Annotated in this window: 58 protein-coding genes, 4 tRNA genes and 4 pseudogenes; 58 read left to right on the top strand and 8 right to left on the bottom strand. The window is 48.4% G+C overall.

Features of this window, described 5'->3' with window-relative positions:
* The first annotated feature begins 179 nt into the window (after window positions 1-179).
* From E1963_RS07080 to E1963_RS07150, 16 genes and pseudogenes are all read left to right on the top strand, one after another.
* Window positions 180-251, top strand: a tRNA-Asn gene (locus E1963_RS07080).
* A gap of 306 nt (window positions 252-557) precedes the next feature.
* Window positions 558-1,070 carry a GNAT family N-acetyltransferase gene (locus E1963_RS07090; protein WP_132276674.1) on the top strand — a complete coding sequence of 171 codons (513 nt, stop codon included), beginning with the start codon at window positions 558-560 and terminating at the stop codon, window positions 1,068-1,070.
* A 21-nt stretch (window positions 1,071-1,091) separates the two neighbouring features.
* Entirely contained in the window at window positions 1,092-1,409 is a 318-nt protein-coding gene (locus E1963_RS07095) for a hypothetical protein (protein WP_132276676.1), read from the top strand.
* Entirely contained in the window at window positions 1,399-1,848 is a 450-nt protein-coding gene (locus E1963_RS07100) for a GNAT family N-acetyltransferase (protein ID WP_132276678.1), read from the top strand. Before E1963_RS07095 ends, E1963_RS07100 begins: the two co-directional genes overlap by 11 nt.
* A gap of 503 nt (window positions 1,849-2,351) precedes the next feature.
* Window positions 2,352-2,957 (top strand): hypothetical protein, encoded by a 606-nt coding sequence (locus tag E1963_RS07105; RefSeq protein ID WP_132276680.1) that lies wholly within the window; start codon window positions 2,352-2,354, stop codon window positions 2,955-2,957.
* Between the two features lie 58 nt (window positions 2,958-3,015).
* Window positions 3,016-3,356: pseudogene (locus E1963_RS22575) on the top strand (VOC family protein).
* 186 nt (window positions 3,357-3,542) lie between these two features.
* Window positions 3,543-4,605 (top strand): annotated as a pseudogene (locus tag E1963_RS22580) (FAD-dependent oxidoreductase).
* Window positions 4,606-4,761: 156 nt separating this feature from the next.
* Entirely contained in the window at window positions 4,762-6,171 is a 1,410-nt protein-coding gene (locus E1963_RS07120) for a GntR family transcriptional regulator (protein ID WP_132276682.1), read from the top strand.
* 55 nt (window positions 6,172-6,226) lie between these two features.
* Window positions 6,227-7,597 carry an FAD-dependent oxidoreductase gene (locus E1963_RS07125; RefSeq protein WP_132276684.1) on the top strand — a complete coding sequence of 457 codons (1,371 nt, stop codon included), beginning with the start codon at window positions 6,227-6,229 and terminating at the stop codon, window positions 7,595-7,597.
* On the top strand, window positions 7,597-8,472 hold the full coding sequence (locus E1963_RS07130) for a tocopherol cyclase family protein (RefSeq protein WP_132276686.1): 876 nt from the start codon (window positions 7,597-7,599) through the stop codon (window positions 8,470-8,472). The genes E1963_RS07125 and E1963_RS07130 overlap by 1 nt, the downstream gene beginning before the upstream one ends.
* Window positions 8,473-8,572: 100 nt before the next feature.
* Window positions 8,573-8,794, top strand: coding sequence for a hypothetical protein (locus tag E1963_RS20535; RefSeq protein WP_243117622.1), 222 nt, complete (start codon window positions 8,573-8,575; stop codon window positions 8,792-8,794).
* Window positions 8,782-9,090, top strand: coding sequence for a hypothetical protein (locus tag E1963_RS20540; protein ID WP_243117623.1), 309 nt, complete (start codon window positions 8,782-8,784; stop codon window positions 9,088-9,090). Before E1963_RS20535 ends, E1963_RS20540 begins: the two co-directional genes overlap by 13 nt.
* Window positions 9,091-9,199: 109 nt before the next feature.
* On the top strand, window positions 9,200-9,358 hold the full coding sequence (locus E1963_RS20545; protein ID WP_243117624.1) for a hypothetical protein: 159 nt from the start codon (window positions 9,200-9,202) through the stop codon (window positions 9,356-9,358).
* A gap of 155 nt (window positions 9,359-9,513) precedes the next feature.
* Complete coding sequence (locus E1963_RS07140; protein WP_132276688.1) at window positions 9,514-10,629, top strand: DUF3810 domain-containing protein; 1,116 nt, start codon at window positions 9,514-9,516, stop codon at window positions 10,627-10,629.
* 26 nt (window positions 10,630-10,655) lie between these two features.
* Window positions 10,656-11,201 (top strand): glycine/sarcosine/betaine reductase component B subunit, encoded by a 546-nt coding sequence (locus E1963_RS07145; RefSeq protein WP_243117625.1) that lies wholly within the window; start codon window positions 10,656-10,658, stop codon window positions 11,199-11,201.
* Between the two features lie 29 nt (window positions 11,202-11,230).
* Window positions 11,231-11,863 (top strand): DUF1847 domain-containing protein, encoded by a 633-nt coding sequence (locus E1963_RS07150; protein WP_201272007.1) that lies wholly within the window; start codon window positions 11,231-11,233, stop codon window positions 11,861-11,863.
* 114 nt (window positions 11,864-11,977) lie between these two features.
* Here the strand turns inward: E1963_RS07150 and E1963_RS07155 are convergent, their stop codons facing one another.
* Window positions 11,978-14,173 (bottom strand): DNA topoisomerase III, encoded by a 2,196-nt coding sequence (locus E1963_RS07155; protein WP_132276692.1) that lies wholly within the window; start codon window positions 14,171-14,173, stop codon window positions 11,978-11,980.
* Window positions 14,174-14,356: 183 nt separating this feature from the next.
* On the opposite strand from E1963_RS07155, the gene E1963_RS07160 reads away from it, so the two are divergent.
* The 9 genes from E1963_RS07160 to E1963_RS07200 all read left to right on the top strand — a co-directional run bounded on the left by E1963_RS07160 (window position 14,357) and on the right by E1963_RS07200 (window position 21,158).
* A tRNA-Glu gene (locus E1963_RS07160) sits at window positions 14,357-14,428 on the top strand.
* A gap of 85 nt (window positions 14,429-14,513) precedes the next feature.
* Window positions 14,514-15,485: a LytS/YhcK type 5TM receptor domain-containing protein gene (locus tag E1963_RS07165; RefSeq protein WP_132276694.1), complete on the top strand. Its 972-nt coding sequence runs from the start codon at window positions 14,514-14,516 to the stop codon at window positions 15,483-15,485.
* On the top strand, window positions 15,445-16,074 hold the full coding sequence (locus E1963_RS07170; RefSeq protein ID WP_167482139.1) for a sensor histidine kinase: 630 nt from the start codon (window positions 15,445-15,447) through the stop codon (window positions 16,072-16,074). The genes E1963_RS07165 and E1963_RS07170 overlap by 41 nt, the downstream gene beginning before the upstream one ends.
* Window positions 16,071-16,535, top strand: coding sequence for a LytR/AlgR family response regulator transcription factor (locus E1963_RS07175; protein WP_132276698.1), 465 nt, complete (start codon window positions 16,071-16,073; stop codon window positions 16,533-16,535). Before E1963_RS07170 ends, E1963_RS07175 begins: the two co-directional genes overlap by 4 nt.
* The gene (locus E1963_RS07180) at window positions 16,528-16,668 is read left to right on the top strand and encodes a LytTR family DNA-binding domain-containing protein (RefSeq protein ID WP_132276700.1); all 141 of its coding nucleotides are present in this window, start codon (window positions 16,528-16,530) and stop codon (window positions 16,666-16,668) included. Before E1963_RS07175 ends, E1963_RS07180 begins: the two co-directional genes overlap by 8 nt.
* Before the next feature lie 157 nt (window positions 16,669-16,825).
* Window positions 16,826-18,259, top strand: coding sequence for a carbon starvation CstA family protein (locus E1963_RS07185; RefSeq protein WP_132276702.1), 1,434 nt, complete (start codon window positions 16,826-16,828; stop codon window positions 18,257-18,259).
* A 153-nt stretch (window positions 18,260-18,412) separates the two neighbouring features.
* Window positions 18,413-18,483 (top strand) — tRNA-Cys (locus E1963_RS07190).
* A 90-nt stretch (window positions 18,484-18,573) separates the two neighbouring features.
* Complete coding sequence (msrB, locus tag E1963_RS07195) at window positions 18,574-19,644, top strand: peptide-methionine (R)-S-oxide reductase MsrB (protein WP_132276704.1); 1,071 nt, start codon at window positions 18,574-18,576, stop codon at window positions 19,642-19,644.
* 131 nt (window positions 19,645-19,775) lie between these two features.
* A complete protein-coding gene (locus E1963_RS07200) occupies window positions 19,776-21,158 on the top strand; it encodes an aminopeptidase (protein ID WP_132276706.1) in 1,383 nt (460 codons plus the stop codon).
* A gap of 70 nt (window positions 21,159-21,228) precedes the next feature.
* Here E1963_RS07200 and E1963_RS07205 read toward each other — a convergent pair whose 3' ends face one another.
* Window positions 21,229-22,173, bottom strand: coding sequence for an AraC family transcriptional regulator (locus E1963_RS07205; protein WP_132276708.1), 945 nt, complete (start codon window positions 22,171-22,173; stop codon window positions 21,229-21,231).
* A gap of 151 nt (window positions 22,174-22,324) precedes the next feature.
* On the opposite strand from E1963_RS07205, the gene E1963_RS07210 reads away from it, so the two are divergent.
* From E1963_RS07210 to E1963_RS07250, 9 genes are all read left to right on the top strand, one after another.
* On the top strand, window positions 22,325-24,214 hold the full coding sequence (locus tag E1963_RS07210) for a DUF5696 domain-containing protein (RefSeq protein ID WP_132276710.1): 1,890 nt from the start codon (window positions 22,325-22,327) through the stop codon (window positions 24,212-24,214).
* A 15-nt stretch (window positions 24,215-24,229) separates the two neighbouring features.
* A complete protein-coding gene (locus E1963_RS07215) occupies window positions 24,230-25,552 on the top strand; it encodes a Gfo/Idh/MocA family protein (RefSeq protein WP_132276712.1) in 1,323 nt (440 codons plus the stop codon).
* 91 nt (window positions 25,553-25,643) lie between these two features.
* Window positions 25,644-26,930, top strand: coding sequence for an ABC transporter substrate-binding protein (locus tag E1963_RS07220; protein WP_132276714.1), 1,287 nt, complete (start codon window positions 25,644-25,646; stop codon window positions 26,928-26,930).
* 19 nt (window positions 26,931-26,949) lie between these two features.
* Entirely contained in the window at window positions 26,950-27,876 is a 927-nt protein-coding gene (locus E1963_RS07225; protein WP_132276716.1) for a carbohydrate ABC transporter permease, read from the top strand.
* Window positions 27,877-27,889: 13 nt separating this feature from the next.
* Window positions 27,890-28,717 carry a carbohydrate ABC transporter permease gene (locus tag E1963_RS07230; protein WP_132276718.1) on the top strand — a complete coding sequence of 276 codons (828 nt, stop codon included), beginning with the start codon at window positions 27,890-27,892 and terminating at the stop codon, window positions 28,715-28,717.
* A 107-nt stretch (window positions 28,718-28,824) separates the two neighbouring features.
* Complete coding sequence (locus E1963_RS07235; protein ID WP_132276720.1) at window positions 28,825-29,616, top strand: ABC transporter permease; 792 nt, start codon at window positions 28,825-28,827, stop codon at window positions 29,614-29,616.
* Window positions 29,617-29,619: 3 nt separating this feature from the next.
* Window positions 29,620-30,414 (top strand): ABC transporter permease, encoded by a 795-nt coding sequence (locus E1963_RS07240; protein ID WP_132276722.1) that lies wholly within the window; start codon window positions 29,620-29,622, stop codon window positions 30,412-30,414.
* Between the two features lie 22 nt (window positions 30,415-30,436).
* Window positions 30,437-31,474, top strand: coding sequence for an ABC transporter ATP-binding protein (locus E1963_RS07245; RefSeq protein WP_132276724.1), 1,038 nt, complete (start codon window positions 30,437-30,439; stop codon window positions 31,472-31,474).
* Window positions 31,475-31,487: 13 nt separating this feature from the next.
* A complete protein-coding gene (locus E1963_RS07250; protein ID WP_243117626.1) occupies window positions 31,488-32,057 on the top strand; it encodes a sugar O-acetyltransferase in 570 nt (189 codons plus the stop codon).
* A 56-nt stretch (window positions 32,058-32,113) separates the two neighbouring features.
* On the opposite strand, the gene E1963_RS07255 is transcribed toward E1963_RS07250, so the two are convergent.
* Window positions 32,114-32,746, bottom strand: a complete 633-nt coding sequence (locus tag E1963_RS07255; protein ID WP_132276726.1) for a YesL family protein — start codon at window positions 32,744-32,746, stop codon at window positions 32,114-32,116.
* 135 nt (window positions 32,747-32,881) lie between these two features.
* On the opposite strand from E1963_RS07255, the gene E1963_RS07260 reads away from it, so the two are divergent.
* The 11 genes from E1963_RS07260 to E1963_RS07310 all read left to right on the top strand — a co-directional run bounded on the left by E1963_RS07260 (window position 32,882) and on the right by E1963_RS07310 (window position 39,971).
* Window positions 32,882-33,484 carry a hypothetical protein gene (locus tag E1963_RS07260; protein ID WP_132276728.1) on the top strand — a complete coding sequence of 201 codons (603 nt, stop codon included), beginning with the start codon at window positions 32,882-32,884 and terminating at the stop codon, window positions 33,482-33,484.
* 55 nt (window positions 33,485-33,539) lie between these two features.
* Entirely contained in the window at window positions 33,540-33,722 is a 183-nt protein-coding gene (locus tag E1963_RS07265; RefSeq protein ID WP_201272008.1) for a catalase, read from the top strand.
* Window positions 33,670-34,578, top strand: coding sequence for an IclR family transcriptional regulator (locus E1963_RS07270; protein WP_279230703.1), 909 nt, complete (start codon window positions 33,670-33,672; stop codon window positions 34,576-34,578). The genes E1963_RS07265 and E1963_RS07270 overlap by 53 nt, the downstream gene beginning before the upstream one ends.
* A gap of 103 nt (window positions 34,579-34,681) precedes the next feature.
* Entirely contained in the window at window positions 34,682-34,861 is a 180-nt protein-coding gene (locus E1963_RS07275) for a hypothetical protein (protein ID WP_132276730.1), read from the top strand.
* Window positions 34,858-35,607, top strand: coding sequence for an SLC13 family permease (locus E1963_RS07280; RefSeq protein ID WP_243117642.1), 750 nt, complete (start codon window positions 34,858-34,860; stop codon window positions 35,605-35,607). The genes E1963_RS07275 and E1963_RS07280 overlap by 4 nt, the downstream gene beginning before the upstream one ends.
* On the top strand, window positions 35,558-35,707 hold the full coding sequence (locus E1963_RS20130; protein ID WP_201272010.1) for a hypothetical protein: 150 nt from the start codon (window positions 35,558-35,560) through the stop codon (window positions 35,705-35,707). Before E1963_RS07280 ends, E1963_RS20130 begins: the two co-directional genes overlap by 50 nt.
* On the top strand, window positions 35,691-36,236 hold the full coding sequence (locus E1963_RS07290) for a hypothetical protein (RefSeq protein ID WP_243117627.1): 546 nt from the start codon (window positions 35,691-35,693) through the stop codon (window positions 36,234-36,236). Before E1963_RS20130 ends, E1963_RS07290 begins: the two co-directional genes overlap by 17 nt.
* 206 nt (window positions 36,237-36,442) lie before the next feature.
* Window positions 36,443-37,393 carry a ketopantoate reductase family protein gene (locus E1963_RS07295; RefSeq protein ID WP_132276732.1) on the top strand — a complete coding sequence of 317 codons (951 nt, stop codon included), beginning with the start codon at window positions 36,443-36,445 and terminating at the stop codon, window positions 37,391-37,393.
* A gap of 15 nt (window positions 37,394-37,408) precedes the next feature.
* Window positions 37,409-37,630, top strand: a complete 222-nt coding sequence (locus E1963_RS07300; protein ID WP_132276734.1) for a diguanylate cyclase domain-containing protein — start codon at window positions 37,409-37,411, stop codon at window positions 37,628-37,630.
* A gap of 50 nt (window positions 37,631-37,680) precedes the next feature.
* Window positions 37,681-38,649: a GGDEF domain-containing protein gene (locus E1963_RS07305; RefSeq protein WP_132276736.1), complete on the top strand. Its 969-nt coding sequence runs from the start codon at window positions 37,681-37,683 to the stop codon at window positions 38,647-38,649.
* A gap of 86 nt (window positions 38,650-38,735) precedes the next feature.
* Window positions 38,736-39,971, top strand: a complete 1,236-nt coding sequence (locus E1963_RS07310) for a threonine/serine exporter family protein (protein ID WP_132276738.1) — start codon at window positions 38,736-38,738, stop codon at window positions 39,969-39,971.
* Between the two features lie 125 nt (window positions 39,972-40,096).
* On the opposite strand, the gene E1963_RS07315 is transcribed toward E1963_RS07310, so the two are convergent.
* A complete protein-coding gene (locus E1963_RS07315) occupies window positions 40,097-40,528 on the bottom strand; it encodes a hypothetical protein (RefSeq protein ID WP_145964172.1) in 432 nt (143 codons plus the stop codon).
* 20 nt (window positions 40,529-40,548) lie between these two features.
* Here E1963_RS07315 and E1963_RS22585 point away from each other — a divergent pair.
* Together E1963_RS22585 and E1963_RS07325 are read left to right on the top strand one after the other, a co-directional pair.
* Window positions 40,549-41,990: pseudogene (locus tag E1963_RS22585) on the top strand (PAS domain-containing hybrid sensor histidine kinase/response regulator); the annotation flags it as partial.
* A gap of 153 nt (window positions 41,991-42,143) precedes the next feature.
* A complete protein-coding gene (locus tag E1963_RS07325; RefSeq protein ID WP_132276742.1) occupies window positions 42,144-42,689 on the top strand; it encodes a M48 family metallopeptidase in 546 nt (181 codons plus the stop codon).
* 66 nt (window positions 42,690-42,755) lie between these two features.
* On the opposite strand, the gene E1963_RS07330 is transcribed toward E1963_RS07325, so the two are convergent.
* The gene (locus tag E1963_RS07330; RefSeq protein WP_132276744.1) at window positions 42,756-43,928 is read right to left on the bottom strand and encodes an MFS transporter; all 1,173 of its coding nucleotides are present in this window, start codon (window positions 43,926-43,928) and stop codon (window positions 42,756-42,758) included.
* A 518-nt stretch (window positions 43,929-44,446) separates the two neighbouring features.
* Between E1963_RS07330 and E1963_RS07335 the strand changes: the two genes are divergently transcribed.
* The 3 genes from E1963_RS07335 (at window position 44,447) to E1963_RS07345 (ending at window position 46,496) form a co-directional block, all read left to right on the top strand.
* A complete protein-coding gene (locus E1963_RS07335) occupies window positions 44,447-45,580 on the top strand; it encodes a helix-turn-helix domain-containing protein (RefSeq protein ID WP_132276746.1) in 1,134 nt (377 codons plus the stop codon).
* 156 nt (window positions 45,581-45,736) lie between these two features.
* Window positions 45,737-46,375: a lactate utilization protein gene (locus E1963_RS07340; RefSeq protein ID WP_132276748.1), complete on the top strand. Its 639-nt coding sequence runs from the start codon at window positions 45,737-45,739 to the stop codon at window positions 46,373-46,375.
* A 50-nt stretch (window positions 46,376-46,425) separates the two neighbouring features.
* Window positions 46,426-46,496: transfer RNA gene (locus E1963_RS07345), tRNA-Cys, on the top strand.
* 81 nt (window positions 46,497-46,577) lie between these two features.
* Here E1963_RS07345 and E1963_RS07350 read toward each other — a convergent pair.
* Window positions 46,578-49,142, bottom strand: a complete 2,565-nt coding sequence (locus tag E1963_RS07350; protein WP_132276750.1) for a hybrid sensor histidine kinase/response regulator — start codon at window positions 49,140-49,142, stop codon at window positions 46,578-46,580.
* Between the two features lie 265 nt (window positions 49,143-49,407).
* Here E1963_RS07350 and E1963_RS22590 point away from each other — a divergent pair.
* A pseudogene (locus tag E1963_RS22590) lies at window positions 49,408-50,563 on the top strand (GntR family transcriptional regulator).
* Window positions 50,564-50,840: 277 nt separating this feature from the next.
* Here E1963_RS22590 and bilS read toward each other — a convergent pair.
* Window positions 50,841-51,368: a flavodoxin family protein BilS gene (bilS, locus tag E1963_RS07360; RefSeq protein ID WP_132276752.1), complete on the bottom strand. Its 528-nt coding sequence runs from the start codon at window positions 51,366-51,368 to the stop codon at window positions 50,841-50,843.
* 26 nt (window positions 51,369-51,394) lie between these two features.
* Complete coding sequence (locus tag E1963_RS07365; RefSeq protein WP_132276754.1) at window positions 51,395-51,799, bottom strand: zinc ribbon domain-containing protein; 405 nt, start codon at window positions 51,797-51,799, stop codon at window positions 51,395-51,397.
* A 242-nt stretch (window positions 51,800-52,041) separates the two neighbouring features.
* Between E1963_RS07365 and E1963_RS07370 the strand changes: the two genes are divergently transcribed.
* The 7 genes from E1963_RS07370 to E1963_RS07400 all read left to right on the top strand — a co-directional run bounded on the left by E1963_RS07370 (window position 52,042) and on the right by E1963_RS07400 (window position 57,420).
* Window positions 52,042-52,770 (top strand): GntR family transcriptional regulator, encoded by a 729-nt coding sequence (locus tag E1963_RS07370; RefSeq protein ID WP_132276756.1) that lies wholly within the window; start codon window positions 52,042-52,044, stop codon window positions 52,768-52,770.
* A 210-nt stretch (window positions 52,771-52,980) separates the two neighbouring features.
* A complete protein-coding gene (locus tag E1963_RS07375) occupies window positions 52,981-53,610 on the top strand; it encodes a PfkB family carbohydrate kinase (RefSeq protein ID WP_132276758.1) in 630 nt (209 codons plus the stop codon).
* Window positions 53,611-54,744 carry an ABC transporter substrate-binding protein gene (locus E1963_RS07380; protein WP_132276760.1) on the top strand — a complete coding sequence of 378 codons (1,134 nt, stop codon included), beginning with the start codon at window positions 53,611-53,613 and terminating at the stop codon, window positions 54,742-54,744.
* Window positions 54,745-54,800: 56 nt separating this feature from the next.
* On the top strand, window positions 54,801-55,682 hold the full coding sequence (locus E1963_RS07385) for a carbohydrate ABC transporter permease (protein WP_132276762.1): 882 nt from the start codon (window positions 54,801-54,803) through the stop codon (window positions 55,680-55,682).
* Between the two features lie 11 nt (window positions 55,683-55,693).
* Window positions 55,694-55,837 carry a hypothetical protein gene (locus E1963_RS07390; protein ID WP_201272011.1) on the top strand — a complete coding sequence of 48 codons (144 nt, stop codon included), beginning with the start codon at window positions 55,694-55,696 and terminating at the stop codon, window positions 55,835-55,837.
* Window positions 55,816-56,796 carry a sugar isomerase gene (locus tag E1963_RS07395; RefSeq protein ID WP_132276764.1) on the top strand — a complete coding sequence of 327 codons (981 nt, stop codon included), beginning with the start codon at window positions 55,816-55,818 and terminating at the stop codon, window positions 56,794-56,796. Before E1963_RS07390 ends, E1963_RS07395 begins: the two co-directional genes overlap by 22 nt.
* 12 nt (window positions 56,797-56,808) lie before the next feature.
* On the top strand, window positions 56,809-57,420 hold the full coding sequence (locus E1963_RS07400) for a YesL family protein (protein ID WP_132276766.1): 612 nt from the start codon (window positions 56,809-56,811) through the stop codon (window positions 57,418-57,420).
* Window positions 57,421-57,671: the final 251 nt, after the last annotated feature.

The following is a 57,671-nucleotide window of genomic DNA, read 5'->3' on the forward strand; positions in this document are numbered from 1 at the left end:
AGGGCAGAGGTGGAAGTGCAGCAATGCATGGAGCTGACTGCTACTAATCGGTCGAGGGCATGACCAGATATGATGGTGGATAGGTAATGGATGCAGGTATTTCTTGTGTGCAGTTTTGAAGGTACATGTACAGGACCTCTTGCATAGTATAGGTGCAAGAGGATATAATAATATGGTGGTCCTCGATAGCTCAGCGGTAGAGCATTCGGCTGTTAACCGAAGGGTCGTTGGTTCAAACCCAACTCGGGGAGTTAAGAAAAAACCTGCAAACGATGACGTTTACAGGTTTTTATGTATAAATAATTAGTCCTCAATCAGAGTAACTTTGAAAACAACATACCCATTATCAGGACAAGCCAAATTTCCTTTTGACTTTGGGTTTTCTTCAAAATTAAAGGTAGATCCATTGTGTAGGGCGACTTGAAAAATGAAAAAAATACATGGTTTAAAGTGTTAATTATGATTACCCAATGTTTGAAGATGGCATACAACTTGTCGATATGGTATATTTGAAGAGGGAACGATAATATCCAATATATCAGGGAGGTAGAGAAAAAGTGGCATGTAGAATAAGAAAATGGGAGATGTCGGACGCCAGGGATTTAGCAGAGGCATTATCCAATACAAAAGTGCAGGATAATCTCCGGGACGGATTGCCCTACCCTTACACTGAACAGGATGGAAAAGATTTTATTTCCGATATGCTTGCCGCGGATGAAAATGAAACGTTTGCCTTTGCTGTCACGGCAGACAGCAAAGCAATAGGCAGCATCGGAGTTTTCCGGCAGCAGAACATACACAGACGGACTGCCGAGCTGGGGTATTACATAGCAGAAGGATATTGGGGCAGAGGATTAATGACCGAAGCCGTAACACAAGTCTGCCGGCACGTCTTTGAAAATAGCGACATCATCCGTATCTATGCAGAGCCTTTTGCTTATAATGCCGCATCCTGCCGGGTACTTGAAAAAGCAGGTTTCAAATACGAGGGGACGTTGCGAGATAATGCTGTAAAAAACGGCAAGGTTATCGACATGAAGATGTACTCACTACTGAAAGTAGAAAGATAAAAACTAAAAGGAGGAACGTATATGGCAAAAACAGCATGGATATTTTCATACAAGCTTAAGAAAAATGTTGGCAAGGAGCAGCTTATGGAACAGACACAAAAGCTGCACGATGAAGTCATTTCTAAAGCGAAAGGCTTTATTTCCTGGGAACATTACTTACAAGGAAACGTGTGGACGGACTTTGTTCTCTGGGAGACGGAAGAAGATGCAAATAATGCTACGACAGTTGGACAAGGAAAGAAAGTGACAGAAGATTTCTATGCATGTATCCAAATGAATACTTGCAGGGCATTGATATCACAGCTTGTCAAAAAGCATTATTATGCATATGGTTATTAAGGAATATCAGCCTGGTGACTGTAAGGAAATGACTGAACTGTTTTATAATACCGTCCATTCAGTTAATGCAAAAGATTACACAAAAAAGCAGCTAGATGTATGGGCCACAGGAAAAGCAGATTTAGAAAAGTGGAACATTTCATTTCAGGAGCATTATAGTGTAGTTGCACTTGATGAGAATATTATCACAGGCTTTGGAGATATAGATAAAACGGGCTATCTCAACCGTCTGTTCGTACATAAGGATTATCAGCGCCAGGGAATTGCTACTGCTATATGCAATCATTTAGAGCAGGCTGTCCAGGGGAATATCGTTACCCATGCTTCTATTACAGCAACTCCATTTTTTGAGAAGAGAGGTTACAGAATTATCAAAGAACAGCAGGTAGAACGGCAAGGGATCTTCTTAAAGAATTTTATTATGGAAAAGGTCAGATAAAAATGAACGGCAGGGATAATTGGTTTGACAGAATACCAATGCTAGTTGTTGGGGGAGTCTTGATGATAAGAGCCCCTCAATTTACTCAGGAAACGCTTGAATGATAAGGAACCTGAAATGGAGCAGAAAATAGTTATTGTCCTGTCTAGCTTAGAATTTATAATTTGCTTTATAGTAGCAGGGCTTGATTACCGTTTTGGCTGGACAAGTCTGCCGAACGGGCTAATCAGCGTTTTCTGTATTGTATTTCTTATATCCTATGGGATCTATGCAGAAGTGATCAGAGAAAATGCGTATCTTTCAAGGACGGTTGAAATACAGGAAAACCAACAGTAATGGTGCCTTTTCCCTTATTACTTGCAAAACGTATCCGGAACGAAGAAAAGGTACTTGAAGAAGGCTTACCGGGATATAAAGATTATGAAGATAGAGTAAAGTACAGGCTCATTCCATTTGTATGGTAAGATTGGATGACGCGTATAGATTTGAGGTGGAGGAGCAGGATGAAAGAAATTATTAACTTTATTGAGGCGAATGTAAATGGTAAGACACTGTTTACAAAGGAGTTAGTCTACGAGCTGGAACATGGTACGCTACAAGGCGTATACTCTGATCAGATATCCTTTTCCAATCTGAAATATTCTCAGAGTGGATTTCAGTTAGATATGTTTATAGTTTCTAATGAGAAGATATGGCTCATGGGAGAGAATGGACAACGAGAAAAATTACGAAAAGATTTCAGCGCCGTATCATTATTTCGCTTTGAATTGGCGGAACGAAAAAGTACGAATGATGTAACAGGCTGTTTCCGAATGATTTCAGCTTCAGGTACACATGTGGCAGCGGAGGCTGTCGTAAGCGGTATTTATGATATACGTCTTGATAAGGGTGTGCTGAAACTATCGGAAGATCAAGTATTATATCGGGACCAGCCCATACAAGGAGGGGAATACAAACCTGTTGCATTTCAATCGGAACATCGTTTTTACAGTAAAGACGGTAAACTGCACTATGAATACGATGGCAGGTGTTTTGACGTGGACACCGCGACGATGCGGCGTAAGGATAGCTCCGATACCTTTCCTCCTTTTATTTCCATCGAAAGGTAAGCCATGGGAGAAATGAATTTGAATTAATAGCAGTATCATATCGTAGGAGGTAACTTAGATGAAATATGAAGGCGTATGTATAGCAGTGAAAGACGTAAATCTCTCTAAAAAATTCTATCAGGAAATATTTGGACTTGAGGTCTTACAAGATTATGGTACGGGTTTATTGCTAAATTAGAACAACGTAACGATATCCAATACTTAGGGGATGGTGTGAGGGAAGCTGGATGGGGACAACGCTCTGTACGTTTCTACGATTTGGACGGCCATATTATCGAAGTTGGTGAAAACATGAAAATGGTTGTAAAGCGTTTCCTGGATTCCGGAATGTCAATGGAGGAGACTTCTAAACGGATGGATGTATCTATGTCCGATCTGGAGTCGATTCTTCACAGTTAATGATTTAAGGAGCCACCGCACATGGCCGGGTTATTTTCAGATATTGAAAATAACCCGGCTTTTCCATGTACCTTGTCATACATATAAAATCCTTCGTAATCTTATGGTTGACAGATTAAACTGTATATGATAAAGTTACAGTATAATCTGTAACTTAAAAATATACATATAAAGCGGAGGTATGCCATGTCAGGAAATAATTATTATGATGCTGTTGTCATTGGTTTTGGTAAAGGAGGCAAGACGATAGCGAATGCACTCGGAAATGCGGGAAGAAAAGTTGCAATGATTGAACAATCGGAAAAGATGTATGGGGGCACTTGTATCAATGTCGGATGTATTCCCACCAAATCGCTTGTTCACAGTGCCAGGGAAGCGTCAAGGGGATGCAAGACAGGCAGAGAGGCGTATGCGGAGGCCGTAAAGAAAAAGAGCGTGCTTGTCGAAAAGCTGAGGCAAAAGAACTACCAGAAGCTGGAAAGCAGCCCGAACGTGTCGGTCATCCAGGGCAAAGCAAGATTTCTCTCTCCGCACGAAGCAGAGATTGACAGTTCGGAAGGGAAACAGACCATTTATGGCGAACAGTTTTATATCAATACAGGTTCTTCACCGTTCATCCCTCCTATCAAAGGAATTAAGGCAAACCCTTATGTATATCTCAGCGAGACATTGTTAGACTTAGAGGAGCTGCCTGCACGTCTCGTCATAATCGGAGGTGGCCGGTGTTCAGACGAATGAGAGAGGCGGCATCATAACAGATGATACAAGGACGACAACCGCTCCTCATATCTTTGCGATGGGTGATGTAGTGGGAGGGCTGCAGTTTACTTATATCTCCCTGGATGATTATAGAATGGTACGCTCTAAAGTATTAGGAGATGGGAGCTATACGTTAGATAAACGGGGCGCAGTTCCGTATAGCGTGTTTATGAACCCCCCGTTTTCCAGGGTGGGAATGAGTGAAGAAGAGGCAGCCAAAGCAGGTTACAAAGTTAAGACCGCGCGGCTTGAAGCCACAGCCATACCAAAAGCCCTGGTAGTTGGGCAGCCCGACGGTCTTCTGAAGGCGGTGGTAGATGCCGGCACCGGTAAGATACTCGGGGCCCATCTCTTCTGTGAGGAATCTCATGAGCTGATCAATCTCGTCAAACTGGCTATGGATGCGGGGCTCCACTATACCACATTAAGAGATATGATATTTACACATCCGACGATGGGAGAGGCGCTGAACGACCTTTTTAACATATAGCGCATCTGCCTGAGGTAAGGATTTTCAGAATGTAAGAGACAATAGAATAGGCCTGCAGATTGGTCAGCCAATCCGCAGGCCTATTCTATTGTTTCTTATATTATATACGTACCTATATCGTGATATAATGATAAATAAGCGGGAGGTGCTTAAAAAGTGAAGACAAGAAACCTAGATATGATGATTTATGGATACCTGCTGACCCGTATCCACTATGGGTTTTATCGGGAAGAGGAGCCGCTCCCTTCTGTCCAGAGGCTCGGCAAACTTTTTAACGTATCTGCCATGGCGGCGCGCGGGGCCTACCGGCTGCTGGAAAGGGATGGCTACATATTGAATGTAAGAGGGAGGAGAACGGTTGCGGGCAATCATATTGCTGGACAGGAGAAAGCCGATCTTGATGACTTTTTTGTGAGCGAGGAACTTATGCAGGACATCTGCAGCATCTTTGACCTGTTCTTCCCGGAAGTCTTTCTATACGGACTTGATGCATGCAGTGAAAAGGAGATTCAAAAGCTCTATGGAATCCTGGACCGTCCTGCCCTCTCCTGGGACGAACCGACTCTGGATTTTTTGGCTCATGTAATCAAAGGGCTGAAGAATCCTCTTTTAATTGACTTGTATTATGATGTAGCCTTATTGACATATCCGGCATTTCTGGCGCATCTCGGAAAATCAAAAGAAGGGTGGGAAGAGGAGCACGAGAAACTGGCGCCGCTGCTATATAGACTGCTGCAAGTCAGAGAAGAGGGGGACAGAAGAATTTTATGGAATCAGATTGCCGGGCGATGTCCGGTATCCAATCCTGAAAAGGGAGCGGCCACAGAGGACCCGTACGAGTGGGGCAGGCGGCAGACCTGTCTGGTGGCAGCCGGTAAGATTTTATTCCAGATCGACAGTGGCGAATATCCTGTTGACACCTTCCTCCCCTCTGCCAGGATCCTGGCAGAACAGACATCAACGCCTATCATTACCATGCGGAGGGCTATCGCGCTGCTGAATGACCTGGGGATAGCCGAGTCCGTGAACGGTAAAGGGACCAAGGTGATATCCCCGGAGAAGGGCCGCAGGAAAGTGAAATGGCGTTCACCTGCTGTCAAGAAAAACGTCAGGCTGTACCTGTATGCGGTGCACATATTGGCAATTACGTCCCAATCACTGGCGGTCCGTGTATTTCCGCTTATGGACGTTGAGATGAGGAAGAGAATAAAACACGATATCGAGAGCCTCATAGAGAGGGAGGAACATGCAGGGACCATAAGCTATCTATGCATTAAGATGATGATAGATGAGATGGATCTGCCGTCGTTGCGGGAGATATACAATAAGCTTCTGCAATATCTTATACTGGGCCAGCCTCTATCCCGCCTGCAGCCGTATCTCAACCTGGACGGGCAGGCAAAAGAGCTGATGGCCGGACTGGAGGGCGGCGATGCCATGCTGTTTGGCGAGGCGATGAAGAGCTCCTTCTCCGTAATGTTCAGCTCTTCCAAGGCGAAGGCAGCCGCTATGGGAATCGAGGGGCTAGAAGAATTGATTCTACCTTTTAGTATAGAGGAAGAATGATAACATCTGCATATATTTACCAGAAACGGAGCATGCTATACGGGAGGTGAATAATATGCAGAACAAATCCTACTGGAAAGAGTCCGTGTCGGTTCCGGCACGCAATCCACTTGCCGGGGACATCAGTATAGATACCGTTATTATCGGGGGCGGGATGGCAGGGATCCTGACTGCCTTTCTACTGCAGAAAAAGGGGCGGGAATGTATTGTGCTTGAGGCAGGACGCATCGGATGCGGACAGACAGGCTGCACGACTGCCAAAGTGACATCGCAGCACAACCTGATATACGCAGGGCTCATAAAGACGAAGGGCGAGGCGCTGGCGAGGCAGTACGCGCAGGCCAACCAGGCGGCTGTAAGAGAATATGAGTCAGTGATACGACGGCTGAAGATTGAATGTGACTGGAAGGAATGCCCGGCATATCTGTATGCGGACAGGAAAAAGACAGAACTCCACAATGAATATATGGCGGCGCTTCGTCTCGGGATTCCGGCAAAATGGACGGAGGATACGGAACTACCGTTTCGGATCGAAGGGGCCCTTCGTTTTGATGCACAGGGACAGTTCCACCCGATGAAGTTTTTAAAAGCTCTGTCTGAGGAAATTACGGTATGTGAGAATACGAAAGTATTAAAGGTGACAGATAACGGCGTGGAAACAGATAAAGGCAATGTGCAGGCTGCAAATATCGTATTTGCCAGCCACTATCCGTTCGTAAACATGCCAGGCTATTATTTTATGAGAATGCATCAGGAGAGAAGCTACGTGCTGGCAGTGAAAGGGGCGTCCCCGTTAAATGGAGTCTATCTGGGGGTTGATGATGACAGCCTTTCCCTGCGGACAGCCGGAGAGCTCCTCCTTATCGGAGGGGGAGCGCACCGGACAGGAGATAACGCGTACGGCGGCCAGTACAAGAAGCTGGAGGGGGCGGCCGCCCGCTGGTGGCCGGGCAGCAAAGAGGCGTTCCGGTGGTCGGCGCAGGACTGCATGACGCTGGACGGAGTCCCCTATATCGGCCGGTTCAGCGCCAGGAAGCAGAACTGGTATGTAGCAACGGGGTTTCAAAAATGGGGCATGACTTCTTCGATGGTGTCTGCTATGATACTATCCGACCAGATATGCGGTGAGAAGAATCCTTATGAAGAAGTCTTTTCCCCACAGCGCCATATCGGGCGGAGCGCGGCCGGCAGCCTTATCAAGGAAAGCGGCCACACGGCGGCGACATTGGCAAAGCCGTCCAAGCTTCCGGAGGAAAGGAAGGAGAACGTACGGACTAGCCGCTGTTCCCATCTCGGATGCCATCTGTCATGGAATCCCGATGAGAAGACGTATGAGTGTCCGTGTCACGGCTCCCGGTTTGATTGTAAAGGAAGGGTGACGGATGGTCCGGCACAGAAAGACATAAGCGTGGGAGGTGAGAGCTGATGGAAAAGTTTCCTTATTTTGAAGGCTGGTACCTGAAGCATCAGGCTGACGGTAAAATGATCGCATTTATCCCCGCGGTCCATGCAGGAATAACAGGGGAGTGGGAGGCTTCTGTACAGGTCATTACGGGGGAAGGTTCCTGGTGCGTCTCCTACCCGGTATCCGAGTGCAGGATTGATAAGAAGAACTTCAGAATCAAAATGGGCGATAACCTATTCTCAAAAAAGGGCATCCGGGTTAATATAAAGAGTAAGGAACTGACAATCCAGGGCCATGTCAGCTACGGGCCGTTCACGAGACTGAAAAAAGATATCATGGGTCCGTTCCGGCTGCTCCCGTTTCTGGAGTGCAACCATGGCGTCGTGAGCATGAGGCACCGGGCAGAAGGGACTCTGACGATAAACGGAACTGCGATAGAGATGAAAAACGGCCTGGGGTATATTGAAACTGACTGGGGGCATTCCTTTCCGAAAGAATATGTGTGGACACAGTGTCTGCTTACCGGGAAGCAGGAGGGCAGCATCATGCTCTCGGCCGCTGATGTGCCCCTCTGGGGAAGGAGTTTTTTTGGCACGATCAGCGCGGCATATATTGGCGGGCATATGTACCGCATGGCTACGTACCTCGGAGCCAGGATCACACACTATAGTGAAAGCGAAGTGCTTGTGAGGCAAGGGAAGATGCACCTTAAAGTTACGAAGCTCGGGGAGAGGTCTTTCGGGCTGTATGCCCCGCAGAAAGGCAGCATGTGCAGGATAATACGGGAAAGTCCGGTATGCAGGGTACGTTACCAGATGTGGAACGGACAAGAAAGCATATTGGATATTACAGATAACTGTGCATCCTTTGAATCTGTAAGAGCACAGCGGACATAATCTTTGCCGCTGTGCTTTTCTTCTTGTTAAATTTATGGCATAATAGAGGTGCAATATCTTTGATTATCAAAATATCAGAAAACAAGATGGAGGAGAGGTTATGAAGAAGAAACGGAAAAATGTCTGGCTCCTGGGACTTGTGCTGCTCGCGGCCGCCCTGATGGCCGGAGGGTGCGGCAAAAAGGCGACGCCGGAGAATCTGCTGACAGATATGGACAAGAACAGCAAAGAAGTTAAATCAGTATCAAGCAACATGAAGCTGGCTGCTGAGCTGGGAGATGATACAGATACCCTGGCATCAATCTCGACGTGGATGGAATGAAGGACGCTAAGATTCCGTGTGTCATCGACATCTACCAGGACAGTATCCTGCCGGCCAGGATCTATATAGATATGAAGGATGTCCTTGCCAAATTGATGGGGGATGAGCACGAAGGACTTGAAGTGGACGAATACTATGTGGAGCTCACTTACAACGAATATGACAAAGCAGATGAAATCAAAGTACCGAAAAAGCAAAAGAGGCTGCGGATGCCGGGGGCGGCCTTGACTGGGATGCCGGTGACGATGATACAGACAAGGCAAAGACGGCTCCGGCCAGGCAGAGCAAAGAATTAGGTGACAAATGGGACAGCTACACGGTCCAGATCGGAGAGAAGGTCGTAACGCTGCCCTGCAGCATATCTGACCTTGAGGCGGCATAGCTGTTGGAACCGCTAAAGATGACGTGCTGGCGATGTACGGGGAGACAGAGGATACATATGAAGGCGATTCGCTGCATATGTTTACATGGTCAGACGAAAGCAGCTATTTCAGCCAGTGTGAGATTGACATAGACCCTGAGACGAATAACGTGTGCCAGAAGTCTATGACAAAATACGAATAGGCATAACAGTTCAAAGGCAGCCGGTACTGACTCCGGCTGCCTTCTGCACGTCAGCCCTCCTTGTTTTTACACATATCTTCCACTGGTAATCGTGCCGGAATATTGTTAGACTTAATAGCAGGAGCAGGAAAAGTGGACGGACATGAGAGGTACATATGGAACATAACAGAAAAGACGGTATGAGACAGAAAGACGGGAACATGGGAAGGATGACAGCCGGGTGCATATGCTTTGCAGCGGGCCTGCTTCTGCTATATATGGCGAAAAAGGTTACAGGTATGGCGGACTGGTATTCCCGGCATATTTACAGCAGGCTGGAAGGGGTACTGGGACGGATATCCGGGCTGTTCCCTTTTTCACTCGCTGAGATCGGGCTGTATGTGCTGGCTTTGACACTGGCATTGTGGGCAGCACGCACGGTGCTCAAGATTCTGAGGAGGCAGGACGGCCGGGCCGCGGCGGCAAAGCTGCTGACGGGGTATTTTCTGGCAGCAGGAATACTGTTTCTGGTCTATGCATTGAACTGCGGGGTGAATTATGAGCGGACATCTTTTTCAGACAGCGCAGGACTGCAGACGAGAGAATATACGGTGGCAGAGCTGAAGGAAGTGTGTATCTGGCTCACGGACGAGGTCAACGCAGCCAGCGGTTTGGCCCGGCGCAACGAGGATGGGGTCATGGCGCTTGACAAGAATGAAACTAAGGGAGCGGTTGAGGCAATGGAGGCGCTGGGACGGACATACCCGGAATTGTCGGGATATTATCCGGTTCCGAAAGGCCTTCTCAACTCGTGGATATTATCCGTACAGAGCTTGACCGGCATCTATTCTCCGTTTACAATAGAGGCTAATTACAACAGTGCGATGACAGATTATAATATACCGTTTACGGCCTGCCACGAGCTTTCTCATCTGAAAGGCTTTATGCAGGAGCAGGAGGCCAATTTTATCGCCTGGCTCGCCTGTACCAGCTCAGAAAGAAGAGATTTCCAATACAGCGGGAAGCTCATGGGATGGATCTACTGTATGAATCTGCTGCACAAGGAAGATTACGAGGCTTATCAGGAAGTGCGCGCCAGACTGTCTGCCGAGGTTGAACCTGATCTGCAGGCGAATCATGACTACTGGGAGAAGTACGACGGAAGGATCGCGGAGGTGGCTAACCAGGTAAACGATACATATCTGAAGGCGAACGGACAGGAAGAAGGTGTGGAAAGCTACGACAGAATGGTAGATTTGATAGTTGCATATTATTTTGCCCGTACAGATTGAGGGCAGCCATGGAGGTGAACAGGCATATGGACACAGGATCAAGGCTTACGGTCCGGGCGTATCACGTAGAGGATGTCTCCTATGGTGGGGAGAACCGGATTACGGTGGACGGCAAGATGACAATATGCAGGGATCCTCTTGTAGAGATCTTGTCGGAAGATCAAGATGTGAACCTGAGAGGGATAGTGATTGTCGGCTCCCCGGATAAGGATGAGGACAAGTATCTGTCCGCGGAGCGGGTGGGGGCATCCCTTGAATGCATGCGCGTGGACGGAGCGGTATTCTCCTGCAACGGACTGGGGAATAACCATGTAGACTACGCACATTCTATTGAAGCGGCAGAAAAGAGAGGCATTCCTGTCGTGGCGTTAAGCCTCTGCCCGGCGGAGGACTTCGTCGTTCAGAACCAATACATGGACGGCGTCCTCTGCTATTACAAGACTTTGGATGAAGGCCGGCAGGCCGGAGACGAGACGACCGTACTGGCGCAGAATACGGTGATGGGGACGGACGCCAGGAAAGCGCTGGCAATGTTGAAGCTGAAAATGAGAAAAAAGGAAAAGGAAGGGTAGGGCGGGGCATGCCCTTACAGGTGGCAATTATGGAAGATTCAAAGAAGCTGTCCTGCATCGACTGTGCAGTGACGAATTGTAATGACGGTGATAAGGGGTTCCCTGCTTTCTGCCTGACGACGCATATGGATGAGAAAGTGCTTGCACAGGCCCTTGCCTGTTATGAGGAAGAAGATAACAAGAAAGCCATGGTTGCGGCGGCAGAAGTAGAATATGAGCATTACTGCCAGTATACCAGAGTGGAAGAGATCATGGACTTCGCCCGTAGGATAGGAGCACATAAGATAGGGATAGCTACCTGTGTCGGCCTGATCAGAGAGAGCAGGACGCTCGCTAAGATATTGAGGAAACATGGATTTGAAGTCTATGGTGTAGGCTGCAAGGTTGGAACGGTGCCAAAGGTGGATGTGGGCATACCGAAGGAATGTGAAGGAGTGGGCAAGACGATGTGCAATCCGATACTGCAGGCAAAGCTGCTGAATGAGGAACAGACAGACCTGAACGTAGTGGTAGGCCTCTGCGTCGGGCATGACAGCCTGTTTTATAAATATTCCGATGCACTTGTCACTACTGCCGTGACAAAGGACAGGGTGCTCGGACATAATCCGGCGGCGGCCCTGTACAATGCAGAGAGCTATTATAAAGGCAAATTCGGGCTGTAGGCATATAGTGCATTGGCATATAGAGATAACAAGATGGCGGGAAGGGGCATAGCTCGTTGGACAGAGGCGCACCGAAGCTGCACATCCTTTCCTGCCATCCTGCCTTGCCTCCCCTTAATCCAACTTGATTTTGGCCAGAGCATCGGCAAATGGATTGTTGAGAGGCTCCTTATTTTTGTTCTGTTCTTTCATATAGCGCTGGACGTCTTTTTTGGATACGCCCGCGCCTTCTTTTTCTCTTCGCTTTTTGAAAGCGGAGAGCTTTTCTTTATAGCCGCAGGAGCAGACGAAAGTTTCCTCCTCATTCCTTTTGACAAGTTCCATCTTTTTATGGCATACCGGGCAGCGTGCATTGCTTGTGCGGGCTATCGTTTCCCGGTAGCCGCACTCTCTGTCCTGACATATGAGCAGACGGGAGTTTTTGCCGTTCACGGCAAGCATCCGTTTGCCGCAGCGGGGGCATTTGGTATTAGTCACATTTTCGTGGCGGAAGGTACCGTCCCCGTGCCGGATCTCTTCGATGAGCTCCTTCGTGTAATCCTGGATTCCCTGGATGAATTCGGTATGCTTATGGCCCCCCTTAGCGATGCCTGCCAGTTCCATCTCCCAGCTTGCGGTGAGCTCTGGCCTTTTTAAGTCTCCGGGGACTAGTTCCAGGAGCTGCCTGCCCTTGGAAGTGATGAGTATCTCCTTGCCTTTCTTCTCTATATAGAAAGAATGGAACAGCTTTTCTATGATATCCGCACGGGTGGCCACCGTACCAAGCCCGCCGGTCTCCCCGAGCGTCTTGCGTGCTTCCGCGTCTGTGGACTCCATGTATCGGGCGGGATTCTCCATAGCAGAGAGGAGGGTGGCTTCGGTAAACCGGGCCGGCGGCTTTGTCTTGCCTGTGGTGTTGCGGATACCGGATACGGTGAGGGCCTCTCCCTCCGTGAGCTCCGGCAGGGCCTGGTCCGCGGGTCCGGGCTCGGAAGCGGTATCATCGGCTTCGTCGTCCCATCTGTCTTCGTAGACGGCTTTCCATCCCACAGAGCGTACCACTTTGCCCTTTGCCAGAAATACCTGGCCTCCGGCAGCAGCCTTCATGGTCGTCTGCTCGTACTCTAAGGGAGGGTAGAGCACGCTCAGGAAACGGCGCACGACGAGATCGTATATCTTGCGTTCTTCATTGGACATATGGTCGAGCTGTACATATTCCTCTGTCGGAATGATTGCATGGTGGTCGCTTATCTTCTTATCGTCCACAAAAGACTTGTTTACCTGGAGCGGCCTGTTTATCAGACTCCCCGCGATTCTCTTATATGGCCCCGTGGAACATGCCTTGAGCCGCTCTTTGATTGTGGGGACGATATCGGTGCCGATATAGCGCGAATCCGTCCTTGGATACGTGAGCACCTTATGGTTCTCATACAGGCGCTGCATGATGTTCAGCGTCTCTTTGGCGGAGTAGCCGAAGCGTCTGTTGGCGTCCCTCTGGAGTTCGGTCAGATCATACAGCCCAGGAGAAAGTGTTCTTTTGGATGCTTTTTTGATCTCTTCAACCTTCATGGAGGCATCCTTCAGTCCGGCAGAGATGTCCTTGATATAGCTTTCGTTGAAGCTGCGGCAGCTTCCGCTTTTCTTATCCTGCCAGGTCCATCTCACGTTGCCTGCCGTACATTCCAGCCCATAGTAGTCCTTTGGCCGGAATTGCCGGATTTCCTCTTCACGTCGTGCGATGATGGCGAGGGTAGGGGTCTGGACACGTCCGCATGACAGCTGGGCGTTATATTTACATGTCAGCGCCCGTGTCGCGTTGATGCCCACAAGCCAGTCAGCCTCCGCCCTGCTTTTAGCGGCGAGGTAAAGGGGCGTATAGTTCCTGCCGTCCTTCAGGTCTGCAAATCCCTCCCGGATCGCTTTGTCGGTGACAGAAGATATCCAGAGGCGCTGTATCGGCTTATGGCAGCCGGCTTTTTCTAGGATCCACCGGGCCACAAGCTCACCTTCCCGTCCTGCGTCGGTGGCAATGATGATATCTGCGACATCCTTGCGGAAGAGCTGCGTTTTGACGGACCGATATTGCCTCGATGTCTGCTTGATAACGACGAGTTCCCACCTTCCCGGAATCATGGGGAGGTCCGACATGTTCCATTCTTTGTACTTCTTGTCATAGCCTTCCGGGTCAGCCAGGGTCACTAGATGTCCGAGCGCCCATGTCACGATATATTTATCACCTTCGATAGCGCCTGGAATCTGTTTCCTGCAGTGGAGCACCCGGGCGATATCCCGCGCTACGGAAGGCTTTTCTGCTAATACTAAGGATTTCATAAGCAGTCTCCTTTCAAAATATCTCTTACCAACATAACGAATCGGAGGATGTTTGTCAACCGCGGCGGTTTCGGATATATGGGATGCTGCAGAAGAAAAGAGCGGTTTTTGCAGAAAACTGTTGCAAAACCTGATAATTTATGGTAAAATAGATTTCGGTCACGCTTAAGGAAAGCGTGGTATGGCCCCGTGGTCAAGCGGTTAAGACATCGCCCTTTCACGGCGGTAACACGGGTTCGATTCCCGTCGGGGTCATCCATAAAGTCCGCTGGATTCTTTTCTGAAGGAATCCAGCGGTTTTTTTTACGCAGGAAGCATATTTAGCTGTTCAGGCCGTTTGATGGATGATAGAATATTGTCAGATATATGGACATACACGAAAGATAACGACGTTGGGAAGGGGGGGCATATGGTTCTGGACATCTTTATGAATCTGATGCTGAATATCGGACTGTTGGCATTGATTGCCCAGGGGCTGACGAAATCTGACAGGATGAAGCGGATATTTTTCCGGTATGCGGGGAAGACCGGCGAATGGAAGGACAAGATATTGCTGTCGCTCCTGTTCGGTGGAATCAGCATACTTTCCACTTACACCGGAATCAGTGTACAGGGAGCCATCGTAAATACGCGGGTAATCGGAGTGATGGCCGGGGGAATCCTAGGCGGTCCGGTGGTAGGCATAGGAGCGGCTCTCATCGCGGGGGCCCATAGATATCTCTGTGATATCGGAGGATTGACGGCGGCGGCCTGCGCGGTGTCTACTATCGTAGAAGGGCTTCTCGGCGCGGCTTTTTCCGGATATGTGAGGAAGCATAAATGGCGGCACGGGGATCTGTTTATTATCACTACAGTGGCTGAAATCCTGCAGATGGTCCTGATTCTTCTGATTGCCAGGCCATATGAGTCTGCATGGGCGCTCGTGAAGGTGATAGGGCTTCCTATGATCGTCTTCAATTCCTTTGGCCTTGTCATCTTCATCCACATCTTCAATTCTATCCTTATCCAGCAGGATAAGAAGTCTGCGGACAGCGTGCGCAAGGTGCTCGGCATTACAGACCAGTGCCTGCCCTACCTTAGGAAAGGTCTGTATAATATAGACAGCCTGAACAAGGCTGCGGAGGTAATCGTGGATTATACCGGTGAAGACGGGGTGATATTTACCGACTGGAATGATATTCTGTGCACCCATGCGCTTCACCCTAACCTGGATTTGAAGAAGCTTGATAAGGTTCCCCGTATTATCATGGAGGCGATGGAGACTGTCCGAATTGCAGAAGCAGAAAGAGCTGCGCCAGAAGGCAGAGTTTGAGGCTCTGCAGTCCCAGATAAATCCGCATTTTCTCTTTAATTCCCTCAGCATCATAACGGCGCTTTGCCGGGAACGGCCGGAGGATGCACGGGAGCTGCTCGTAGTTCTGGGTGATTACTTCCGCAATACGCTGCAGACGAAGTCCTATATGATAGACATCCAGGAGGAGCTGAACCATGTCAGGGCATATCTGCGGCTTGAAAAGGCCCGTTTTGAAGAACGGCTTTCTGTTGAGATAGATGTCCCGGAGGAACTTCATATCGAAGTGCCTCAGTTTATCCTTCAGCCTCTGGTGGAAAATGCCGTGAAGCATGGAGCCATGAAGCGGGAGAGGGGAAGCGTGCATATCAGCGTGTCGGCTATCGAGCGGGGCGTGCGGGTAGTTGTCGAGGATAACGGGAAAGGGATGCCCGGTGAGGTCATGGGCGCACTTGCGGAAGACAAGATGCCCCATGAGAAGGTCGGATTAGCCAATGTACATAAAAGGCTGAAAAGCATCTATGGGGCTGCAGGGGGACTTCACATACAAAGTTCCGTGGAAGGTACGGCAGTCAGTTTCCTTATACCAAAAGGAGGGAGACACGGATGAAGATAATGATTATTGAAGATGAGAGGCTTACAAGAGGCGAGCTCATATACCTGATTCGCCAGAGCCTTGAGAAAAGGGGGATGGAGGCAGAGATTCTGGAGGCTGCAAGCGGTAAGGCGGCTGTCGAAGTCCTGGCGGAAGAGGAGCCGGATCTCATTTTTCTGGATATCCATCTCGGGGACATCGAGGGGACGGTGCTGGCATCCATGATACGAAGAAGCCATCCTTGTGCACAGATTGTATTTGCCACTGCGTATAACGATTATGCGGAGAAGGCGTTCGATGTAGAGGCGCTCAACTACATATTGAAGCCATATGACAAGGCGAGGGTGGACCAGACGCTGGAGCGCTTCTTTGCGCTGGATGATAGGGCGACAGGGCAGGGACAGCCGCTTACGAGGATCTCTATCCCTACAGAGAAGAAGCTTGTGGTCGTAAACGTAGAAGAGCTTTTTGATTAATCTGAAATACGTTGTGGAAGTCTATCCGTGGATCAATAACTGCAGCTGTGTCAAGCTTCTCGGCTATGAAAAGGAAGTGCTGACCGTGAGCCGGGGGCTGCTGAAGCAGCTCAAAGAACTGCTCGATGCGTGAATGGCGGCGGAAATGATGGCATCATGCACATGAAAAACAACATTTTACACAGATATATATACATGATAGACAAAAAAGCACCAATCCTGAATCTGTATATGTTAGAATCCTTTCAAACAAAGGAGGGACTCAAAACAGAGGAAGGAGAGGTGTTTTTATGATTACTTTTTTAGTATGCCTGATAATACTTGTGGGCGGATATTTGATTTATGGAAAGTTTGTCGAGCGGACGTTCCAACCGGATAACAGGCCTACCCCTGCAACTACGATGGCAGACGGGTCGGACTATGTAAAGATGCATCCGGCAAAAATCTTTTTGATTCAGCTCCTCAATATCGCGGGGCTTGGCCCTATCTTCGGCGCGATACTGGGGGCTTACTGGGGGCCGGTCGTGTTCTTGTGGATAACATTCGGAACTATCTTTGCAGGAGCGGTTCATGACTATCTGTCCGGGATGATATCGATCCGGCACAAAGGCAGCAGCATTTCCGAGATTGTCGGCCTGTATCTTGGACCGGTCATGAAGAACATCATGCGGGTGTTTTCCGTGGTTCTGCTCGTCCTGGTAGGTGTCGTATTTGCGACAGGACCTGCGAACCTTCTTGCAATGCTGACTCCAAATTCACTGAATGCGGCATTCTGGCTTACAGTGATAATCGGATATTATTTTCTCGCGACGCTTGTCCCAATCGATAAGATCATCGGCAGGGTATACCCGATATTCGGTATCTGCCTTGTAATCATGTGCATAGGCGTGGCAGGCGGAATTATCGTAAAAGGATATCATATACCGGAACTTACGCTGAGCAACCTGCATCCGGACGGACAGAGCATCTGCCCCTTCATGTTCATAACAGTGGCGTGTGGTGCCATCTCCGGATTCCATGCGACACAGTCCCCGCTTATGGCGAGATGTATGGAAAAAGAGACGGACGGCAGGAAAATCTTCTATGGCGCGATGGTGGCGGAAGGCGTCATCGCTCTTGTGTGGGCGGCAGCCGGGGTTGCTTTTTATGAGACTACAGGCGGACTTCAGGAAGCGGTCGTTCGCCTGGGCGGCCAGGGCGGCGTCGTGTATGAAATCTGTAATACTTTGCTTGGACCGGTCGGCGCCGTAATAGCGATGGTTGGCGTCATTGCCTGTCCGATATCTTCAGGGGATACTGCATTCAGAAGCGCCAGACTGACGATAGCAGACTGGTTCAAGATAGGACAGAAGCCTATTACGAAACGTCTTGCACTTACGATACCTCTGTTAGCAGTGGGCGCACTGCTGACACAGGTGGATGTCACGATAGTATGGAGATATTTTTCCTGGAGCAACCAGACGCTGGCGATGATAGCACTCTGGGCGGCAGGCGCGTATCTGGTGAAGAACAAGACTGCCCCATGGATAGCCGTGGTTCCGGCGACATTCATGTCAGCAGTCAGCCTTACATATATCCTGATGGCGCCGGAAGGCTTCAAGCTTGGCGCATCGGTTGCCTATCCGGCGGGAATTATATTTGCGATCGGATGTCTAGCGGCATTCCTGCTGCTGATATATAAGAAGACGGAAAAAGCAGATGGTAAAGAATTAGCTGCTGAATAATAACAGTCCCTCCCAGACTCCCCGCCAGGAGAAAATCCTCTGGCGGGGAATTTGGGTCTTAATTATGAATATTCTTATTGACGAAACGGCAAAGCTTTGATATAATAATATCTGGTCACTTCCAAAAGATATGATGTGGCCTCAATAGCATATGGCGCCATAGCCAAGCGGTAAGGCAAAGGTCTGCAACACCTCTATCACCAGTTCGATTCTGGTTGGCGCCTTCTGAAAAGCCAGGAAATTCAGGTTTCCAAGGCTTTTTTGTTTTTTCAAAAATATGAACGGCTGACGACAAAAAAGGGAATACTGAAAATATGCCTACTGGGCAAGCGGATATGATGGTCAATGGAAAGGAGAAAGACATGACAACAGAGCAGGAGAATAGAAAAGTAAGTGAAAAAGATCTGCATACCATTTATCTGGCGGGCGGATGCTTTTGGGGAATGGAAGCCTATGTAAAGAGACTTCCCGGCGTGAGCAGCACCGATGTGGGATATGCCAACGGGAACACGGAAAATCCGACTTACGAGGAAGTGTGCCATAACAATACCGGGCATGTCGAGACAGTGAAGGTGGTCTATGATACTTCCCGCATCTCAACCGATATGCTGCTGGATGGTTTTTTCAAAGTAGTAGATCCCATAAGCGTAAACCGGCAGGGAAATGACCGGGGGTGCCAATACCGTTCCGGCATCTATTATGTGGATGAAGCTGACAAGACAGTCGCGGAAGCCGCTGTAACCAGGCTGCAGAAAAAATATAAATCAATGATTGCCACCGAGGTTCTCCCGCTGGACAACTTTTATATGGCGGAGGAGTATCATCAGGACTACTTAGACAAAAATCCAGGTGGCTACTGCCATATTAATTTAAACGAAGCCGACGAATTTGCTAAGGAGTGCGGTCCTGGACCAAATGATGTGGCCGCCCTCATTAAGACGGAAGATTATCCGGCTCCCAGTGATGCTGAGCTTAAAGAAAAGCTTACTGATATCCAGTACAGGGTGACACAGAAGGGCGATACGGAACGTCCTTATGCCAACGATTACGCCGATAATTTTGAAAAAGGAATTTATGTTGATATTGTGACCGGTGAGCCGCTTTTCAGTTCTGCTGATAAATTTGAATCTGGTTGTGGATGGCCGAGCTTTTCCAAGCCAGTTGTAGATGAGGTAGTGAAAGAGAATCAGGACAGCAGTTTTAACATGTTACGTACTGAGGTACGCAGTCGCGCAGGTGACAGTCATTTAGGACATGTTTTTAATGACGGGCCGGAAGAATCAGGCGGGCTTCGCTACTGTATCAACAGTGCATCTATCCGTTTCATACCATACGACAGATTAGAGGCGGAGGGGTATGGATTTCTGAAATCAATCTTCAACTAACACAAAGACCTGATATAGTTTGGACGATTCCACAAATCAAATAGATAATATGACAATCCTTTTTCTGCCCCCGTCCGATATAATGGATGACAGCGCAAGAGCTGTAAAGAGACGAAAGGGGAATAACGTACATGGACAGAAAGAATTTGTGGAACACATATGATGAAGCGCACCTGCAGGAACTGGAGTGGGTGATCGGCCGGTATCTGACATGCCTTGACCTGGGAAAGACGGAGCGGGAATGTGTACGCATCACGAAGGAGCTGGCGGAAAAAGCGGGCTATCGTGATATGAAGGACCTGATTAAGAGAGGGGAACCGGTAAAGGCAGGGGACAAGGTATATATGGACTATGCGGAAAAAGCCGTTATACTTTTCCAGGCAGGCTCTGAGCCGCTTGTAAACGGAATGAATATTCTCGGCGCGCATATCGACTCGCCGAGAATCGACATCAAACAGAACCCTCTGTATGAGGATGCAGAGATGACGTACCTCGATACCCACTATTACGGTGGAATTAAGAAGTACCAATGGGTTGCAATGCCGCTTGCACTCCACGGTGTCGTCATTAAGAAGGACGGGACAAAGATTGATATTGCCATCGGTGAACGGGAAGACGAACCGGCACTTGCCATAACAGACCTGCTTCCCCATCTTGCCTACGAGCAGATGGAGAAGAAGGCAGACAAATTCCTGGATGCGGAGAAAATGGACCTTCTGATAGGAAACCGTCCGGCCAAGGGAGAAGAAAAAGAAGCGGTAAAAGCGCAGATTCTTCAGATGTTAGATGAAACTTATGGGATAGAGGAAGGAGACTTCCTCTCGGCAGAGCTTGAAGTTGTCCCGGCGGGCAGAGCAAGGGTGTGCGGACTTGACCGCAGCATGGTGATGGCATACGGCCAGGACGACAGGGTGTGCGCATTTACCTCTCTGCTCGCCATGCTTTCAAAGAAAGAGGTCAAAAGAACCTCCTGCTGCATTCTGATTGACAAGGAGGAGATCGGCAGCGTCGGCGCAAGCGGCATGACATCTAAATTTTTTGAAAATACAGTGGCGGAATACCTGTCTTTATGCGGACAGTATGATGAACTGACACTTCGGAGGACACTCTCTAATTCAAAAATGCTATCCTCTGACGTGAGCGCCGCATTTGACCCGATGTTCGAGGAGGCCTTTGAAAAGAAAAATGCAGCGTATCTTGCACACGGGCCGGTATTCAACAAGTATACAGGAAAAGGAGGCAAGGGCGGCTCCAATGACGCCAATGCCGAATATATGGCAGAGCTTCGCGCTGTCATGGAGAGGAACAATGTACAGTTCCAGACAGCAGAGCTTGGCAGGGTAGACCTTGGCGGCGGCGGTACGATAGCCTATATCATGGCAGCGTACGGTATGGAAGTGATTGACAGCGGCGTGGCGGTACTCTCCATGCATGCGCCGTGGGAGATTGCAAGCAAAGCCGACATCTACGAAGCGGTGAGAGCATACGAAGCATTTTTAAAGGCAGAGTTTTAAAAACGGGAAATTGGATAATAGTGGTAAAAAACGCAAGGCGTATAACCCCAGGTCATGGGTGCTGTACGCCTTATTTTATTTCCCGCTTACGGTTCTTCGTACTGGTTTTTTTCAGCGCTTCGGTCATCCCTTTGATGGAGGAAGAATACTTAAGGGGCGACATTCCGGTTGCCTTTTTGAACTGCTTGGAGAAATAGGGGAGAGAGCTGTAGGACAGGAAATATGCAATCTCCGTATAATTCATGCTGCCCTCACGGATGATTTCCTTGGCCCGCTCTATCTTCATCGCATTGAAATAATCAATGGCCCCGCATCCTTCCTTATCATGAAACAGAGTCTGGAGGGCAGAGCGGCTCATAGAGAAGTCTTCACAGATGGCGGTGACCGTGAGGCGTTCGCAGATGTGGTAGCCCATGTACTGGATAATCTGATCAAGGAGGGTTTCATTCGCCATCTCCTTTTCCGGTGATGACCTGCGTACCAGGGTCTGGGCGTGTCCTGCGCTTTCCTGATGGTTCCGGCAGACGGTAATGAGGAACAGCTCTAAGTATTGAAGCACCATCTGCTGTGAAGCAAAAGGCGTCTCGCTCTTGATCTGGACCTGTTCCACGGAAGGAATGTGCATCGGTGTGGAAAACGTATCCCTTGCCTCTCTGATGATGAGTGATATCAGGGAGCGCTCCTGCATGTCCAGGGTGAAGCTTTTATTGCAGAAGAAGGATATGGCCGGAGATTCTGTCGTGAAGGACACCGCGACTAGGTTCGGCGAATTCTTCCCGATGGACCGTATGGCGTGGAATTCATTCGGCTTATGGAAAATGATGTCTCCCGTGTTAAGCGTCAGCCAGTCGTCGTCGGAACGGACGGAGACTGTTCCTTTATCCACATAAAGAAATTCCCAGAAATCATGGGATTCCCCCTGAAAAATAAAATCCTTCATGTATTCAAAATAGTGAAGGGTGATAACGGAGTCTATTACAATATCGCGTTTGAGACGTGTTTTTATATAAGTCATGATACGTTCCTCCTTAAAAGTCATTCTAGCAGAATCAGGATAATATGACAATAATGGCAGACAATCCTGTAAGTAAAATTGTGCAGAAGCCAATATAATAGTAGAAAATGGTAAATATATATAGGCACTATTGCCAAAAGAGAGGGACGATATGACAAGTGTAAAAGCAAATGATATGGAATTACGCCTGGATGAAGAAAGTCTTTGCTATATGTTCAGTAAAGGGGAAGAGAGCTGGAGCTGGAGAGAGGAAGCAAAGGCAAGGCTGGAATGTGAGGAGGGCACATTCTGTTTTCAAGAGGCAGTCCTGGTGACACATAAAGTCATCGAAACCGGTTTGGGGAACGGAATCCAGAGCCACTTTGAAGGGTTTGAAGTGGATGGAATTAAAGTACCTTATTCGTTTGACACGATTGTCTGGATGGAAGCGGCTACCGGGGACGTGTTCTGTGAATGGATTCCGCTTTGCGAAGAAGGGCTTCGCGTAAAAGCTGTATACTGGCCGGGGGAGATGGAATTTGAAGAGAAGAAGGAGAGCTGGTACACGCTATTGAACCACCAGCAGGGGCTGATGATTCCGAACGACTGGGCGACAGAGCTTACGTCTGTGGTATTTGACGGATTCTTCGGAACGGCAGGCGGTTATATGCCGTGGATAGCCCAGGTCAGGGACCGGGCAGGGTATATAGCAATCTGCACCACGCCGTGGAATGCAGGCTATAATGCAGAGCACCCGGCGGGGGGACCGTACACCCACACTGGCATCCGGTTTGAACCAAGCCTTGGAAAGATGGAATACCGCAGAATTGTGAGATATACTTTTTTGAATGACTGTGATTACAATGATATCTGCAAGGTATACCGGACCTACGTGAAAGAGCAGGGAAGGCTGCGGACTCTTACTGAAAAAGCGGCCAGGAACCCTTCGGTGGACAGGCTCATAGGGTGTGCTTTCGTACATAAGGGGATCAAGAACGCGGTACAGGAGGATTCCGATTTTTATGATACGGAAGCGCCGGATAAGAACAACAGCCTGACGACCTTTGCGGCCAGGGAGAAGGAGATGCGCCGCCTGAAGGAGCTCGGGGTAGAGAAGCTTTATCTTCATCTGGACGGATGGGCGGAGCCGGGCTATGACAACCAGCACCCGGACTACTACCCGGCATGTGAAGCGGCAGGCGGATGGGCAGGCATGAAATCCCTTGCGGATACGATGCATGAGCTGGGATATCTGTTCGGTGTCCACGACCAGTACCGTGACTACTACCTGGCCTCCCCAAGCTACGACGAGCACTATGCATGCAGGCTGGCGGACGGTACGGTCCCTGCCCACCAGAGATGGGCGGGAGGCCCGCAGGCATTCCTGTGCGGTTCACAGGCACCTTTTTATGTAAAGCGTAATTTCTCAAGAATCAGGCGCCATGATATTAGATTAGACTGTGCCTATCTTGATGTGTTCACCTGCAATGAGGGGGATGAATGTGCGAACCCGTTCCACAGGATGACAAGGCGTGACTGCTGCGATTACCGGAACCAGTGCTTTGAATACCTTATGTCAGTGGGGCTGCTCCCAAGTTCGGAAGAGGTGAGCGACTGGTGCATCCCAAGCCTGGTATTCTGCCACTACGCGCCGTATGACTTTATGATGAGGGAGCCGGGCGCACCTAAGGAGGGGATTCCGGTACCGCTTTATAACCTTGTATACCACGACTGCATCATTGAGCCGTGGATGATGGAAAAGGTGAGTGAAAAAGAAGATTATATGCTATATGCGCTTTTAAACGGAGGAGCACCATATTTAATCAGGGAGGGAGCGTACCCGAACACGGACGGCTCCTTTGAAGTCGGGGCAGAGGTGGCGATAGAAGATAACATCAGGAGAAGCCGGATTGTCTCTGATCTGCATAAAAAGGTTGCAAAATGCGAGATGATACGGCATGAGATGGTCGATGGCGACTGCCAGGTACAAAGGACGTATTTTGCAGATGGGACGACAGTGACTGTCGATTTCAATAAGCAAGAGTATGTGATAGCCGGATAAAAAGGAGAGGATATTATGGGAACATGTGTGACTGTCGCGATTGCGGGGCTGGGCAGCAGAGGGCATGATGTATATGCCCAGGCTGCGAAAGTATACCCGGACAAAATAAAAATTGCTGCTGTGGCTGACACAGATCCGGCCAAGGTGGAATATGCGGCCAGGGAATTTGGCATTCCAAAGGAGTCCTGTTTTGCAAGTGCAGAGGACATGCTTCAAGCAGACCGTCTGGCGGATGCGATGTTTATCGCCACACAGGACAGGCAGCATGTGGGACATGCGATACCCGCTCTGGAAAAGGGGTACCATCTCCTGCTGGAAAAGCCCGTTTCACCTGATTCGGAGGAGTTTCAAACGCTTTCCAGGACGGCAAAGGAGTATAAGCGTAAGGTGATCGTCTGCCATGTACTCCGCTATACGCCGATATACAGAAAGGTGAAAGAGCTGATAGATGCAGGGGAAATCGGTGACATCGTTTCCATTGCGGCAGTGGAGAATGTAGGCTGGTTCCATCAGGCCCACAGTTTCGTGCGGGGGAACTGGGCGGATGCAGACAAGACAAGTCCGATGATACTGCAGAAAAGCTGCCATGATATGGATCTGTATCTGTGGCTGGCAGGAAAGACGTGTAAGTCACTGTCCTCCTATGGGAACACCTACCTGTTTAAAGAGGAACATGCCCCAAGGGGCAGCACGATGCGCTGCCTGGACGGCTGTGCGGCCAAGGAGGACTGTCCCTTTGATGCAGAAGCGATCTACATGGACAATAAGCTGATCGGATACAACAGCGGCAACAGAATCTGGCCGCTTAATGTACTGGCGCCTGGAGAACCGACCGAAGAGAAGATAAGGGAGGCGCTTGAGACAGGACGTTATGGCAGGTGCGTGTACCACTGTGACAACAATGTGGTGGACCATCAGGTGGTGAACCTGAACATGACAGACGGTACGACCATGAGCTTTACCATGTGTGCATTCTCGGCGGATACTTCCAGGTACGCAAGGCTTATGGGCACGAAGGGCGAGCTGATTGTCAATATGGATGTCAATACATTTGAAAGAAATGAGATTGTCATCCGAAAATTCAATCCGAACATCACAGAGACACGTGTGGATATCGCCTCTCTGTCCGATGATTTTTCCGGCCATGGCGGCGGTGATATGAAGATGGTAGAGGAATTTGCTGATATTGTAAGCGGGCGGATGCCAGAGAGCCCCAATGTGACCTCTTTGGATAAATCTCTGGAGAGCCATTACTGCGCTCTAGCCGCGGAGGAATCAAGAATCCACGGCGGTGCCGTAATAGAGTTGGATACATTCTGCAGTCAAATCAGTATGTAGCTTCTTAGCCAAAGAAGCATCATATAAACCGGCCGGTTCCGGAATCAGCCGGAGAAACAAGAAAACCTACAAGAAAGAAGGAGGAAAGTTTATGCGAAAGAACTTGAAAAAACTTGCAGCTCTTGGACTTGCATTCGTAATGGGGGCAGCTCTGCTGGCAGGCTGTGAAAGCAGCGGCGGCGGAGACAGTTCAAGCAGCGGTGGAAAGACCAAATTAACATTGGGAATCTGGGACGAGAACCAAAGGCCCGCGATGGAGGCGCTCGTTGAAGCGTATGAAGCAGAGAACGAAGACGTGACCGTCGAAATCCAGCTCACCCCATATAAGGGAAGTGAATACTGGACGAAACTCGAAGCTTCTGCGACAGGCGGAAAGGCACCCGATGTATTCTGGCTGAATGTGCTTCATGTAGACTCTTATGTAGACGGCGGCATCCTGGCAGATCTGACAGATGCAATTGCTGATTCAGACATTCCGGACAATTATTCAGAGACGCTGATCGACAACTATGTGCGGGACGGCGTTAACTATGCCGTTCCAAAAGACTTTGATACCAATGCGCTCTGGTACAACAAAGAAATCTTTGACGCGGCAGGAGTGGATTATCCGACGGATGATATGGACTATGAAGATTTAAAGGCGCTGGCCTTAGAATTACAGGCAGCAGGTCTTGACGATGGCGTATATCCGTTTGCCTGCCCGGTCGATTTCCAGACATGGTACTACCAGACCGTATATGCGAATGGCGGCTGGATATTGAATGACGATGCAACAGAGACAGGATATGGCGAAGCAAAGACCCAGGAAGGCATCCAGTGCTGGATTGACTTAATCGAGGCAGGACTTTCACCAAAAGCATCAGCGCTGGCTGAGACTACAGCTGATGCTATGTTTTCAGGCGGACAGCTTGCCATGAACTTTGCAGGTTCCTACATGGTGCCAGAATATGCAGGAAACGATGCAATAGCAGATAAGGTTGACTGTGTGGAGATTCCAACCTTCAACGGGGTGGAAGACAACTGCATCAACGGACTTGGATACGCCGTATACGAAGGAAGCAAGAATAAGGATGCGGCGATAGAATTTGCAATCTGGCTTGGAAGCGAAGAGGCAATGAAGATCCAGGGCGAGACTGGTGTTGTCATCTCTGCAAGGACGGATGCACAGAAATATTTTGCGGAAGCTAACCCGGATTATAACCTTGCGGCATATACGAACCATGCAGACGAGGCCTATCCGCTTCCTGTCTGCCTGAAGGCGGCAGAGCTGTATGATCTGGAATCCACATGGCTGACAAAAGCTTATACAGGCGAAATGACGCTGGAAGATGCTTGTAAAGAACTGAAAACAGAAGCAGACGCACTGCTGGCAAAATAGAAAGTAAACAGGTGAGAGTATGGCTGGTGAAAAAGTAAAAACAGGCATACCGAAGAGACGGGCAGGCAGCAGAGAGAAAAAAGACTGGGTGGCGGCGTATATATTTATCGCACCGGTTACTTTGGGGCTTATCGTATTTTATATCTGGCCGTTTATTCAGAACGTCTGGTTTAGTTTTAATGAGGTCAGCAAATTTAATGTAGCTACTTTTGTCGGGCTGCAGAACTACATAGACATATTTAAGGATTCAGAAGTGTGGAGGACCTTTGGCAATACGCTCAAGTATGTTATCTTCACGGTACCGATCGGAATCTTCCTATCCATCTTTCTGGCGGCGCTTTTGAATTCCAAGATAAGAGGAACCTCCATATACAGGACGTTGTATTTTCTTCCGTCTGTAACGATGGCGGCAGCGGTATCTATGGTATGGAAATGGATCTATAACGAGAAAATGGGTATCTTGAACAGCGTGATCAAGGGGCTCGGAGGAGAGGGCCATGGCTGGCTTACCAATGGAACTACTGCGCTCTATATGATCATGCTGGTAGGCATCTGGATGACGGTGGGATACAATATGATCATCCTGCTTGCCGGCATGCAGGGGATATCCCGGTCTTACTATGAAGCGGCATCCATTGACGGGGCCGGTACCTTTGCACAGTTTTTCAAAATTACGATACCGATGCTGACACCGACAATATTTTTCGTCCTGATAACATCCATTATCAGCGGATTCCAGGTGTTCGATGTCATCTATATGATGATAGGCAAGACGAACCCGGCCTATGAAAATACGCAGACGGTCGTTATGCTGTTCTACCGCCAGGCGTTCGATTATGGGCATAAGGGGTATGCCGCGGCAATATCAATCCTTATCTTTGCCGTTATCATGCTTGTAACAGTCATCCAGATGGTTGGACAGAAAAAATGGGTCAACTACGAATAGGAAGGAGAAGTGCATGAAAAGTAAAGCGAGTACCAAAAAAATCATCGTGCATGTGATTCTTCTTGCAGGTGTTGCAATCGTGGTATTTCCATTCATATGGATGGTACTTACATCCTTTAAGACGGCAGGCGAAGCAATGCAGATTCCGCCGACCTTCTTTCCAAAACAGTTCTTACTGGATGCATACACGCAGATAATCACAGCACTGCCGTTTACAAGAGTGTACCTGAACACGATCATATCCACGCTCGTTACGACAGCGGTACAGGTAACATTCTGTTCCATGGCTGCATATGCATTTGCGAGGATCGAATTTCCGTTCAAAAATGCAATTTTTATCCTGATTTTATCCGTACTTATGGTTCCGGGACAGATCTTCCTGATTCCACAGTACCTGATCATCCAGAAAATCGGCCTTCTTGACACGATACCTGCACTTTTTCTGCCAAACCTCTTCAGCGCGTTTGGTACGTTCCTCCTGAGACAGTTCTTTATGTCTCTTCCGAAGGAACTTGAGGAAGCTGCCATTCTGGACGGCTGCAACAGATTCCAGATATTTGGGAAGATTATGCTGCCGCTGGTGAAGCCGGGCATCGTGTCGCTGGTAATCTTTACGGCAAAGTTCGCCTGGAATGACTTTATGTGGCCGCTGATCGTCAATACATCGCCGAAGATGATGACGCTTGGTCCGGCGCTTGCCACATTACAGGGGCAGTACACGACGAAGTATCCGATGCAGATGGCCGGGGCGGTTATGGCGGTCATCCCGATCATCGTATTGTTTTTCATCTTCCAGAGACAGTTTATCGAAGGTGTAGCACAGTCCGGTATCAAAGGCTAAAGAGCCGTAATCTCTATTTACATGGGAGGGGAGGGTAGAACCTTCTCTCCCGTTTTCATAATACAGGAACCTTCTTTGTGAAATAACGGGTAATAAGGAGTAAGAACATGCAGAAATTTTATACGCTGGTCCGTATGACCTTTTTGTCAAAATTTGCGTACATGAAAGCATTCTGGTTCAACATTGCGGGTACGGCGACATCTATCTTCATCTATTATTTTCTGTGGAAATATGTATTCCGTAGCCAGGAATCTCTGGATGGCTTCACCATGGCAGAAATCACCACCTATGTGATTGCTGCGAGGATGCTGTCGTCCCAGTTCGGGGGCGGCATCAATACGGAGCTTTCCCTGTGGATATATGAGGGGACGATAAGCGTGGAGCTGCTACGTCCGGTATCACTATTTTTTACGCTGTTTGCAAAGAGGACGGGAGAGTTTTTCTTTTTTATCCTGTTTAAAGGAATTCCTATTACTGTCTTGTGTACGTGGATATTGAAAGGGGCACTGCCTTACGGGGGCGCGGAGTTTCTTTTGTTTGTCGTGAGTGTCTGCATCTCTATCGGCATCATGTTTTTCATGGAATTTATGGTAGGGATCTGCGCTTTTTATACGCATGGATACTGGGGGTTGGCGTTTACGAAAAGTGCCCTCCTTTCGATTCTGTCGGGAGGAATCGTACCGCTGTTTCTATTTCCCGAGGGTCTTGCGAGTGTGCTTGGCTACATGCCATTTGCAGGCATGGTGTCCGTTCCGGTTCAGATCTATCTCGGTAAGTACGATGCAACGGAGACGTTAGTTTATATCAGTATCCAGATCATATGGGTTATCATACTATATCTGGCTGCCAAGCTGTTTTATATACATATGCTGAAGAAAGTTGTAGTGCAGGGAGGATAGAGTATGAGACGGTTATGGTATTATGCCCGGCTGTGGAAAGGCTACATGCGGATTGGGCTTCTGATTCTGGTGCAGTATCCGGCAGACACGGTGATATGGCTTGTGTCTATGATTCTCAGGGAGGCATCCGGCTTCCTTGGAGTTGTCACGATTGCAAATGTGGCGGGAGGTCTGGGGAACTGGAATCTATATGAGATATGCCTGCTGTTCGGACTATGTGCAGTCGTTGAGGCAATCGGGCAGGCATTTTTTGACTGTGTGTGGGAGATATCAGGTTCGGTGCGGAAGGGGACGATGGACGTCATCCTCGTCCGTCCCGCCGCGCCATTTATCCAGCTTCTCGGGAGACGTTTCCATTATCCGGCCCTCCTTAGCATTATCATCTATGGTGCGGTGATCGTCTGGGCGCTTGCACATCTGCGTATCGCGCCTGGCGTGGGAATGCTGCTGTTTCTTATCGAATTTATTGTCTGCGCTACCGTAATCAATTCAGGTATTTATACCATTTTTAATTCCTTTAATTTCTGGATCGTACAAGGGGAGGATATGGCGGTACTTGTGCAGACCTGCCGTGAGTTTGCAAAATATCCGCTTGCGGTATTCCCGGTGCTGATAAGAAGCTTTTTTACCTTTATCATACCGTTTGGGTTTGTCGGATTCTACCCCGCAGCGTTTCTAGCGGGCAAGGCGGGAACGGAGGTCGTGCTTACACTGCCGCTGTGTGCGGGCGCAGTAGGACTTGCAGCGGCATTCATATGGAAAAAGGGACTGGGAAGTTACGACAGTACCGGAACATAATATTGCAGAACGGAGAGATAGGATGAGTCGGATAGCAGATCAGAACACAAATCAGGATAGTAATCAGATACAAGTCAGGCATTTGGTGAAGGAATATAAACGGAAGAAAAATAAAGGCAACGTTAGGAAAGCGCTCGCAGGCATGTTCCGCCCGGACTATGAGGTGCTCCGGGCGGTAGATAATATCAGCTTTACTATCGGGCGGGGAGAGGCGGTCGGCTATGTAGGTCCCAACGGCAGCGGAAAGTCTACGACGATAAAGATGCTCTGCGGAATACTGACCCCGACGGAAGGGGGGATCTTGGTAAATGGTATCGTGCCGCAACAGGAACGCATGAAAAATAATAAAAAGATTGGTGTCGTGTTTGGCAACCGGTCACTGTTGTGGTGGGATGTGCCTGTGATAGAGTCATACCGGCTGTTTCAGAGGCTCTATGAGATTCCGCCGAACCGGTTCAAAGAAAATCTGGACAGATTTACTGAAATTATGGGAATCGGCCCCCTTCTTGGCATCCCGGAAAGGCAGCTTTCGCTTGGTCAGAAGATGAGGTGTAATATCGCGGCGGCATTTTTGCACAATCCTGAAATCGTATATCTTGATGAACCGACGATCGGCCTGGACAGCGAGTCGAAAGCAAGTATCAGGGAATGTATCCGCCGGATGAATGAAGAAGAGAAGACGACATTTATCGTAACGAGCCATGATTTTCAGGATATTGAAACACTTTGCAGGAGAATTATCCTGATCAACCATGGCAGGGTGGTGGTGGACGATGACATGCAGAAGGTGAAGCTGGATTTTAACAGGGAAAAAAGGATTCAGTTCGAGGTGGACAGCAATCCATGGTATCACAAGGGCATGCCCTCCATGGAGGGGGTGCGGATAACAGACGAGAAGCCCCACAGCATCACGCTGGAGTATGATGTGGAAAAGGTTTCCAGTATTCATATCATGCAGCAGGTGTCAAAGCTCTGCGAGATTAAGGACGTTGCCATAAGCGGCAGGGATATTGAAGCAATCATACGGGATATTATAAGAAAAGACAATCATAGTATATAAAGGGAGAAGCAGTATGGAGATGAGGGAAAAGACAATAGAGGAAATGATGAAAAGCGGTGCGATGTACAATTCATCAGACGATGCTCTGTATGAGGAACAGTGGCGCCTCAATGATATCGTATATGACTATAACCAGACCAGACCTTCCGACAGAGAGCGGCAGCAGCAGCTTCTTCGGAATCTTCTGGGCAGCATAGGCGAACGCTGCGTGATAGAGCCACCTCTGCGGGCAAGCTGGGGTAAGAATACCTACCTTGGAGATGACGTCTATGTCAACTTCAACCTGACGCTGGCCGATGATACGGATATCTGTATCGGCGACGGGGTCATGATTGGGCCAAACGTGACGATTGCCACAGCAGCGCATCCTCTCGATGCAGGCTTGAGAAGACAGGGGATGCAGATGAATCGCCCGGTTACGATAGGCAGCGGGGCATGGATCGGCGCAGGAGTGATAATCCTTCCGGGCGTGACGATCGGAGAGAATACCACGATCGGGGCCGGGAGCGTAGTGACGAACGATATTCCCGCTGATGTGGTAGCATACGGGAATCCATGCAGGGTGAGAAAAGAACTGAGATGACAGATAAGATCCCGCCAACTGGATCATATAGGAAATACTGTTGCGGAGTGCAGGCCTCAGGCCTCCTCCGTTTCGTATTTTTTGAATATGCTGCTGAATAGAATGCAAGCCGTAAAAGAGAACACGGAGAAGCCGCAGAGGCCGCTGAGCACGACCACAAGGGCAAATGTCTTAGTGGAAAAGGTGCAGAGAAATACGATAAGGGCATGGCCTGCCAGAAGTAGAAAAGTGTAAGGCAGGTGGGCGATAGCCATAAGCGCGGCATTTTTCAAAGCCTGTCTGGTGGTGCAGACGAAGTGGGATATAACCGGGAAGATATAAACGAACATGGAGAACAATATACCGCATATGACCCAGAGCCCGGTACGGACAACCGCAAATAGAACCGTGTCCTGGGAATTGATAATGTAAAAGTCCATGCCAAGGAATAGAGATATGGCAATGAAAAGCAGCCAGACAATGGTACTCTGCTTAAAGTTCTGCCGGAACGATTTCCAGAAGTTCTGCCAGATATACGGGTCTTCCTCCCGCACCATCTTGAGGCTGACGTAATAAAGGGCACTGATGGACGCACCTATCGTAATGACAGGCACACAGCTCAGGATAAAGATCAAATTCAGAACGACTAGATCAAATATTTTGGCAATAAACTGCATAACCGCATTATCAGGGCTAAATAAACTTCTCATATGTTCCCCTTCTTATCTTTGGATTTTATAACGCCCTATAACGGGCTGCATATAAATAGTATACCGAAAACGGCTGTTAAAAGCAACGTGACACTGATGAATATAGCAGGAATTTACAAAGGAAGGAATACGGGTATGGAACAGAAGCGCGAATCCGATATGACCAAAAAAGAAAAGAGACAGTTAGAAATCAGGAAGCTTAAGGCAATGAGTACCGGTGGTAAGATAGAGTACATCTGGATGTATTACAAAGCGTGGTTCGCGGCGGCACTGCTGGCTGCAGCCGCAGTCTACCTTGGGGCGGCTATGTATCAGGGCAGCAGGGCTAACGTAGCAGTAAGCGTGGTAATCGTCGGCGGCAATGCACAGGATACGGATAAGCTGGAACGGGAGATAAAAGAGTATCTTCATGCCAATGAAAAGCATGATACGGTGCGAATCCAGGCGAACATATCCGGGGAGGATGATACTTCCGCATCCGAGACGGCGCTCACAACTTTGATCGGTGCCAATTCCGTCGATGTGCTCATCTGTCCCGAGGAGGTATATGTTAGATATAAGGAGCAGGGCGGATTTGACGGTGATGCGCTTGTGCTTGCCAATGAAGGGGCGATAAAAGAACTGGTAGACGTACGGTATGATGAGATCTATGCGGGCATACCCGTCAATGCGCAGCATAAGCAGGCGGCGCAGAAGGTATTAGAATTAATAAATGACATTGACAATATATGGAAATAGGATTGCACTAATAATAGTAATAATTATCGATATTGGGCCAGAAAGAAGTACTATTATGGAGGAAAGTAAAAAACTGACGAATGAAGCAGGAGCACCGGTTGCAGAGAATGAACATTCGCTGACCACGGGAGTACGGGGGCCGGTTGCGCTGCAGGACGTCTGGCTGTTGGAGAAGCTGGCACATTTTGACAGGGAAGTCATACCGGAACGCCGGATGCATAACCCAGCAGGGCATTAAGAATCTGACAGATGAGGAAGCAGAACTGGACCTTTCCGGCGCACTCTATGCGTATGACCCTCAGGACGACCCGACGGATAACTGCTTCAGGGCCGGCGGTGATTTGTGGCGGGTGATGACAGAAGATAAACGGGCGCTTCTCATCGAGAATACAGCACGTAATATAGAACCGGTAAGCGATAATATCAAATACCGCCATGCAGTCCACTGCCATTGGGCAGATGAGGCGTATGGCCGCAGGATAACGGAGGCCATGGGCCTGGATATGGCGAAGGTAGAAGAAAGCCGGCACAAAGTCTCTAATACGAAAAGTGTCAGCAAGACACTTGCCATACTTTCCACATTTGACGAAACAGCACCCATGCAGCGTACCTCGGACATAGCGATGAAACTAGACATGAATGTCAGTACGGTGTCCAGGCATCTTAACACGATGCTGGACTGGGGATTTTTAGAACGGGATGACTTTACGGGCTTCTATTATCCGGGGCTCGAAATCGTCGCACTTGCGGGCGCGGCCTTACAGAATAACGACGTGTTCCGCCATGCCTTTCCGGAGCTGCAGCGACTCTCCTACAAGTACGATGTACACGGTCATATGGGGATTCCCCGTAAGACGGAAGTTGCCCATCTGATCAGCAGCTCTTCTGAAAGGACGATGGAGCTTTTCATACCGATGGGTCATCGGCAGCCTATGTATTGTTCGGCCATGGGACGAGTTTTGCTGGCTTATATGGCGCCTGCCAAGGCGGAGGATATACTGAAGAACAGTAATCTGCAGAAGCGTGCTTTCTGTCTTCTGTTGCATGATATGCAATTCTATTTGCAGTATATAAAACATCAATTCACACTTTAAAATCATATTTCGCTGGCGGGAAAAGAAAGCCCCGTCTATTGCTATTATGCGCGGCGCATCTGTATAATACAGGCAAGTTAAAGCATGGAGGAGGAGAAGGACCATGAATACAAGAAAACGCTTCATCTGCATTCTGCTAGGGCCCGTTATATTTGCCCTGACAGCCCTGCTGCTTAAGGACGCGCTTACGCTTCGCGGCGCACAGGCAGTAGGAACCGCGTTTTGGCTGATCTTCTGGTGGATAACACGTCCCGTACATACTACCGGGAACTGGGACCAATGAAGCGGGATGAAAAGATCTGTTCTATACTTTTCAAAACTGCTATGTTAGCCGCCTTTACACGCCCTTTGTATGCTGACATCTTGCCAGGACTTGCGCCGGACTATGTATATCTTACGCTTGGCTGCCTCTGCTTCTTTATCACGGCAGCCGACAAAGGATTCCTGCTGAAATGGGAAGAGGCCCAGAAAGGGATGATGTGGGGGATGATGATTCTCTTCGCGGGCGGTATGGCTCTCGGCAAGCTTATCAACGACTCCGGTGCAACGGCCCGGATTGCAGACATCGTATCCAACCTGGCTCTGGACGGGGGGCTGCTGACTGTCGTAGTCTTAGTCATCTTTACACGTATGATTTCCGAGGTGACAAACGGCACGACTGCCGCCGCCCACGCGATCTGTAAAGTGATCTATGACAATGCAGAGATGCTCGGCCCCATGGTGGCAGAAGAGACACGTCTGGGCAGCGCGGCGGATAAGATTACCAAGTGCCGCATGAAGTCCGCACTCATCTGGAACAGCTTGAAAGGTAAGAAATCCGTAGGTATCATCAACAGGATAGAGGACCGCCGTATGATTGAGATTGCCAAGCCTATGGGCGTCGTTGCAAGTCAATGTCTTTGGAGGCATCAACAACTGTGCGGATATGGCAGACGGAATTTCCCGGGCCTTTACCGAATTAGGCATTCAGAAGCCTGTTGTGGTGAAAAGCCGTGGCTTCAATCAGGAGAAGGGCTGGAGCATATATGAGAAGCTCGGTTTTGCACAGACGAAGTATGGCACGACAGACGAGGCGGTGCAGACACTGCTCAGAGTGAAGGAGGTGAAGGAACATGAGCATTTTAATTGATCAGGATACCTCCATGTTGATTATCGGTATTACGGGAAAACAGGGCCGGATCCACTGCAAGCATACATTGGAGAGCGGCGCTAGGCTCCTTGCAGGTGTTGCACCGGGAAGGGGCGGGCAGACGGTAGAAGGCGTCCCGGTATTTGAGACTGTAGCAGAAGCACGTGCCACATTCCCGGAGATCCGGGCTGCCATGCTTCTCGTACCGAAGCAGTTCGTGCTGGAGGCAGCACTGAAGGCGCTGCGGGAAGGGATCGAGCTGCTGGTCGTCATTACAGAATTTGTTCCCGTGATGGATGCGCTGATGATTGTGCATGAAGCGAAGCAGCTCGGAGCGAAAGTCGTGGATCCCAACACGATCGGAGTGATATCCCCGGGCAAGTCGAAGCTCGGAATCATGCCGGACTACATCTACGGCAGGGGGCATATCGGCATCATCTCCCGCAGCGGCACGCTCACGCATGAAACGGCCTCCAACCTTACATTTAAGGGGTTTGGACTCTCCACTTGCATAGGGATCGGGGGGTGACGCTATCGTAAGCATCCTGGCTAATCCGAGACAGTCGAATGTGAAGGATATTATTGAATTATATAAGAAAGCGCTATAAGAGCAACCTGTAATTGCCTGCACTCTGGGTGTTTGGAGAAAATTCCAGACACTCAGGGTGTCTTTTTGGGCTATAATGAAGCTATAGTTCCCTGTATGTTGTATGTTCAGAAGACGGAGGTGTTAGGATGAAGCGTGATGTTAAGATAGCAGTGATTGGGCTTGGCGGCGTGGGGGGATATATCGGGGCCGCCCTGGCAGATACGTATGAGAATGTCTCTTTTGCCGCAAGGGGCGGGCGGAAAGAATCTCTTGAAGAAAAAGGGCTCATACTGCACAGCGATTGCCTGGGAGAACGCACGGCATATCCGATGCGGGTGGTCGAAAGTGTGAGAGAACTGCCGGCGCAGGACTTTATATTCGTATGTGTGAAGAATTATTCACTGGAAGAAGTGTGTGATGATATACGTGAAGCAGCCGGTGCGGACACGGTAATCATTCCGGTCATGAACGGTACAAATCCGGGGACAAAAGCCCGCCGGCATATAGGAAGGGGAACCGTGCTGGATGCTTTGATCTATATTGTCTCATATACGGATGAGGATTATGAGGTCTTCCAGAAAGGGGATTATGCACATATCCATATCGGTCTGGAGAATCCGGACGGACAGGAGCAGGCTATCATGAATGAAGCGGCGGAGCTGATGCGGAATGCGGGCCTTGACTGCCGGATAGATGAAGACATACAGAAGGCAATCTGGAAAAAGTACAGCCTGAACTGTGCGTTTAATGTCATGACAGCTTATTATTCTACTGATACGGAAGGAATCCGTAACCACCAGGAACGGCTTGCAGATTTTAAGGCAATATTGTATGAAGCCCGTGAGGTGGCGGGAGCAAAAGGGATTGACCTGCCGGAAACTTTTCTGGACCGTCAGCTGGAACATTTTATAAACGTACAGGAGCCGGATGCTACAAGTTCGCTCCGCCGCGATATGGATGCCATCAAAAGGTGTGAACTGGAGACGTTCAGCGGATACCTCGTCAGCGAGGCGGGACGTCTTGGAATAGCGGTCCCGGTATCTAAACGCTATTATGAAGGACTGAAGGAAAAGCAGATAAAGCTTGAGGGCAGATAGCTTTCATGCAAGTGCGTGGCATCATCCCGGCTTCTTGGCGCTTCGGGTGGATTTTCTATTGCTTTTCTGGATCTGGACGGGCTTAAATTGCTCAATGACAGAGAAGGGCACGATGCCGGAGACCATTATCTGATAAGGTTTTCCAGAGAGATGGAGACAGGGCTCGGTTCCGGCGGCCTGCTTTCGCATGTCGGGGGAGATGAATTTATCGTACTTATGCCGGATACCGGGGCATAGGCGGCGGGCAGCCGGATGGAGGCGATCAGGGATATGCTGGAGTCAGGGTATTGGGAGCGTCCCATGCGCTTTTCTTTTCGATGAATGGTATCCTGTATGGGTTTACGATTAATATCTTCTGCCGCTATGCGGTCTCGATATACAGTTCTCAGCCGCTCATGTCATTTGACAACAGTGCTGCGAGCCTGAAGGCGGTTCCAGTATTTATTGGCTTTCTGCTCGGTGGTATCGTCCTTCATATGATGGCATTATGGAAAACGCAGAGCTCCTTTTGCACTGTGCTGGTGCACCCGGACCATCTCAAATTCCAATTGGAGGTCATGACCGGCATGTTTCTCTATCTGTACCTGAATCTGCTGCCTTATCAGACGCCGGGCAACTCAATTCTGCTGAAGCTGTGGGGCATCAAGTCGTGCATTTTTTCTCTGACGGGTGCAGGTCTTGGAATGCGCTATTCCCTGAAGATGTGCCAGATGGCTGACTATCGTGAGCAGAACCGGGTAATCCGGCGTAAGATTGCACAAAAAGAACAAGAAGAGCGCGAGCTTCGCTCCACTGCCTATTATGATACTTTGACAGGTACGTATAACCTTCAGTATATCCTGGAGCAGCTATGGAGCCTGCTTCAGAGAAAGATACCATTTGCGCTCTGCTTTCTGAATCTGGACAATCTCAAGGGTGTCAATGACTCTTATGGCCACGGGGAAGGGAACCGGTATCTGATTATTGCAGCCAGGGAGCTGAGGCTGGCCTGCAGGCAGGATTGTAATCTGCTTGCCCGGTACGCCGGAGACGAGTTCCTGATATTGTTCACGGAGACGGGAGTGGCCGAGGCAGATGAGCGTGTCCGCCAGGCAGACGAGAGGATCCAGGGGATAAGCAGGAGCGGGGGCGTCCCTTTTGACATGTCAATCAGCTATGGAACAGTAGACAGCAGTGTGGCAGCGGACGCAGAGGGCCTGATAGCGGCAGCGGATAAAATGATGTACCGCAGAAAGCAGGATAAAGTCCGTTCATAAGAAGCCTTCATAACGATTTTTATTGACACCTGTGAAAACAATGCTATGATTACATCATGTGATATTTTATACCAGGGGGAAAAACGATGGATTATAACAGGATAGTACAGGGAATTCTCGACATTGGAGAAGCGATGCTGATCTGCGGAGCAGAAAATTTCAGGCTGGATGACAGCCTTTACAGGATGTGCAGAAGCTATGGGTTCAAACGGTATGACGTATTTGCCATACCGAGCAATATCCAGATAACGGTTGAGACTCCGGATGGGGAGATTATTACCCAGGTCCGCCACATCGAATCGACGGATATTGATTTTGACAGGCTTGATTACCTGAACAACCTGTCCCGCTATGTATGCCAGCATACGCCGGATGAAATAGTGCTGCAGGAGAAGTACGAAGAGGTCATGGCCAGGCCGCCGCAGAAACCGTATACGAAATACTTCGCGGCTGTGATGGGAGGGACCGGATTCGCGGTCTTTTTTGGGTGCGATTTAGCGGACGCGGCTGTGGCGGCGATCGTATCGCTTATGATCGCACTGGTCGGAGGCTGGCTCAGCAAAAGGGAAGAAAACCTGATGGCATACAACCTGATTCTGTCATTTCTCTCGGAGGTGATTATCATCCTTGCGGTCCGCCTGGGGCTTGGGAGCCATCCGGAGAGGATCATGATTGGAATCGTCATGCTTCTGATAAGCGGGCTCAGTACGACAAATGGAATACGGGAAGTGCTGCAGAGGGACTTTATATCCGGTTCCTTGAACATTATGAACTCCATGCTGGGGGCGGCCGGCATCGCCTTTGGAACGGCACTTGCGATGCTGGCGCTGGACGGGGTATCTGCGGAAGGATATGTGCTGAACCACAATATCCCGATTCAGCTCATTTCCTGTACGGTGGCCTGTATCGGCTTCGCCTTCTGGTTTAAGATTCGCGGCCGGCAGGTCGTCTATTCCGGTGTGGGCGCTTTCTTTACCTGGGGAATCTATGTGGTGGCCTATCATTTCTGGCCGAGCAACTTTCTGGCGACGCTGCTTGCCTCTATCTTTGTTGCGTTTTATGCATTCATCATGTCCAGAATCAACAAGGCGCCGTCCACCATATTTCTGACAGCCTCTGTGTTCCCGCTCATTCCGGGACCCAACTTATATTATATGATGTATGGGTGCGTGAGCGGCGATTATGGGATGGTGCTTGGCGAGACGATCGTCCTGCTGGCGACATGCCTGGCGATCGCCTTTGGCTTCAATATCGTAGACATCTTGTCGAGGACGGGCATGCGGATGTTGAAACGGGAATATCACATCGGGAAAAACTCGTAATAAGATTGAATTAAACGAGATAGCAAGTTGGATTTATGATGAGAAAATTAATAATATAAGAGTAGTGTACGTAGAACCGGACTGGCGCATATAAGCCTTCCTGTTCTCCGTATATTATGTTACATTTAGTTTTGCAAAGTGGTGACCATAAGCCGTATGGCGGGGGTCAGGCGCAGCTCGTCCAGGCCGATTTCCTGGTTGCGCAGGTATTGTTCTGCTGCGGGGAACTGCCAGCCGATGAGCTCCTTTACGGCGCTTCCACAGCGGCCGACGTCATTTTCTCTCAGGCTTTGGATCATGACGTCCGTAAAATGTAGCATCGTCTCGTCCAGCTTAGGAGTGCCGCTTGAAGACGCTTTCAGAGGATAGCCCCATAGGGACAGGCTGTATATGCGGCCGTATATCTCCCGTACCCCTTTCAGACGGCTATGCCTGTAAACGAACAGCAGGCAGGACCACAGGGCAAGCTCCTCCCTGCCGGTATGGAGCTGTGTCTCCAGTTCGCTGATGAGAAGATCCCTCTCTTCGATGGTAATCACGGTCAGGATGTCCTGCATTACATGTTGGAAGGAGTAGGCGAGCAGTTCAAAAGACTGTACTGAAGGCGCTTGGTGCAGGAGAGGACGGTTACCGGCTGCTGTCACGGATCCGGCGCAGGAACGGGGATTATGTCTCGGTACAGTTTTCTACCCAGTTTGCAGATGAGTATATTGACGGCTATCAAGTGGCCTATTCTGTCCTTACCAATGTAGACGACCTTGTGAAGATGCAGAAGGAGCAGTCGGTTGCCTATGAAAGTCTGCCAGGTTTTCCGCAAAGTACCGGATAGAGAACGCCGGAGGCGAACTGGACTTGGTGCTGCTGTCAGCCAATGGACGTTTTCTGGATTACTTTGGGGAGTCGGGCGGCCGGGGCGGCAGTCCGCTGTACCGGAAGAACATACAGGACAATATCGAGATTATCAACGAAAACAGACATAAGATGCTGGCCGGGGAGCCGCTTCACTTTACCATGCACGTCATAAGCCGGGCCGGACAGCCGCTGTGACTGCAGGTCAATGCCACCTGTATCGACTGGCAGGAAGGACAGCCCATATATCTGGTCATCTTTATTGATGTCACGGATGTGACGGAGCTGCGGGAGATGCAGAGGAAGCTGACGGCCCAGGCTGAGGCGCTTAGGGATGCCCTGGCCGTGGCAGAGCATGCCAACCGTGCCAAGTATGAGTTCCTCTCCCGGATGTCCCATGAGATCCGTACGCCGATGAATGCCATCATCGGCATGACTACGATTGCGGCTGCATATCCAAGCATCTGATGACGCTGATTAATGATGTGCTGGATATGTCTAAAATTGACGAAGGGAAACTTCAGATTGTCTGGGAAGCATTTAATCTGGAGACGGTCGTGGAGGCGGTCACATCTATCGTCTATCCACAGGCAGTGGAAAAAGGGCTGACATTCACGGTACCATTGGTCGACATTATGGATACGGATCTGATTGGTGACGAGCTGCGGTTGAACCAGGTGCTGCTCAACCTGCTATCCAATTCCCTTAAGTTTACGCCGCAGGGGGGGCACAATCCGGCTGGAAATCCGCCAGCTGCAGCGTACCGAGGGTCGCGTGCGCCTGCGTTTCACTGTCAGCGACACCGGCATCGGTATGAGTGAAAGCTTCTTAAACTGCATATTTGATCCTTTTGAACAGGAGAGTGCAGCCATCGGTCAAAATACGGGGGTACCGGACTTGGCATGCCGACAACCAAGAACCTTGTGACTCTGATGGGAGGAACGATCTCTGGTGGATTGGAGATTGCCCGACATCGATGGCATAGGGGTTACCCGGCGCATGAGGGAAGCTGTGGGTGACGATACGCTTATCATCATCATTACTGCCTATGACTGGGGAGCGATTGAAAAGAATGCACGTGCCGCCGGTGCCAATGCGTTTCTCGCGAAACCGATATTTGCGTCTACTCTTTATAATGCGCTGCTGTCGGTGACAGGTATTGAGAAGGCGAATCCATTTTTAGTGCTGAGTGACGGCATCAGGCTATCTTCAATGCATTTAAAATGGGGTTTACCGATATCGTCAGACATGAAGTAGAAGAAGATGTCCACAGCATGCTCAATGCCTTCAACCAGTGGGAATGAAGACGGACGAGGTGAGAAGATGAACTATCAGATAGATGATATTCCTGTGACAATAGAATACCGTAATGTGAAAAATATCAATCTTTATATTAAGCCGCCTGACGGCCGGATTCTTGTCACGGCCCCAAGGCGGGTGCCTAAGAAAAGAATTATGGAATTTGTCCAATCAAAGGCCGGCTGGATAGAGCAGGCACGCCGCCGGATGCTGGAGGCACGGGAAAGGCAGATGGCCGATGAGCTGACCGGGGTGACCAAGGGGCAGCTTGAGGCGATGCGAAGCAATGTGGAAAAATATGTGGACAGATGGGAACCGGTGATGGGCGTACATGCGGCTGCCTGGACACTGAGAGATATGAAGACGAGATGGGGAAGCTGCAGCGTGGACAGTGGGCGTATCCGCCTGAACAAGCGCCTTGCGCTCTATCCCGATGACTGCCTGGAATACGTGATAGTGCATGAGCTTTGCCACCTGCTCGAGCCAAGCCATAACGAACGGTTCAAAATGCTTATGAGCAGTTTCATGCCAGATTGGAAAGAAAGGAAAAAGCGTCTGGGGACAGGTTAAAACGCGGATGGGGACGGGGGAAATCTAGATTTCCCCCGTCCCCATCCGCGTTTTAACCTGTCCCCCTTAGATTTTGCGCTTCAGTAGGATGATTCCGGTAAGCGCTAGAAGCAGCCCGCTTCCGGTCATTATCCAACGGATATCTACCCAGTCTGCCATCGGGCCGAATATCAGCATACCTGCCGGCATCACCGCAGCCGAGATGATCTGGAAGACAGAGAAGACTCTGCCGAGCCTCTGCTCTTCGACCTGCTCTTGCAGCATGACGGTGGACGCGGTAGCGAGTGATGGCATGAACGTGCCGGATAGGAACATGATGGCCAGGTACATCCAGAAATACGGGCTGACGCCCAGCAGGGCGAAGGTAATTCCGAAACCGATATAGGATACGGCGATTACGAGCCATTTGTTTTTGAAGCTGCCCTTCCATGATACATAGACGCCGCCGGCGAGGGAACCCGCTGTCCATATGATTTCATTGGCGGAAAGCCGCCATACTTCGCTGCCGAAGATCCGTTCAACCATCAGCGGGGACAAGAAAGCCGCCGGCGTGATGAGGAAGAAGGCGATTCCGTAAAATACGAGAATGCGGGAGACGACAGGATGGCCTGTCGTGTAGGCAATGCCTTCTTTCAAGTCGTGCCACATGGATAGGACTCCTTCCGACTCGGGCTTCCGGACTTTTAGAAATGCCATGACACAGATTGCCATGGCGGCGGTAATCACATCCGCCATCATTGCCCACACGATTCCGGCGGCCCCGAGCAGTGCACCGCCTACAGCGGGGGAGACCATCATGAGCAGGGAGCCGCACGTCTGATTTATCCCATTGATTCTTGTCAGCATCTCCGTTGGCACTATCTGGGGCAGCAGTGCGCCCACGGCAGGCGTCTGAACACCGGCACCGGCAGAACGGATAGCAGAGACGACCATCAGCATGGAGAGAGGGGCCTTCCCCTCAAAGAACATGATGACAAGCCCGAGGGTAGCTAAGGCGATAAATCCGTCTGCACACATGATGAGATATTTACGGTTATAGCGGTCCGCCCAGACACCGGCGAACAGGGATATCAGCAGCTGCGGCAGCAGGCTGCACAGTATAGACGCTGTCATCCAGACACCAGAGGAGGTCTCCAGCGTAATATACCAGGTTATCGCATAGCTTACGATAGAGGAGCCGAACAAACTGATATTCTGGCTCACGAGAAACAGTGTACTTTTTTTCTTCCAGTCTTTCATATAAACCTCATTTCCTAAAATAAAAACAGACAAATGTCCTGGATAGGACTTTTGCCTGCTGCTTGTTCAATATAAATGGGTACGTAAAGACAGACTTCCCGCTACAACGTCGGGGACTCTGTTCCATCTCCATTCTTACAAAATAAGCATCAAAAAAAAATCCCTTCCGGGAACACTATTTCCTCAATAACTTATCTCAACTGAATGGAAAACATGAACGTACCTCCTAGTATTATGAATTGTTTATAAGAGTAGCACAAATGCAAGTGGTCTGTCAATACAATACTTCAGATTAAAAGGACCATGAAATAATTCAAGGTCCTTTTACTTGCATAATCTAGAGATTGGTTTAGGAATTACAAAAATCGGGGTCATTTAAATATTTTGTTTCCTGAGTACAATATATCATGTATTATACACTTTGAATATAGTTTCGACATACATAAAATCTGTCAATGATTGTGCTTGGAGCACAAAAGAAGTATAATAGCATCAGCATAAGAAAAGAGAGGTCAGATATGGCGGTAGAATTAGAAGACTTGTACGCGGCAATCAAGCCGCAGTATGATATAAAGCTTCATACAAATGGATGTTTCCGGAGGATGATAGACTGGATCCATATGGTAGAAGAGGTCAACTTCGTATCCCTGCTTCACGGGGATGAGCTTGTGTTCAACTCGGGACTTCACTATACATCGGAAGAGTGGCTCGTACAATTTATAAAAGAACTGGATAGCGTGCATGCCGGCGGTCTGATTATCGCGCTGGAAGAGGGGCACATGTTTGCAAAAGAGACGGTAGATTACTGCAACAGGATACGGTTTCCGCTTTTTTCTGCCACTATGACGTCACCGTTTATTGACATCATGCGCATGTTTTCAGCCATTCTGCTGCGGAATGAGCAGAGAGATACTAATCTGATCGCGGCACTTAAAAATGCAGTTTTTTATCCGGAAAATACGGAATTATACGCAAGCCGTTTAGAGCGGAACGGGTTTTTCAGAAATATGAGCTACCTCGTTGTGATGCTCAGCTGCCATGCTTATGATACAGAGAATGGAAACGAGAGGCTTGAGGAACTCCATAAGTCACTAAATCATGCGATAAAAAGCGGAATTGTCTACGAAGAAAAAGGGCTGCTGGTAATACTGCTGGCCGGGTATGAGCAGAAAAGGGTTAAGGAGAAGATGCGGGCGCTCTGCCGGAAAGATAGCAATATTTATATCGGAATCGGTTCCCAGGAAGAGGATATGCAGCATATATACAAATCATACCACAATGCATACACGGCATATCAGCTGACAAAGACGGCAATCAACAAAAACTTCTTGGTATATGAGGAACTTGGTGTATACAAATTGCTGGCAGATGTAAAGGAAAAAGAAATATATCCGGCGTTCGTGCAAGAGACGCTCGGGTCTTTGATTTCATATGACAGGGATAACAAGACAGAGTACACGGAGGTATTGAGAGTATTCTTTGAAAATGAATGCAGCATCTTGCATACTTCCAAGGCTTTATACTGCCATAAGAATACATTGGCTTACAAGATAAATAAAATAAAAGACCTGCTTGGCTATGATATAATCAGCAATGAAAACAGAACGAGGATAATGCTGGCATTCTACATCATGAAAATGCAGGAAAATTGAGCGGGACAGGGGAAAACGTGGTTGGGGACGGGGGAAATTTGAATTTCCCCCGTCCCCAACCACGCTTTCCCCTGTCCCTTTTTGAAAATCCCCCGTCCCCAAAAAAATGTGTTATAATATAGCAAGAAGCGAATATAATAAAAGGGAGGGAACAAAATGGATATTAATCGTGTTAAAAGAAATAAGCTGCTGGGCGCGAGAATCATCAAGGGATTAGAATCCCGCAGCATGGAAGGTTATTATGCGGAGACGAAGGATGATGCCCTCGCAAAAGCGCTGGAGCTGATACCGGAAGGGAGCTCTGTCGGATGGGGCGGCTCCATGTCGATCAAGGAGATTGGCCTAAAGGATGCCGTCTGTACGGGTGATTATAAAGTGTTCAACCGTGATGTCTGTAAGACTCCTGAGGAAAAGCGTCAGGTTGAGCTCGCTACATACGACTGTGATTACTTTATCACAAGTGCCAACGCCATTACGGAAGACGGTGTGATGGTAAACATAGACGGCAATGCAAACAGAGTATCCGCTATTGCGTACGGACCGAAGAACGTAGTGATGATAGTCGGTATGAATAAGGCGGTAAAGAGCGTGGATGATGCAATGTCACGTGCCAGGAATGAGGCGGCCCCAATCAATGCAGAGAGGTTTAATCTCGATACGCCATGCTGTAAGAACGGTATGTGCTTTGACTGCAAGTCGCCGGATACGATATGCTGCCAGATATTGATCACCAGATTTTCTAAGACACCAAACAGGATTAAGGTCATACTTGTAAATGAAGAATTAGGGTTTTAAATTATTGACTATAAAAGGAGCATTTGTTATAATATACAAGTGCTCAATACGGCGCCATAGCCAAGCGGTAAGGCAAAGGTCTGCAACACCTCTATCACCAGTTCGATTCTGGTTGGCGCCTTTTTGAAAATCCGGAAACTTTAGTTTCCGGATTTTTTGTGGTTTCTGCCTTGTATGCGTAGCATAATCAGGATATTAGCTTCTATACCTGCTTTATATATTTTTTCAGCACGCGGGTTAATTCTTTGACATCGATAGGCTTTGCCATATGTGCGTTCATACCACACTCTAAGCATTGCTGGATATCTTCAGAAAATGCATCTGCACTCATAGCAATGATTGGTACAGACAAAGCATCAGGACGATCCAGCCGCCGGATTGCTTTCGTAGCTTCGTATCCTGTCATAAGAGGCATCCGGATGTCCATAAGGATAGCATCATAATAGCCAGATGGCGAGTTTTGAAAATACTCCAGGCAGACCTGCCCATCTTCTGCCCAATCGAGCTCTACGCCCAAGGCGGATAACAACTCTCTGGCAATCTCCCAGTTAAGTTCGTTATCCTCGGCAAGCAGGATACGGTAGCCGGACATATCCATCTTGTCATCCGGAATCTGGCCATGAGATTCTTCGCTGCCTATATATCTGCGCAGGCCATAGAATAATGTTGATTTAAACAGCGGTTTGGAAATGAAACCGCTAATCCCGGCCTCGCGGGCTTCTGCCTCAAATTCACTCCAGTCGTATGCAGATATCAAAAGGATAGGTATGTCATCTCCTAGATTATGTCGAATCTCCTTGGCAACCTGAAGGCCGTTCATACCTGGCAATTTCCAGTCTAACAGTATAATTTGATAGTCCTCTCTCATCTTGTGGTGCCGGATTACCAATTCGATTGCTGCTTCTCCACTCAATGCCCATTCGGCTTTAATACCAATAGACTCTAATGATTTCGCGGTGGTTTTACATAATAATTCATCATCGTCAACGACGAGCATATTCCAGGGAGGGAGAACCATATCCATATCTTCTGCCGGAGCTTTTTCAAAATCGACCGTAATATGGAATTCTGTACCTTTATCTAATTCACTATGAACAGCAATCGTTCCATCCATTGCGTCTACTATGTATTTCGTAATTGACATCCCCAATCCGGCACCTTCCGTTTTGCGTATCCTCGTTCCATCAGCCCGGCTGTAGGATTCATATATTTTTTCCAAGAATTCCGGTGACATGCCGATTCCATTATCCGTTACATAAATATGGATTCGGACATAGCTGTCCCCTTTTGGAGAATTTTCCTCGAACAGGGACAGGCGTATTGAACCTTTCTCGGGGGTATACTTTGTCGCGTTAGATAAGAGGTTCAATAAAACCTGATTCAAACGTACACCATCGCACCATACATTTTCTGTCAGAATATTTTCAACATGTATATCAAAATTTTGCTTTTTTGCCTTTATCTGCGGCTGCATGATGTTGACAATTCCTTCAATGACCTCCTTTAAAGAGACCTGCTCTGCTGATAAAGTCAATTTGCCGCTTTCAATCTTCGACATATCCAGTACATCGTTGATAAGTCCTAACAGATGTTTGCTTGACAGAGTGATTTTTCTTAGGCAGCTCTGTACCTGCTTCCTGTCATCTATGTGTGCAGCTGCAATAGCTGTCATTCCGACAATTGCATTCATAGGTGTGCGGATATCGTGGCTCATATTAGCTAAAAATTCACTCTTTGCCTTATTTGCCTCTATTGCAGACTGCCGGGCCTTCTCCAGTTCCTTAAGCTGTAGACGCGTTATGGAGAAGTACCGAAGAAATATTAATGTCAGGATAATCAATACGGAAGCACAGGCAAATAATGTAATGATTATACGTTGGGCACTCAGGCCGTTTATAATTGTGTCCAATATACCGTAAGGCATCACTGCCACCAGACACCATTCCGAATAAGGCAAAGGCGTTCCATAGATCTGCCGGCCCTCACCATTTACTTCAAGTGTTGTGGTATATTCTTTATTGTCTTTTAATGCAGCGCCAAACTCTTTTATGGATTTTCCTTCTGCTGTTTCGTTCTCGGCGGAATCTGGCAGCTTCTGCAGCAGCTCCAAGTATTCCCATAACTCGGTGTTGGGGTTACGAATTACAAAACTGCCATCAGGCCGGATAATGTGATAGTATGTCATCTGCTCATCGTCATCAAGAGAAAGGCTATCGGTAATATAATCTAGGGGGACGGCTGCTATAAGCCCTAGCCCTTGTTCTCCGTTCTGCATAGGATAGTCGGCCCGGACACCAAATAATACGACATCATTCCCTCCTGCATCGATACCTACGGCAACTCTTTGGTTCCCCTGTATTAATGATTCCACAAAAGGCGATGGATTAATTGGCTGTATCGGCTCTCCGCAGAGCGTATCAAACTCCCCTTCGTCAGAACAGATTGCCAAATAGTCAAATCCCCTGACCTGCGCTCTGTAAACGAGTTCTTCATATAAGCTATCTTTATCGTAGTTCTCTGGCGAGACCACAGAAATGATTCCGTCTACCTGGTTGAAACGGAGCTCGATAATATTTTCAAAATGCCAGGACATCTGTTCATTCATTCCAGACATGTAGATTTCTCCCACTTCGTAAATGGTCTTCTTGCTCTGTCGGTTCATATATATCCCCAGTATGCTGAAAACAATTACGCTAAACAGCAGAAGACCGATAAAGCTGTATAAAAGAAAACGGGTGGTAGGATTCCTTTTTTTACTGTGTCCCATTGATGCTATTCCTCCTTGGAGCCTTAATTCTTCTATGGTCTTAATTGTCACGGGAAAGCCGCCGGATAGCTGCGGCATCATATTAAATGCTAAAGGTGATGCTGGTATAAAAACATCGTAATTAGCTATACGGGTATATTATAAACACATTTTCAACAACTAGGCAATACCGATATTGGACAGGTATGCATATAGCTCCCTGTTTTTTACTGACAATCAATATCACTTGGGGTATAATTTAAATGGATTCAATAGGAGATGAATTATGGAACAACAAGAAACCAAGTTCTCATTTATATATGACGAAATAAAACAGCGCATTATAAACGGGCAGATACTCCCTGGAAGCTGCCTGCCATCTTCGAGGATGCTCTGCAATCAATTCCATGTAAGCCGGTATACGATAAATCGCGTTTTTGATGCACTCAAAGAAGATGGCCTGATTGCTATTTAGCCCCGTCTTGCTCCGGTCGTCCTCTCAAGAGCAGCTGCATCCGGACGGGAGAATCTGCTGTCTGACATTTTGAGGGAAAAGGACAGTATCATACAGATATATCAGAAATTTGCCATCATATTGCCGCCACTCCTGGTATTTGCATCACAGGACTGCAACCTGGAGATAATGCCCCACTATAAACAGGCTTTGAAAGTATCACGTTTGGGGATTGCGGCAGGAGGGTGGAGGCCTTCCTCCGATTTTATTAAGGAGGTACTGGAAATCGGCGGGAATCCCTTGTTTGCAAATTTATATTCAATCTTTGAACTTCATCATAATCTGGGATTTTTTACAGAAAAGTGCCCTTACTTTTTAGATAACTTTTTGCAAGGGTCTGTATCTGTTACGGGTATTATTATAGATATTTTGAAAGGGGATGACCCTTCCGTCAAGCACAGACGTTTGGCAAGTTTAGGACAAAGGTACCAGACGACTCCAGAGTTAATCAGATGCTGCCAAATCCGAGACGAACAGAGGAAGCGCTGCTGTATCTTCATGCGCTTCAGTTGATTGTACTGATAATCTATTCGGCAGCTTTTGCTCGCAGCTCCAGAAATAACTGCAAGAGAACTAGACGAGCTGGAGGAGAGATTCGCACAGCTGGATTCTGTCTGTATAGCTGTCATTTATGAAGCCATCTTAAAGCATATGGAATTGAAACCCTTGCACGCTATATTGACGGAAGCGTTCCGCCTTACGGAAGGGCCATTACATTGCTTATTATGATAATAAGAAGCTGGTTCTACAAAAGTTCAATAAACAGATTATCGCAGCAGTCCGGCACCTGCGTGAAGGAGATGAGGGTTCATTTGCAGACGGTATTACAGACTGCTATCGATATTCTCTAATACGTGCCGAGGAGTATATGATTAAAAAATATAAATTTTACAGGGTAGCTTATATGCGGATTCCAGAGATATACTAAGTAAAACAGTAATGGTGGACGTATCCGGGAAAGCAGATACGGCAAGAGAGGGGGACGGGGGAAATTGAGATTTCCCCCGTCCCCAACTTAGCGAATAAAGTCGAAAAATCAGAAAAAAATATTCGGATGCTGGAAATGTATCCACTATTTATACACATTTTGTGGATTAATAGGATAATAAATGTGGAAAACTTTGGAAATACATGGAAATATGCCGCAGGCATATAAAAAAATTGACGAAAAATGAGGACACATCCTAGTGGAGGTGCCCCCTTTTTCAGCTATCCATTTCGTCCAGCTTCTTCAGACATTTTTGTGTGAATACTTTTGCGTGTTCTATATCCAGGCTGTCCGGATGTGTCATCGCCTCATCGAAGTTACGGATATACATATCCATCTGTGCCTCATTTTCCGGGCTTCTCATAGTTTCATATTTTTCCCGTACCTTCCGGGGCATCTTGCCCTGGCAGATGAATGCGCCGAGGTAGTCATTATCATTTTCTATCCATGCATGGACGCTCTTTTCTATCGCTTTATAATAATCAGGGGAGTCACCCATGCCGCAGGTGCCGAATAAAGCAATCCTCTTTCCGCCGAGCCCGTTAATAAAGTCGCTCACTTCCATACTGCACGTGCCACAGTTCACGCGGAAGCCGATAAAGTAGACTTTCGCTTCCGGAATTGACTTGTCTGTCGTGATATCGATGAGATCTTTGGAGTTGCCGGGCAGGTTAGAAAATATGGCGGCAGCGATTTTCTTCGTGTTGCCGGACCGGCTCTCATATAGTACGAGGTATTCCAACATATCAGTTACCCCTCCTTTAACATATCTTAGCTGTTCTTGATAAATGTCGTACTGCATTTGGGGCAGCGGACCTCTATCTTGCCTTTACCTTTTGGTATCCGTATCTTCTGCCTGCAAGAAGGGCATTTGTAGATATGGTACATTTTGCGCTGTGACGCCGAGCTTTTCTGCCGGGAGAACCAGGCGCGTATCTTGTACGTCTTATTTAGCCATTTCTGGTTTTCCGCAGCTCGCTTATAGACATTCCGGGAGAACATACGGAAGTAAGAGTAGACGACGCAGGCCCACGCAAAGATAGTGAGGGCAGAAAACATAAGGCCGTCAAACCAGCCGGACAGTATGAGTGCCGCTACTGCGGCTATTAAAGTAAATTTGCCAAATGAATCGATGCCGTATCTTCCGGACATAAAACGAATAAACTTTTCTTTCAATTTAAATCACCTTCCTAATTAAGCATCATACGCTGTCTGGGCGTAAAGTCAATAAACTCCACATTAAAAATATATTAAATAATAAGTTATCCTGATTGGCTGCCTGTGGTCAAATGTTCAGAAGTCATGTTAATACATATGATTGATGCGGACTATGAAAATGAGATTGCAATTACTTTCATATTGGTATATGATGAAAATATAATACAAGCTATAATACGAGTTGTTAGGAGAATGTATAAATGGGCGTTATTGAAAAGACGAACGCAACACCGCTATATCTGCAGTTGAAGAACAAGATTAAAAAGGAGATCAGAACAGGCATGCTGAAGCCGGGGGACAAGATTCCGTCGGAGGCGCAGCTGCAGAAAGAATATCATATGAGCCGGGTCACTGTCCGTAATGCCATGGAGGAACTGACGGTCGAAGGGTATATCATAAAGGTGCAGGGGAAAGGCAGCTTCGTTGCAGACTCAGATATGCTCCGCCTGCCCATAGGGGTGAACAGCTTTACGGAGGATGCCAGGATGCAGGGAATCAATATTACGTCCGAGGTCATCAAATTCGGGATTGAAGATATTAAGACAGAGTTGGACCGGGAATTTTTTGGTGGCAATACGAACGGAGAAGTTCTTGTGCTGAAAAGGGTCAGAAGCGCGGACGGCGTGCCGATTACAATTGAGGAAAACCATATGTCGCCGGATCTGATAGATATGCGTGAAGAGGACTTGACGAAGTCGTTCTATGACATACTAATTAATAAATACCATATGGTGCCGTCGAACAAGGGGCGAAGAAGTGTGAGGATAATATTTGCGGACGAGGAGATAGCAAAGTATCTGGATCTGTCATTGGGGACGCCCGTAATTGAATGCGAGGTGTGCGTGTTTGATATGAACGGCGACCCGATACATACGGTGAAAGATATCGTAAGAGGAGATAACGACCGGTTTTTGAAATGGTATGTATAATATGATTTGATACAAGTCAATAAGAGAGTAGACAGGCTTTTCGGATGAAGAGCCTGTTTTTTTACTAAAAATGGATTAGAAATTTATAAATTATGCACAAAAAGGCATTATAAAAGAGAATTTTATTGACAAAAAACACGGTTGTCATTATAGTAATATATAAGACGTATTAATACATTTTAAACGGAGAGCGGGTATGCGCTTGTAGATTTGAAAGATGGAGACCGCATATTTCTTGACTGGAACAGGCAGGGTGTGACAGACCTCTATCCCTTTACTTTTACGGAAGAGGAGATTGCATATATTAAGACGTTTGATGTGGCCTGTACCAGCCGGGGAGCCAGAGTAGGTGCGGATAAGATCAGGAAGCTTGCCGGAGCAGGTATACCAGTGTGCTACGATTTTTACGATACCTTTACACAGGAAGATATAGCGAACATATCGCCATATATAAAGTATGCATTTCTTTCCTGCAGCCATGTAGATGAAACAGAGACAAGAGATATCCTGAAAGAATGTGTCCGCCTCGGGGCCCGCATAGCAGTCGGGACAAGAGGCAGCGAGCCGGCTGTGGCATATGACGGCGCAAGATACTATACGCAGGACATATGTAAGGTGAAAGCTATCGACACGATGGGTGCAGGAGATTCCTATATCAGCGCATTTCTATCGAATTATTTATCAGTGGGGGCTGACGAGCCTATATCTGCTGAAGATAAGATAACTGCTTCATTAAGAAAGGCGGCGGAATTTGCCGCGGAAGTAGTAGTAAAGGACGGTTCGTTAGGTGTGGGGTATGACGTCGCCCCGGAGAACCTGTCGGAGATCATTAATATCTAGTTGCCACTTGAAGAAAGGGAGGAAAGGGATTATGAAAAAAAGGTTCTAACAGTTGTTATGATGATGGCGATGACCGTATCGCTCATCGCCTGGTGCGGCGGCAAGGAAAAAGAGGCTGATTTTGAAGATGCCCATCCCGATGTCGATATTGAATATGAGAACACCAGCGTCCAGGCCATCAAGGAGAAGCTAAGCGTGCTGGCGGCAGGCGGCGATCTGCCGGACATTTTCTTCGCGTGGGGTGGCGAATGCCTGAACCGCTTCTCCCGTGCAGGGCGTACGCTGGACCTCACCCCATATATGGAAGACGACCCGGAATGGAGAGACAGCTTTCTTCCGTCGTTTTTAAGCAGCAGCGTGTATGACGGCAAGAATTATGCAGTGCCTTACAGGAGCTCCGTACTGTATATGCTCTACAGCAAGCAGGTATTTGCAGACAATAATCTGGATGTGCCTGAGACGTGGGATGAGTTCATAGATGTATGCGAAAGATTAAAGGCAAATGAGGTCGCTCCGATTGCATTCGGCAATTCCGACAAGTGGTATACGATGTGGTACGTGGGCCAGTTTAATGCAAACTATGTAGATGCCGGTACACGTACGAGTGATTATAATCCAGAGTCAGGAGCGTTTACGGATCCAGGCTATACGAAGGCCGTTCAGACATTCCTCGACCTGAACGATAAAGGGTACCTCGGAACAAATGTCAATTCGCAGGATTACTATCAGGTACGCGAAGAGTTCGCGTCAGGTGATGAAACATCCAGCATCGTGACAGGCGGCTCTGAGAACTATGCCGTCTCGGCGGAGTGCAAGCACCCCGATGAAGCGGTTGCATTTCTCAAGTTCATGACTTCCAAAGAGCAGGCACTGAAGCAGACGAAAGAGACAGGACTTCCGAATGCACTGATTGGAGGCATAACAGAGGACAATTCCGATCCCGTCATTGCAGCGGCATATGAGACCGCAGAAGACTACACCGCAATCGCCGAATGGCTGGACCAGTGCGTGGACGGCAATGTGGCCAATACATACATGGCAAGCCTGCAGGAAGGCCTGGACGGTAAGACGGCGGAAGATATCATAGCAGATGTGCAGAAGGCGGCAAAAGAGGTCGCAGAAGCGAACAAGTAAGAAGCGGCAGGGGAGCGGGCCGGTCCCCTCCCTTACCTGAATAGGAGGATAATGTCGTGAGAAAAAAGAATCAGAGGACGGTAGAGCTATATCTCTTCCCGGCGCTTTTTATCGTAATCATCGTATTGTATCTTCCGATTTTCATCAACCTGTATGAGAGCTTCTTCAGCTGGGGCGCGATGAGCACGAAGCATGAGTTCGTAGGCTTCGCAAATTATATCAAGATGTTTAAGGACGAGGTGTTTTACGTTGCGCTGAAGAACAACATGATATTCATGGTGACGTCCGTCATATTCCAGATTGGCATCTCTCTCATCATAGCAAATGTGCTGGAATGCAAGTTCATGAGGAGGTCGCAGAACTTCTTCCGGTCCATTTACTTTATCCCGTCCCTGCTCATGGTGACGGTCGTCGGTATCGCGTTCAAGATGATAGTAAGCCCGTCCATCGGAGTCCTGAACCCTCTGCTCGAACTGGCCGGGGCTGACGCATCTAAGATGGATCTTCTCGGCAATGCAGGCGGCGCGACCTATGCGATTGCGGCAATGTCCCAATGGCAGTACATCGGATATACGGTAATACTGTTTATCGTGGCGTTACAGAATATTCCGGGGGAATTGTATGAAGCCGCGGATATCGACGGAGCGAATGCGGTGAAGAAGTTTTTCTATATTACGGTGCCGGAGATCAAAGATACGATACTGATCAATACGATCATAACGGTGACAGGCTCTGTCCGAGAGTATGACGAAGTCTTCGTGACTACCAACGGAGGGCCCGGATATGCGACAGAGACGCTGGCGACGTACCTGTATAAGGCAGGATTTCGGAACGACCAGATGGGGTATGCGTCAGCACTGGCGTTCTTCATCTTCATCGTAACATTTATCATCGGGCTGGCGCAGATGAAGGGCTACCGCCTGGACGACCAGCAGTAGGAGGGAGATATATGAAGAAGACAGTTTCACATGTGGCTGCTTATGCGTTCTTTATAGCATTTGCCATCATCATTATCCTGCCGCTCATCTGGATGATAATCACGGGATTCAAAACGAACCAGGGAGACAGGTCATGGAAATCAGAGAGATTATAGAGAAAATTGCAAAAGACAAAGAGGCGTCCGGAGGTATTAAAAGCGTCGTATGGCTGGCAGCAGGCGGCTCAAACGGCGGCAACTATCCGGCGCAGTATTTTATGGACCGTGAGTCGAAGACCATCCGTTCCCAGATGTTCACAAGCAATGAGTTCGTATATGCGGCGCCGAGATTTGTCGATGGGAATACGGTAGCCGTCGTCACCTCCATGAGAGGTACGCCGGAAACATGTGTTGCGGCTCAGGTGGCCAAAGACCTCGGAGCGACGACGATTGGACTGTATGTACAGGAGTCGCTTCTGACAGAGACGTGCGACTACAATGTCAGATATGACAGTATCATGTTTGACGAATCAGATCAGAGCAGGACGAATGCAGCGCTCGGGATGCGGATAGCCATTGATATCGTGGACGTCATGGAAGGTTATGAACATTATGGGGACGCGATGTCGGCCTATGATATCCTCGATAAAGTGTATAACGACGCTAAGTCGTACTGCATGCCTCTCGCAGAAAAGTGGGCCAAAAAGAACAAAGAGGAACATGTGATTACCGTCATGGCAAGCGGCCCTGCCTATGCGGCAGGCTATATCTTCTCGATCTGTAATATCATGGAGATGCTGCAGATCCAGTCTCCTACGATAAACTGCTGTGAATTCTTTCACGGTCCGTTTGAAGTGCTGGATAAGAACGAGTCGTTTTTCCTTCTCGTATCAGAGGGGAGGACGAGGAGGGCAGATGAAAGGGCCGTCAGGTTCTTAAAAGAATACGGCGGGGAAAAGGTATATATCCTGGATGCGAAAGAATTAGGCATCAACAGATTCAAAGATTCTGTTGCAGAGTATTTCAACCATATGTTATTCTCTCCTATATTAAATAATACATATATGAAGCAGCTTTCCGCAGCGGCTAAGATTGACTATATGACACGCCGGTATATGTGGAAGGTACAGTATTAGACAGTAACAGAGGTGCCTGCATTGGAGAATCATATTATCATAAGAATCCTGATCCGTATTTTTGACTTGATAGTTTTAAATATACTGTGGCTCGTCTGCTCTGTCCCGATTGTAACGATTGGAGCATCTACGACAGCGTTATATTCGGTCATGCTGAAAGTCGTAGCCGGTGAGGAAGGCTACATTATGAAAGACTTTTTGAAAGCCTTCCGGGTAAGCTTCTGGCAGAGCACGGCCGTGTGGCTCATACTGCTTGCGGCAGGCGCCGCACTCGGAGCAGATATTGTGATATTCCAGAGGGCACCTGGAGTTGCCCGGGCAGGGCTGGCAGTGTTCTATATCATCGCAATTTTTTATGCAATCGAAGTGATATTCGTATTTCCGCTTATTGCAAAGTTTGAAAACACGACAGGCAATATGCTGAAGAATGCCATACTGATTCCGGCCTCCCGCCTCCCATTCGCCGCGGCTGTCCTCGTCATGACAGGCACGTGCCTTGTACTTACCTTCCTGAACTATACCACGCTTATGGTGGGCGCGGCAGTGTGGGGCATAATCGGAGTGGCTGTGCTTGCTTATGTGAATTCCATATTTATCCGTAAGATTATAGAACCATATATGTAAAATCAGGTCGGCCATACTATAACGGTTGATTCCATTATAGTGTACCATGGCCGGCCTTTTTCACCCCGCTTTTTCACTGCCCATGTCCACTACGGTCTGCTGATATGATGCTGGTATCCGAGACATTTAAGGTGAAGACATTCTCGCCGGCTTCTGTATAAGCTCCTTCTTCGATTGTCTTAGATTGCCGATACAGGCAATAAGAACCATCCTTTGTAAATGTCAGGTATTCATCTTCTTCACCTTTCCCA

Source organism: Extibacter muris (assembly GCF_004345005.1).
GTDB lineage: Bacteria > Bacillota > Clostridia > Lachnospirales > Lachnospiraceae > Extibacter > Extibacter muris.

Bases quoted from the DNA above. Each gene is read 5' to 3' on its own strand.
- E1963_RS07095 (WP_132276676.1), top strand. From the start codon at position 1,092: ATGGCAAAAACAGCATGGATATTTTCATACAAGCTTAAGAAAAATGTT.
- E1963_RS07100 (WP_132276678.1), top strand. From the start codon at position 1,399: ATGGTTATTAAGGAATATCAGCCTGGTGACTGTAAGGAAATGACTGAA.
- E1963_RS07105 (WP_132276680.1), top strand. From the start codon at position 2,352: ATGAAAGAAATTATTAACTTTATTGAGGCGAATGTAAATGGTAAGACA.
- E1963_RS07125 (WP_132276684.1), top strand. From the start codon at position 6,227: ATGCAGAACAAATCCTACTGGAAAGAGTCCGTGTCGGTTCCGGCACGC.
- E1963_RS07130 (WP_132276686.1), top strand. From the start codon at position 7,597: ATGGAAAAGTTTCCTTATTTTGAAGGCTGGTACCTGAAGCATCAGGCT.
- E1963_RS20535 (WP_243117622.1), top strand. From the start codon at position 8,573: ATGAAGAAGAAACGGAAAAATGTCTGGCTCCTGGGACTTGTGCTGCTC.
- E1963_RS07140 (WP_132276688.1), top strand. From the start codon at position 9,514: ATGGAACATAACAGAAAAGACGGTATGAGACAGAAAGACGGGAACATG.
- E1963_RS07145 (WP_243117625.1), top strand. From the start codon at position 10,656: ATGGACACAGGATCAAGGCTTACGGTCCGGGCGTATCACGTAGAGGAT.
- E1963_RS07150 (WP_201272007.1), top strand. From the start codon at position 11,231: ATGGAAGATTCAAAGAAGCTGTCCTGCATCGACTGTGCAGTGACGAAT.
- E1963_RS07155 (WP_132276692.1), bottom strand. From the start codon at position 14,173: ATGAAATCCTTAGTATTAGCAGAAAAGCCTTCCGTAGCGCGGGATATC.
- E1963_RS07165 (WP_132276694.1), top strand. From the start codon at position 14,514: ATGGATGATAGAATATTGTCAGATATATGGACATACACGAAAGATAAC.
- E1963_RS07175 (WP_132276698.1), top strand. From the start codon at position 16,071: ATGAAGATAATGATTATTGAAGATGAGAGGCTTACAAGAGGCGAGCTC.
- E1963_RS07185 (WP_132276702.1), top strand. From the start codon at position 16,826: ATGATTACTTTTTTAGTATGCCTGATAATACTTGTGGGCGGATATTTG.
- msrB (WP_132276704.1), top strand. From the start codon at position 18,574: ATGCCTACTGGGCAAGCGGATATGATGGTCAATGGAAAGGAGAAAGAC.
- E1963_RS07200 (WP_132276706.1), top strand. From the start codon at position 19,776: ATGGACAGAAAGAATTTGTGGAACACATATGATGAAGCGCACCTGCAG.
- E1963_RS07205 (WP_132276708.1), bottom strand. From the start codon at position 22,173: ATGACTTATATAAAAACACGTCTCAAACGCGATATTGTAATAGACTCC.
- E1963_RS07210 (WP_132276710.1), top strand. From the start codon at position 22,325: ATGACAAGTGTAAAAGCAAATGATATGGAATTACGCCTGGATGAAGAA.
- E1963_RS07215 (WP_132276712.1), top strand. From the start codon at position 24,230: ATGGGAACATGTGTGACTGTCGCGATTGCGGGGCTGGGCAGCAGAGGG.
- E1963_RS07220 (WP_132276714.1), top strand. From the start codon at position 25,644: ATGCGAAAGAACTTGAAAAAACTTGCAGCTCTTGGACTTGCATTCGTA.
- E1963_RS07225 (WP_132276716.1), top strand. From the start codon at position 26,950: ATGGCTGGTGAAAAAGTAAAAACAGGCATACCGAAGAGACGGGCAGGC.
- E1963_RS07230 (WP_132276718.1), top strand. From the start codon at position 27,890: ATGAAAAGTAAAGCGAGTACCAAAAAAATCATCGTGCATGTGATTCTT.
- E1963_RS07235 (WP_132276720.1), top strand. From the start codon at position 28,825: ATGCAGAAATTTTATACGCTGGTCCGTATGACCTTTTTGTCAAAATTT.
- E1963_RS07240 (WP_132276722.1), top strand. From the start codon at position 29,620: ATGAGACGGTTATGGTATTATGCCCGGCTGTGGAAAGGCTACATGCGG.
- E1963_RS07245 (WP_132276724.1), top strand. From the start codon at position 30,437: ATGAGTCGGATAGCAGATCAGAACACAAATCAGGATAGTAATCAGATA.
- E1963_RS07250 (WP_243117626.1), top strand. From the start codon at position 31,488: ATGGAGATGAGGGAAAAGACAATAGAGGAAATGATGAAAAGCGGTGCG.
- E1963_RS07255 (WP_132276726.1), bottom strand. From the start codon at position 32,746: ATGAGAAGTTTATTTAGCCCTGATAATGCGGTTATGCAGTTTATTGCC.
- E1963_RS07260 (WP_132276728.1), top strand. From the start codon at position 32,882: ATGGAACAGAAGCGCGAATCCGATATGACCAAAAAAGAAAAGAGACAG.
- E1963_RS07265 (WP_201272008.1), top strand. From the start codon at position 33,540: ATGGAGGAAAGTAAAAAACTGACGAATGAAGCAGGAGCACCGGTTGCA.
- E1963_RS07275 (WP_132276730.1), top strand. From the start codon at position 34,682: ATGAATACAAGAAAACGCTTCATCTGCATTCTGCTAGGGCCCGTTATA.
- E1963_RS07280 (WP_243117642.1), top strand. From the start codon at position 34,858: ATGAAGCGGGATGAAAAGATCTGTTCTATACTTTTCAAAACTGCTATG.
- E1963_RS07290 (WP_243117627.1), top strand. From the start codon at position 35,691: ATGAGCATTTTAATTGATCAGGATACCTCCATGTTGATTATCGGTATT.
- E1963_RS07295 (WP_132276732.1), top strand. From the start codon at position 36,443: ATGAAGCGTGATGTTAAGATAGCAGTGATTGGGCTTGGCGGCGTGGGG.
- E1963_RS07310 (WP_132276738.1), top strand. From the start codon at position 38,736: ATGGATTATAACAGGATAGTACAGGGAATTCTCGACATTGGAGAAGCG.
- E1963_RS07315 (WP_145964172.1), bottom strand. From the start codon at position 40,528: ATGCAGGACATCCTGACCGTGATTACCATCGAAGAGAGGGATCTTCTC.
- E1963_RS07325 (WP_132276742.1), top strand. From the start codon at position 42,144: ATGAACTATCAGATAGATGATATTCCTGTGACAATAGAATACCGTAAT.
- E1963_RS07330 (WP_132276744.1), bottom strand. From the start codon at position 43,928: ATGAAAGACTGGAAGAAAAAAAGTACACTGTTTCTCGTGAGCCAGAAT.
- E1963_RS07335 (WP_132276746.1), top strand. From the start codon at position 44,447: ATGGCGGTAGAATTAGAAGACTTGTACGCGGCAATCAAGCCGCAGTAT.
- E1963_RS07340 (WP_132276748.1), top strand. From the start codon at position 45,737: ATGGATATTAATCGTGTTAAAAGAAATAAGCTGCTGGGCGCGAGAATC.
- E1963_RS07350 (WP_132276750.1), bottom strand. From the start codon at position 49,142: ATGGGACACAGTAAAAAAAGGAATCCTACCACCCGTTTTCTTTTATAC.
- bilS (WP_132276752.1), bottom strand. From the start codon at position 51,368: ATGTTGGAATACCTCGTACTATATGAGAGCCGGTCCGGCAACACGAAG.
- E1963_RS07370 (WP_132276756.1), top strand. From the start codon at position 52,042: ATGGGCGTTATTGAAAAGACGAACGCAACACCGCTATATCTGCAGTTG.
- E1963_RS07390 (WP_201272011.1), top strand. From the start codon at position 55,694: ATGAAGAAGACAGTTTCACATGTGGCTGCTTATGCGTTCTTTATAGCA.
- E1963_RS07395 (WP_132276764.1), top strand. From the start codon at position 55,816: ATGGAAATCAGAGAGATTATAGAGAAAATTGCAAAAGACAAAGAGGCG.